At 66.3% G+C, this 57,671-nt stretch carries 50 protein-coding genes, 1 tRNA gene and 1 riboswitch (2 of these 52 running past the window's edge); of the genes, 14 read left to right on the top strand and 37 right to left on the bottom strand.

From position 1 onward, the window contains the following. Nucleotides 1–1,562: the 5' end (the start) of a hypothetical protein gene (locus ACFPK0_RS03165; RefSeq protein ID WP_377338300.1), read on the bottom strand. It extends 2,566 nt beyond the left edge of the window; the window shows 1,562 of its 4,128 coding nt (coding positions 1–1,562); it begins with the start codon at nt 1,560–1,562; its stop codon lies off the left edge, out of view. A 221-nt stretch (nt 1,563–1,783) separates the two neighbouring features. Here ACFPK0_RS03165 and ACFPK0_RS03160 point away from each other — a divergent pair, with 221 nt between their 5' ends. From ACFPK0_RS03160 to ACFPK0_RS03150, 3 genes are all read left to right on the top strand, one after another. After that, a complete protein-coding gene (locus tag ACFPK0_RS03160; protein ID WP_377338298.1) occupies nt 1,784–2,332 on the top strand; it encodes an RNA polymerase sigma factor in 549 nt (182 codons plus the stop codon). A gap of 32 nt (nt 2,333–2,364) precedes the next feature. After that, nucleotides 2,365–3,333 carry a FecR family protein gene (locus tag ACFPK0_RS03155; protein WP_377338296.1) on the top strand — a complete coding sequence of 323 codons (969 nt, stop codon included), beginning with the start codon at nt 2,365–2,367 and terminating at the stop codon, nt 3,331–3,333. A 123-nt stretch (nt 3,334–3,456) separates the two neighbouring features. Beyond that, the gene (locus tag ACFPK0_RS03150; protein WP_377338294.1) at nt 3,457–5,874 is read left to right on the top strand and encodes a TonB-dependent siderophore receptor; all 2,418 of its coding nucleotides are present in this window, start codon (nt 3,457–3,459) and stop codon (nt 5,872–5,874) included. Between the two features lie 8 nt (nt 5,875–5,882). Here the strand turns inward: ACFPK0_RS03150 and ACFPK0_RS03145 are convergent, their stop codons facing one another. Together ACFPK0_RS03145 and ACFPK0_RS03140 are read right to left on the bottom strand one after the other, a co-directional pair. Then, nucleotides 5,883–6,896 carry a DUF535 family protein gene (locus ACFPK0_RS03145; protein WP_377338292.1) on the bottom strand — a complete coding sequence of 338 codons (1,014 nt, stop codon included), beginning with the start codon at nt 6,894–6,896 and terminating at the stop codon, nt 5,883–5,885. Nucleotides 6,897–7,193: 297 nt separating this feature from the next. After that, nucleotides 7,194–11,033, bottom strand: coding sequence for a hypothetical protein (locus ACFPK0_RS03140; RefSeq protein ID WP_377338290.1), 3,840 nt, complete (start codon nt 11,031–11,033; stop codon nt 7,194–7,196). 337 nt (nt 11,034–11,370) lie between these two features. Here ACFPK0_RS03140 and ACFPK0_RS03135 point away from each other — a divergent pair, with 337 nt between their 5' ends. After that, nucleotides 11,371–11,862, top strand: coding sequence for a hypothetical protein (locus ACFPK0_RS03135; RefSeq protein WP_377338288.1), 492 nt, complete (start codon nt 11,371–11,373; stop codon nt 11,860–11,862). A 43-nt stretch (nt 11,863–11,905) separates the two neighbouring features. On the opposite strand, the gene ACFPK0_RS03130 is transcribed toward ACFPK0_RS03135, so the two are convergent. Further along, nucleotides 11,906–14,587, bottom strand: a complete 2,682-nt coding sequence (locus ACFPK0_RS03130; protein WP_377338286.1) for a M1 family metallopeptidase — start codon at nt 14,585–14,587, stop codon at nt 11,906–11,908. A 187-nt stretch (nt 14,588–14,774) separates the two neighbouring features. On the opposite strand from ACFPK0_RS03130, the gene oxyR reads away from it, so the two are divergent. Continuing rightward, complete coding sequence (gene oxyR / locus ACFPK0_RS03125; protein ID WP_056082091.1) at nt 14,775–15,713, top strand: DNA-binding transcriptional regulator OxyR; 939 nt, start codon at nt 14,775–14,777, stop codon at nt 15,711–15,713. Between the two features lie 3 nt (nt 15,714–15,716). Continuing rightward, nucleotides 15,717–16,310 carry a hypothetical protein gene (locus ACFPK0_RS03120; protein ID WP_377338284.1) on the top strand — a complete coding sequence of 198 codons (594 nt, stop codon included), beginning with the start codon at nt 15,717–15,719 and terminating at the stop codon, nt 16,308–16,310. A gap of 165 nt (nt 16,311–16,475) precedes the next feature. Here ACFPK0_RS03120 and ACFPK0_RS03115 read toward each other — a convergent pair whose 3' ends face one another. After that, nucleotides 16,476–16,994: an adenine phosphoribosyltransferase gene (locus ACFPK0_RS03115; RefSeq protein WP_056082097.1), complete on the bottom strand. Its 519-nt coding sequence runs from the start codon at nt 16,992–16,994 to the stop codon at nt 16,476–16,478. A gap of 17 nt (nt 16,995–17,011) precedes the next feature. Then, nucleotides 17,012–17,290, bottom strand: coding sequence for a putative signal transducing protein (locus ACFPK0_RS03110; RefSeq protein ID WP_056082099.1), 279 nt, complete (start codon nt 17,288–17,290; stop codon nt 17,012–17,014). Between the two features lie 104 nt (nt 17,291–17,394). On the opposite strand from ACFPK0_RS03110, the gene ACFPK0_RS03105 reads away from it, so the two are divergent. The 6 genes from ACFPK0_RS03105 to phnD all read left to right on the top strand — a co-directional run bounded on the left by ACFPK0_RS03105 (nt 17,395) and on the right by phnD (nt 24,637). Further along, a complete protein-coding gene (locus ACFPK0_RS03105) occupies nt 17,395–19,146 on the top strand; it encodes a glutamine--tRNA ligase/YqeY domain fusion protein (RefSeq protein WP_377338281.1) in 1,752 nt (583 codons plus the stop codon). 12 nt (nt 19,147–19,158) lie between these two features. Further along, a complete protein-coding gene (locus ACFPK0_RS03100; RefSeq protein WP_056606037.1) occupies nt 19,159–19,719 on the top strand; it encodes a nucleoside deaminase in 561 nt (186 codons plus the stop codon). Further along, nucleotides 19,716–20,420: a TVP38/TMEM64 family protein gene (locus ACFPK0_RS03095; protein WP_056606039.1), complete on the top strand. Its 705-nt coding sequence runs from the start codon at nt 19,716–19,718 to the stop codon at nt 20,418–20,420. Before ACFPK0_RS03100 ends, ACFPK0_RS03095 begins: the two co-directional genes overlap by 4 nt. 199 nt (nt 20,421–20,619) lie before the next feature. After that, the gene (locus ACFPK0_RS03090; protein WP_377338280.1) at nt 20,620–22,512 is read left to right on the top strand and encodes an ATP-binding response regulator; all 1,893 of its coding nucleotides are present in this window, start codon (nt 20,620–20,622) and stop codon (nt 22,510–22,512) included. Between the two features lie 89 nt (nt 22,513–22,601). Continuing rightward, a complete protein-coding gene (locus tag ACFPK0_RS03085; protein WP_056082113.1) occupies nt 22,602–23,264 on the top strand; it encodes a LuxR C-terminal-related transcriptional regulator in 663 nt (220 codons plus the stop codon). A 299-nt stretch (nt 23,265–23,563) separates the two neighbouring features. Continuing rightward, nucleotides 23,564–24,637, top strand: coding sequence for a phosphate/phosphite/phosphonate ABC transporter substrate-binding protein (phnD, locus tag ACFPK0_RS03080; RefSeq protein ID WP_377338279.1), 1,074 nt, complete (start codon nt 23,564–23,566; stop codon nt 24,635–24,637). 89 nt (nt 24,638–24,726) lie between these two features. Here the strand turns inward: phnD and ACFPK0_RS03075 are convergent. The 18 genes from ACFPK0_RS03075 to ACFPK0_RS02990 form a co-directional block, all read right to left on the bottom strand. After that, nucleotides 24,727–24,802: transfer RNA gene (locus ACFPK0_RS03075), tRNA-Lys, on the bottom strand. A gap of 74 nt (nt 24,803–24,876) precedes the next feature. Further along, the gene (gene queC, locus ACFPK0_RS03070) at nt 24,877–25,563 is read right to left on the bottom strand and encodes a 7-cyano-7-deazaguanine synthase QueC (protein ID WP_056082116.1); all 687 of its coding nucleotides are present in this window, start codon (nt 25,561–25,563) and stop codon (nt 24,877–24,879) included. Between the two features lie 133 nt (nt 25,564–25,696). Then, nucleotides 25,697–26,389, bottom strand: coding sequence for a 7-carboxy-7-deazaguanine synthase QueE (queE, locus tag ACFPK0_RS03065; protein ID WP_056084059.1), 693 nt, complete (start codon nt 26,387–26,389; stop codon nt 25,697–25,699). A gap of 10 nt (nt 26,390–26,399) precedes the next feature. Beyond that, nucleotides 26,400–27,188 carry a tol-pal system protein YbgF gene (gene ybgF, locus ACFPK0_RS03060; RefSeq protein WP_377338276.1) on the bottom strand — a complete coding sequence of 263 codons (789 nt, stop codon included), beginning with the start codon at nt 27,186–27,188 and terminating at the stop codon, nt 26,400–26,402. Nucleotides 27,189–27,229: 41 nt separating this feature from the next. Further along, nucleotides 27,230–27,739, bottom strand: a complete 510-nt coding sequence (gene pal / locus ACFPK0_RS03055; RefSeq protein ID WP_007080163.1) for a peptidoglycan-associated lipoprotein Pal — start codon at nt 27,737–27,739, stop codon at nt 27,230–27,232. 268 nt (nt 27,740–28,007) lie between these two features. Then, the gene (tolB, locus tag ACFPK0_RS03050) at nt 28,008–29,324 is read right to left on the bottom strand and encodes a Tol-Pal system beta propeller repeat protein TolB (protein WP_377338274.1); all 1,317 of its coding nucleotides are present in this window, start codon (nt 29,322–29,324) and stop codon (nt 28,008–28,010) included. 8 nt (nt 29,325–29,332) lie between these two features. Then, nucleotides 29,333–30,274, bottom strand: coding sequence for a cell envelope integrity protein TolA (tolA, locus tag ACFPK0_RS03045; protein WP_056082123.1), 942 nt, complete (start codon nt 30,272–30,274; stop codon nt 29,333–29,335). Then, nucleotides 30,261–30,725, bottom strand: coding sequence for a protein TolR (gene tolR / locus ACFPK0_RS03040; RefSeq protein WP_056606048.1), 465 nt, complete (start codon nt 30,723–30,725; stop codon nt 30,261–30,263). The genes tolA and tolR overlap by 14 nt, the downstream gene beginning before the upstream one ends. A gap of 14 nt (nt 30,726–30,739) precedes the next feature. Then, nucleotides 30,740–31,423: a protein TolQ gene (tolQ, locus tag ACFPK0_RS03035; protein ID WP_056606051.1), complete on the bottom strand. Its 684-nt coding sequence runs from the start codon at nt 31,421–31,423 to the stop codon at nt 30,740–30,742. A 74-nt stretch (nt 31,424–31,497) separates the two neighbouring features. Beyond that, nucleotides 31,498–31,902: a tol-pal system-associated acyl-CoA thioesterase gene (gene ybgC, locus ACFPK0_RS03030; RefSeq protein WP_377338271.1), complete on the bottom strand. Its 405-nt coding sequence runs from the start codon at nt 31,900–31,902 to the stop codon at nt 31,498–31,500. 176 nt (nt 31,903–32,078) lie between these two features. After that, entirely contained in the window at nt 32,079–33,119 is a 1,041-nt protein-coding gene (ruvB, locus tag ACFPK0_RS03025; protein WP_377338269.1) for a Holliday junction branch migration DNA helicase RuvB, read from the bottom strand. Between the two features lie 126 nt (nt 33,120–33,245). Then, nucleotides 33,246–35,147, bottom strand: coding sequence for a potassium transporter Kup (locus ACFPK0_RS03020; RefSeq protein WP_056606061.1), 1,902 nt, complete (start codon nt 35,145–35,147; stop codon nt 33,246–33,248). A gap of 2 nt (nt 35,148–35,149) precedes the next feature. Further along, nucleotides 35,150–35,746, bottom strand: a complete 597-nt coding sequence (gene ruvA, locus ACFPK0_RS03015) for a Holliday junction branch migration protein RuvA (RefSeq protein ID WP_377338267.1) — start codon at nt 35,744–35,746, stop codon at nt 35,150–35,152. Further along, entirely contained in the window at nt 35,743–36,306 is a 564-nt protein-coding gene (gene ruvC, locus ACFPK0_RS03010; protein ID WP_377338265.1) for a crossover junction endodeoxyribonuclease RuvC, read from the bottom strand. Before ruvC ends, ruvA begins: the two co-directional genes overlap by 4 nt. A gap of 108 nt (nt 36,307–36,414) precedes the next feature. Next, nucleotides 36,415–37,137 (bottom strand): YebC/PmpR family DNA-binding transcriptional regulator, encoded by a 723-nt coding sequence (locus ACFPK0_RS03005; RefSeq protein ID WP_377338263.1) that lies wholly within the window; start codon nt 37,135–37,137, stop codon nt 36,415–36,417. A 93-nt stretch (nt 37,138–37,230) separates the two neighbouring features. Beyond that, the gene (locus ACFPK0_RS03000; RefSeq protein WP_056084068.1) at nt 37,231–37,860 is read right to left on the bottom strand and encodes an esterase/lipase family protein; all 630 of its coding nucleotides are present in this window, start codon (nt 37,858–37,860) and stop codon (nt 37,231–37,233) included. A 93-nt stretch (nt 37,861–37,953) separates the two neighbouring features. Beyond that, the gene (aspS, locus tag ACFPK0_RS02995; protein WP_377338260.1) at nt 37,954–39,708 is read right to left on the bottom strand and encodes an aspartate--tRNA ligase; all 1,755 of its coding nucleotides are present in this window, start codon (nt 39,706–39,708) and stop codon (nt 37,954–37,956) included. Nucleotides 39,709–39,798: 90 nt separating this feature from the next. Then, a complete protein-coding gene (locus tag ACFPK0_RS02990) occupies nt 39,799–40,101 on the bottom strand; it encodes an FmdB family zinc ribbon protein (protein WP_056082145.1) in 303 nt (100 codons plus the stop codon). 262 nt (nt 40,102–40,363) lie between these two features. On the opposite strand from ACFPK0_RS02990, the gene ACFPK0_RS02985 reads away from it, so the two are divergent. Next, nucleotides 40,364–42,805, top strand: a complete 2,442-nt coding sequence (locus tag ACFPK0_RS02985) for a TonB-dependent receptor plug domain-containing protein (protein WP_377338258.1) — start codon at nt 40,364–40,366, stop codon at nt 42,803–42,805. Nucleotides 42,806–42,871: 66 nt separating this feature from the next. Here ACFPK0_RS02985 and ACFPK0_RS02980 read toward each other — a convergent pair whose 3' ends face one another. The 13 genes from ACFPK0_RS02980 to clpB form a co-directional block, all read right to left on the bottom strand. After that, a complete protein-coding gene (locus ACFPK0_RS02980) occupies nt 42,872–43,603 on the bottom strand; it encodes an adenosylcobinamide-GDP ribazoletransferase (protein WP_056084071.1) in 732 nt (243 codons plus the stop codon). After that, nucleotides 43,600–44,163: a histidine phosphatase family protein gene (locus ACFPK0_RS02975; RefSeq protein WP_056082153.1), complete on the bottom strand. Its 564-nt coding sequence runs from the start codon at nt 44,161–44,163 to the stop codon at nt 43,600–43,602. The genes ACFPK0_RS02980 and ACFPK0_RS02975 overlap by 4 nt, the downstream gene beginning before the upstream one ends. Beyond that, nucleotides 44,160–45,206 (bottom strand): nicotinate-nucleotide--dimethylbenzimidazole phosphoribosyltransferase, encoded by a 1,047-nt coding sequence (cobT, locus tag ACFPK0_RS02970; RefSeq protein ID WP_056082157.1) that lies wholly within the window; start codon nt 45,204–45,206, stop codon nt 44,160–44,162. Before cobT ends, ACFPK0_RS02975 begins: the two co-directional genes overlap by 4 nt. Continuing rightward, complete coding sequence (cobU, locus tag ACFPK0_RS02965) at nt 45,203–45,724, bottom strand: bifunctional adenosylcobinamide kinase/adenosylcobinamide-phosphate guanylyltransferase (RefSeq protein ID WP_056082160.1); 522 nt, start codon at nt 45,722–45,724, stop codon at nt 45,203–45,205. Before cobU ends, cobT begins: the two co-directional genes overlap by 4 nt. Continuing rightward, nucleotides 45,712–47,187, bottom strand: a complete 1,476-nt coding sequence (locus tag ACFPK0_RS02960) for a cobyric acid synthase (protein WP_056082162.1) — start codon at nt 47,185–47,187, stop codon at nt 45,712–45,714. Before ACFPK0_RS02960 ends, cobU begins: the two co-directional genes overlap by 13 nt. Beyond that, nucleotides 47,184–48,167, bottom strand: coding sequence for a threonine-phosphate decarboxylase CobD (cobD, locus tag ACFPK0_RS02955; protein ID WP_056082165.1), 984 nt, complete (start codon nt 48,165–48,167; stop codon nt 47,184–47,186). Before cobD ends, ACFPK0_RS02960 begins: the two co-directional genes overlap by 4 nt. Then, entirely contained in the window at nt 48,160–49,089 is a 930-nt protein-coding gene (gene cbiB / locus ACFPK0_RS02950; protein WP_056082168.1) for an adenosylcobinamide-phosphate synthase CbiB, read from the bottom strand. Before cbiB ends, cobD begins: the two co-directional genes overlap by 8 nt. Further along, a complete protein-coding gene (locus tag ACFPK0_RS02945; RefSeq protein ID WP_377340223.1) occupies nt 49,086–50,369 on the bottom strand; it encodes a cobyrinate a,c-diamide synthase in 1,284 nt (427 codons plus the stop codon). The genes cbiB and ACFPK0_RS02945 overlap by 4 nt, the downstream gene beginning before the upstream one ends. A gap of 2 nt (nt 50,370–50,371) precedes the next feature. After that, a complete protein-coding gene (gene cobO / locus ACFPK0_RS02940) occupies nt 50,372–50,989 on the bottom strand; it encodes a cob(I)yrinic acid a,c-diamide adenosyltransferase (RefSeq protein ID WP_056082174.1) in 618 nt (205 codons plus the stop codon). Further along, complete coding sequence (locus tag ACFPK0_RS02935; protein WP_377338253.1) at nt 50,986–51,603, bottom strand: hypothetical protein; 618 nt, start codon at nt 51,601–51,603, stop codon at nt 50,986–50,988. The genes cobO and ACFPK0_RS02935 overlap by 4 nt, the downstream gene beginning before the upstream one ends. Nucleotides 51,604–51,606: 3 nt before the next feature. Further along, complete coding sequence (locus tag ACFPK0_RS02930) at nt 51,607–52,185, bottom strand: hypothetical protein (RefSeq protein WP_377338251.1); 579 nt, start codon at nt 52,183–52,185, stop codon at nt 51,607–51,609. Between the two features lie 29 nt (nt 52,186–52,214). Further along, complete coding sequence (btuB, locus tag ACFPK0_RS02925; RefSeq protein ID WP_056082183.1) at nt 52,215–54,065, bottom strand: TonB-dependent vitamin B12 receptor; 1,851 nt, start codon at nt 54,063–54,065, stop codon at nt 52,215–52,217. Nucleotides 54,066–54,185: 120 nt separating this feature from the next. Further along, nucleotides 54,186–54,432: riboswitch (cobalamin riboswitch) on the bottom strand. 106 nt (nt 54,433–54,538) lie between these two features. Next, a complete protein-coding gene (clpB, locus tag ACFPK0_RS02920; RefSeq protein ID WP_056084074.1) occupies nt 54,539–57,127 on the bottom strand; it encodes an ATP-dependent chaperone ClpB in 2,589 nt (862 codons plus the stop codon). A gap of 156 nt (nt 57,128–57,283) precedes the next feature. On the opposite strand from clpB, the gene otsB reads away from it, so the two are divergent. Beyond that, nucleotides 57,284–57,671, top strand: partial view of a trehalose-phosphatase gene (gene otsB / locus ACFPK0_RS02915; RefSeq protein ID WP_056082186.1) — the 5' portion only. 455 nt of this gene lie beyond the right edge of the window; only the first 388 of its 843 coding nucleotides appear in the window; its start codon is at nt 57,284–57,286; its stop codon lies off the right edge, out of view.

The raw sequence follows: 57,671 nt of genomic DNA, 5'->3' as shown, positions 1-57,671 counted from the left end.
ACGATGGCGATGCCCCACAACGGCGCGCCATTCTCGTGCTGTGCCAGCACCAGGTAGCCCGCCGCCAGCAGCGCCCACGGCCAGCCCAGCAACCGACCGGCCAGCAAGGCGATCAGCGCCAGCACGAACAGGTCCAGCAAGCTCCACTGAGCCACCCACGAATCGGGCGAACGATCCACGCCGACCGTGCCCAACAGGCGATAGCCGGCCGGCAGGTGCAAGGTGGCGTCGATGCTTTCCAGCGGCACCTGCCAGCCGCCACTGGGAATCGCTCCTGCGTGCGCGGCGAGGCGCAAACCCGCGGAGAGATCGAGCGTGCGATCGCGCAATTCGACGCCGCCGGCGCCGTGTTCGCCTTGGGTAACCAGCAGCGGATCGCCCGCCTGGCTGGCGCGCTGCAATTGCCACGGTGCCGCCACGTCCAGCCGCTGGTGATGGCGCAGTTCGCCTGTCAGCGTGTCGGCGACGCTGAGGCCGCGGCCATCGAAATCGAGCCACATCTGCCGCTGCAGATGCAGCTGGTCGCCCTGCCCGCCTTCATCGCCCCGGCTGCCCTGTTCGATCGCCAGACCCGCGGCGTCATCCAGCACGAAAGCCGGCAGCTCGCTCCACTTGCGCGGCACACCGGCTTGCGCGGCATCGGTGGCCTGGCCCTCGACGCGCGTGCTGCGCAGGTCGGTGTCGTCGGCATAGCTCCAGATTTCCTGGCGCGGCCACGGCGCCGCAGGCAGCTTCAGCGTCACCTTGTGCAGCGGCGCCACGCTGCGCGCGTCCAGCGACACGGTCCATTGCCCCGGACGCAGCTGCACGCGCAGCTGGCCATCGCTTTCCAGCCGCGCCGGCAGGTCGCCCGACAAGGCGGTGGCGACGAAGCCGGCCGGCAGCACCGGCCCCAGCAGTTGTTCGCGCGCGCTGCCGCTGACGGTGAGCTGCAGCTGTGTCTGCAACGTGGCCGGCAGGCCATCGCCGAGGCGGCGATAGACGCGCAGCGACAGCGCGTCGGCCGCACGCTGCGCCGCGGCCGCCTCACCCAGTGTGAGCTGATCGCCGTTGCGTTCGGTACGCGCCACCGCCGCGCCATCGACGCGCAACGTCACCAGCCCGATCGCGGCCGGCACGCGCAGGCGCGCGGGGCGCGCCGTCCAAGGCAGCGTGCCGCTCAGCTGATAGTCGCCCGGCACCAGCCACAGCATCGGCGCGCCGTCGCGCTGCAGCACCGTGGCCGCCTGCTTGTTGACGCTGACCTGTTGCGGCCAGGTCCTGGCGCCGCCCGGCAAGGCCACCCAGCTCGGCGCATCCACGTGCACGTCCAGGCTGAAGCGGCCGCCGTCCTTGTCCGCATCCACGGTCAGGCGGCCCGGCCACGCGCATTGGTAACTGCCATCGTTCGGCATCTCGCTGGCGAGAAACGGGCAGCCGTGCTGCGGCACGTCGTGCAGCACCCAGCCCTGCCAGTCGCGCAGCGGCGGCGGTACCTCCTGCGCCAGCGACGGCATGGCCATCAGCAACCACAGCAAACCCAACAGCCCAAGGCCGGGCAATCCTGGCGATCGACGACGCATGCATTTCTCCCTGTGTGCCTGCTGGCCGGCACAGTGTAGGTGGAACACGGCTTGGACGAGGCCCCACGGCCTATACAATCCGCGGCGATCGACCCGGCGATCACCACCGCCCCCCGAAACCCGCCATTTCAAATTCCCCCGGCTCGCACGTCTTTGACAGGAAGACGCCGAAAACCCGAGCCGAGCGCCATGAAACCCTGCTGATGGACGGTCCGTACCGCATGGAACATCCCCGCCCCGAGGCCCCGCGCCCAGGCGGCCCTTCCGCCCATGCCGGGCAGGTGGCTGCGCTGTATCGCGAGCATCACGACGCCCTGGTGGCGTTGCTGCAATGCCGTCTCAGTTCGCGCACCGACGCGCAGGAGATCGCCCAGGAAGTCTATGTGAAGTTGCTGACGATGAATGACCTCACGCACGTGGAATCCCCGCGCGCGTTCCTGTTCCGCATGGCGATCAACCAGTCGATGGACTACCTGCGCAAGCGCGTGGTGCGCGCCAACGTGCCGCCCGACCCGATAGACGACAACGTGCACGCCACGCCGTGGCCCGAGCAGCATCTGTGGGCCAGCCAGCAGTGGAAGAAGGTGCAGGCCGCGCTGCGCGAGCTGCCCGCCAAGGCCAGCCGGGCGTTCGTGATGCACGTGGTGGAGGGGCGCTCGTTTGCCGCGATCGCGGCCGACATGAAGCTCAGCGAACGGATGGTCCGCTACCACGTCAGCCATGCCATGGCGCACTGTCGAGAACGCTGTTTTTCACCGGAGGCGCCGTAATGGCCAACACGACTGGATTCGGGGAAGACCCCATGCACGCAGCCGCGATCTGGTGGACCCAGTTGCGTGATCCCGAGCCGTCCGCGGACCTGCTCGAACGCTGGAGCGCGTGGATGGCCGCCGACCCCGGCAACGCGCAGGCCTTCGCCCAGCTCAACGCCTTGGGCGAGGCGGTCGCGCACGCGCCGAGTGAGCAGCGCCAGCAGTTGATCGACGAGTTCGCGCCACCCCGCGCCGCCCGCCATCGCCGCCCGCTGATGGCTGCCGCCGCAGCCGCCGTGATCGGTCTGGCACTGGGTGGCTGGTGGCTGCTGCGCGGCGGGCTCGACATGGCCGCGCCGCCGCAGCAGTACGCCAGCGCCGTGGGCGAAGATCGCGATATCCAGTTGGCTGATGGCACCGCCATCCAGCTCGGCGCGGCATCGACGTTGACGACCCGTTACGCCGCCGATCGGCGCGACATCGACTTGCGTACGGGCGAGGCGTTTTTCACCGTCACCCACGACAGCAGCCGCCCCTTCGTGGTCACCGCCGGCCCGCTGCACATCGAGGATCTGGGCACCGCGTTCAACGTGCGGCGTACCGGGCAACGTGTCAGCGTGGCGGTGACCGAGGGCCGCGTGCGGCTGTCGCCGTCTGATGGCGCCTCGCCCGGCACCTCGTCCGGCCGGCTGGATCTGGTGGCCGGGCAGCGTGCCGAGTACGACCCGGCCACCGGCGCGATCAGCGTTTCCGAAGTGGCGGTCGAGCATGCGGCGGCGTGGCGGCAGCATCGGCTGGAGTTCGTCAACGAGCCGCTGGCGGCCGTGCTGGCCAACGTCAACCGCTACAGCCACCAGCCGATACAACTGGCCGACCCGCAGCTGGGCGAGCTGATGTTCACCGGCACGGTCAACACCACTACCATCGACAGCTGGGTTGGCGCCCTGCCGCATGTTTTCCCCGTGCAGGTAAGCACCTTCGCCGACCACGTGGTGCTTTCGAGCACCGGGCACCCCTAACCGGATCACGCGTCGCATGCAGGGCAAGAAGGCAGTACGTCAACGGCGCCGCAGCGACCGGCACACGCCGGCCCTGCGCTGCCGGAAAACCGCTGCCCTGCAGGATGCGTCGACGTGCGGCGGATGACGTCGCACCACCCAACACGATGGCGGCGGCAGGCGCTGATCGCCTGCATGGCGTGGGGCGTGGCGGCGGCCTGGCCGGGGCCGGCCGATGCCGCGCCGGCGCCCGCGCTGGTGAGCGGCACAACCCACTTCGCGATCCCGGCGCAACCGCTGTCCAGCGCGCTGATGGCGTTGGGCCGGCAGGCCGATGTGCAGGTGCTCACTTCCAGCGCCGCGATCGCGGGGCAGCGCAGCACCGGCACCTCCGGCAGCCTGAAGGTGGAAGCGGCGCTCGCCCATCTGCTCAAGGGCACCGGCCTGGACTATGAGGTGATCGGCAAGCGCACGGTGGTGGTGCGGCAGCGCGATTTCACCCCGGCGATTTCCTACCAGAGTCCGCTCAGCGGCACCAAACCCAGCGTGCCGATCGTCTCGGTGCTGGATGCCGTGCAGGTATCCGGCCTGGTGCTGTATGACGTCGGCTTCCTGGGCAAGACCACCCGCGGCGCCACCCGCACGGATGCGCAGCTGACCGACCTGCCGCAGTCGGTGAGCATCGTCACCCGCGACCTGATGGATTCCCGCCAGGCCTTCGAAGTGGCCGACGTGGTGCGCCATGTGGCGGGCGTGGATTACGTGGATGGCTTCGGCGGCCCGCCGCTGTTTCGCATTCGCGGCTTCAGCACGGGCAACGGCCTGACCGACGGCATGCCCAACGGCGTGGCGCGCATCGAGGATCTGCCGCCGCTGATCGGCATCGAGCGGGTCGAGGTGCTGAAGGGGCCGGAGACGATACTCGGCGAAGCATCGGTGGCGAATAATTTCGGCGGCTCGGTCAACATCGTGATGAAACGGCCGCAGGCCGAGCCGGTGCGGCACCTGCTGTTTTCCACCGGGCGATACGACGGCACGCGGCTGGGCATCGACCTGGCCGGGCCGCTGGATCAACAGGGACGCCTGACCTACCGCATGGTGGCCGCCGGCAATCGCGCCGGTCGCACGGTGCAGGGCTACCACGGCCAGCGCAGCGGTTACCTGGCGCCGTCGCTGGCCTGGCAGGGCGACACCACGCAGTTGCTGCTGGGCCTCGAATACATCGACAACCGCGTACCGGTGGCGGATCACACGGTGCTGTTCGGGCCGTCGCTGGCGGAGTCCTCGTCATTCCATACGCTGCTGGGCAGCCCGGACGACCACGCGCGGTTCCGCACCCGGCGCGCGTTCTACATGGCCGAGCAGGCGCTGGGCGACACCTGGAGCCTGCGCAGCCGCGGGCAATACGTGAGCCAGCACAGCAACGGCCAGGCCTGGGCGTTCGCCGACACGCAGCGTTTCGGCCTCACCGAGGCGACGGCCAGCACCTACCGCTACGCCGACGCGTTCTACACCCTGCAGAACGAGCTGGCGGCCAGCTTCGACCAGGGCGCGCTGGTGCACGACGTGTTGCTGGGCATCGACTACGCGCGCACCCACACCGGCAACAGCGCCGCCTCCGGTGTCGTTACCGGCGCCGCGATCAACGCCGAGTTGCAGCCGGACAACCTGCTGCCATCGGTGAAGTCGCAGGACGTCACCCTCATGCGGACACGGCCGCTGGGCGGCTCCTGGTCCAGCAACACCGGGATCTTCGCGCAGGATCAGCTGTCGATCGGCGAGTCATGGAACGTGCTGGCCACCGTGCGCCACGCCACCTACGAACTGACTGGCGGCGACGCACCCGCCACGCGCCGATCGAAGTGGGTGTCACGGCTGGGCGTGGTCTACAAACCCGCGCCGGACGTGTCGCTGTATGCCTCCAGCAACACCGGCTTCCAGGTCGACGCCCTGCTGGGTGAGGATGGCCGCCCGCTGCCGCCCTCGGTGTCGCGCCAGATCGAGGTGGGCACCAAGCTCGACCTGTTCGACCAGCGCGCGCGGCTCACCGCGGCGTGGTACCGCATCCGCCTGGATCACAGCATCAACCGGATTTCGCCGGAGCCGCCGCACTTCGCCGAGCCCGGCCCCGGCCAGACCAACAGCGGCGTGGAGATCGAGTTCCAGGGCCAGGTGATGCCGGGGCTGGACGTGTCCACCAGCTACACCGGCGCGCGCGTCCGCAACCACGACGGCAGCCTTCCGTATGGCGCGCCCCGGCATCAATGGAATGCCTGGGCCAGCTACCGCTTCCAACCCGGCGCCCTGCAATCCTGGGGCGTGGCCGGCGGCGTATTCGCGCGCTCGCGCACCCGGGGCCGCGTGGAAAGCGGTGGCTATTTCGCCATCCCCGGCCAGCTCAGCGCCGAGGCCAACCTCACCTGGTACGGCGACGCGTGGTCGGCCACGCTGGGCATGAAAAACCTGTTCGCGCGCACCTTGTATGCGGTCAACGCCGAGTCCTCGTTCGTGCCGGTGCGCGAAGGACGCACGTTCCTGCTCAGCGCCACCTACGACTTCTAGAGCGCGTCTCACAGACCGGCCACCAGCATGCCGCCGTGTTCCGACGCCGGCCTCTGGGTGGCCGTGGATCGTGCCCGGGTGGCATCGCGTGAAGCCATTGCCATTGCAGCGGGGAGCCGCCCGTCCGTGGTGCGGAACGCGGCAGCAAAAGCCGCGCAGGCCTTCTCGCGGAATGCCTCCCGCTGCTGCCGCTTCTCGCGGCGGCTGCGCGGCCCATCGGCGCACGGCGCCTGCGCCAGCGACAGCGGCAGTTCATGGCAACCCGACTCCGCAGGTAAACCGCCTTGCCGTTGCCAGAACGCGTCATCGCCGTCCGCGTCCGCCCCGTGCCACGCGCCCGCGACACGCGCCGCCGCCGCCACCGCACGGATGCGCTTCAAGCCATGCAGCGCCGCCAGTTCGCGCACCAGCGACATCAGCAAATCAGTCGGATGCAGGCCGTGGCTGGCCTGGATGAATTCGCGCACCGCCTCGACCGGCGTGTGCGGACCGGCGCCGCCCACGGCGCCGATGATGACGCTGTCGCGGCGATCGAACGTCAGGATGCACGATGCCAGCACCTGCTTGTCCAGCGTCAGCAGCAACAGGCTCAGCTCGCCCGCCTCGCCCCGCGACGGCTTGCGCAGGCTCAGGTACGCCCCGGTCGCGCCGTCCAGCCGCAGCGTGGCCAGCCGCGCACTGCCGCCCGACACGATCCGCTCACACAGCCGCGCCGGAAAACGCCGCATCACGAACGCATAGTGCGAGCTGACGATGCGGCGTCGGGTATCCCCATCGAAATGCGTCGAGATATACGGCCGATGCCAGCGCTCATAGAGCCACGGGTCCGCCTGCGCCGCCCGCCGCAGGGTGTCCCGCGCATCCAGCGCACGCAGCCACCGCGTCTGCCGAACAAACAGCCGCACCCAGCCCGACATCCGCAGGACAAACTGCCACCGACTCTCGCCCGCCGCCAGCCGCAGCGACCAGCGGCGCCGCAACGCCTCCAGCCACAATGTGCCAGCCGTACTCATTTGTGCCATGCGCATCGATCCACCTCGCAACACCGGGTTGACCTGTTAGACGCGCGGGCGGGGCATTTTTTGAAATGGGGGCTTGAGGCGGTGAGGGTGGGTTGCAGCCGGACGTCGACCGCACGGGAGTGGGGATGGTTCGGCAGACCTCATCGAAAACCGGTTGGGGCGATTATCGCACCCACGTAGCGAGCGGAAGTCGTTAGGTGCGAGCGCTCGACAACATCCGCGTTCGACTCAGAGGGACGTCGTCTGTCTTCGGAAATCTGACGCTTCATGCCCAGATAGAAGGCAGTTAGAAGTCAATCACTCGAAACGCTGCTCGCGTTCGTTGTGTTCCGAAGCCTCGCGCTCGCGTTCTCTGCGAATCTCTTGCTCAAGTTGAGACAACTTAATTCTAACAAAATCCTGTACGTTAGGGTCCCGCTCATTGAGCAATTCCGCGAAGGCCTTTGAGCGACTATCGAGAATGGCGGCAAGTGACCCCGACCAACTGCTGGGATGTATGTCCTTAAATATAATTTCAACAATTGCCAGCTTGTCCGTTGCCGCTTCCAAAAGCGACTTGATATGTTCGCTGAGAACGATTCGCCTAGGATTATCATCGGATGCGTCGCCTGGATCACTCGGGCGGTATGCCTCCATCGCCTTGGCGACCTTAACGATACGATCTTGATCGTCACCACACCACGCCATAACTCGATTTAACGGAGCATCATTTAGGGTCGGCTCTTCCCTCCCAACACGGTGCTTGAATAGCGAAGCCGCGCAGAGATGTTCCTTCTCGCTGCCATCGAAAACGACACCTAGAAACAACTCTGGATATCTCTTCACCAGCAAGGTGATAATGTCGGTTAACTCAAAGGCGTAGAGACTGTATGCCTGGACACCTTTGCAGAGAAGATCAATGATCTCCCTTATTTCACTCTCAGGCGCTGAAGGGCTGAAAGCCTCCTCAAGAACGCGACCAATCTGATGCAAGTGGACTTGATTCGACTCCGCCCTGTGCACCGAGAGCAACCGACGAACAGCCTCCCTAGCAACTGTAAGCAGCTCATCACTCGGCGTGTACTCGTGGTCTTCCATTCCGAACAAGCGCATGGACAATATTTTAATTGTAGATAGGTAGCCACGATTCAATGCGTTTATTTTGGTAAGAATAGCTGCCAATTCGCCATCCGAAATCGCCTCGTGTATCCGGCCGTAGCCGAGCTGCTCGAAGCGCCACGCCTCGAGTTCGCCATCCATCGCAAGATCCAGCAGCCTCTCTGACACCCAGTGGATGACTGGGACTATTGCCAGGAGGCCGATCGCATAAGATTTTAGTTCAGGAACCCCCAGAGCATGCTCCAGAATCTGGCGCGCCTGAGGGGGGTCCGAGTCGTGGACTCCGCGGATGAAACCATCCAGCAGAAAGATATTGACTCGCTCAGATTGATGTCTTCGGAATGAGTCGACGAGGTGATCAAACATCGAAAGCTTGTCAGCAGCTCCCGCAGCCAACCCTCTCCCAAACCACGACAGGGATTGGACGGACGTCTCCCAAAGCTTGGCTCCCAAGCGATCAAGATACCCCAGCTCAGATGCCGCAAGCTCTCCAAGCTTGAACACTTTCTCGTATATCTCGTTCGTCCTCTCCTGAAATTCTTCGCCACGTAGTTCGATATGGTCCCATGCATCGACCAAGGCATAAGCCTCAATCTCGGAGAACATGTCTGATGGTGCAGTCAGTTTCTCGAGGGATTCAAGCCGCGCGAGCAATTCCGGAGCATGCCGAGGTCCATCGAAGTGAAGGGTTTTCTTGATGGAAATCCACATCTCCGGCCAATTACCATCATGCCGGTGATCTCGAATAATTTGCTCAAGCGCATCAAAGCATCCGGCAAAAGTCCACAACGAGCGAAAGTGGTCCGCCAACATCGACTTCGCCCAATCCCGGCTCTTCGGCTGGGGCGATTTCATGGAAGGCTGCAGCAACTGGATATAGCCAACGTACCAATCAATTTCTTCACCGCGAGTTTTTGGACACCACCCAGGCCCCCTCTTGCGTGCCCCGAAGTGAAGCGTACCGAATGAAGTCCAATGATGCGATTCAAACGCGGAACGCAGAAGTTCCCCTGCAATTTCCCTATGTCTGGGATCGCCGGAATCGAGCAACTTGCGAACAAAGGCCTGTCGCCGCTTAGGCGTGGCCTCGGTACCGGAAAGATGAAGCGAAAACAGCTGCCGCATCTGTCTGACAATGCTGTTGTTGTTTTCGCCCGCCTTCTCGGTTTCCGCAAACTTCAAGAGTATTTCCGTTGCGGAGTCGAAGGTTTCGTCATCGTAGGCAAGGTGGCATAAAAGCCAGACGAACCGCGTGAAGTTCCCATTTGCTCGCGAAGCAAATCCCGGCTCTATCGACGCCTGCTCGATAGCGCGAAGTACTACATCAGGGAAAACTGGTGCGACGTGATCAAGCACCACGAGGTACTTGTCGTTGCACGCGGCAATATTGCCCAAAGGTGCACCCGGCCGAACCCAGGTGAGAGCCAACTCCCGCGCCTGAGTGCAATCGTGCAAGTAGCCCAAACGATGGGCGCACGATTGGAACAGACGAAGGTTATCGTTGTTGAAAAGTTCCGCGTTGATATCTTCAGCCGGGATGTTCTGAAGTGCACGCTTGGCAAGCCGGTTGGCCAACGCATGAGGAAGAATCGCGCGCCAGTTTCCGCGTTGCTGCGCCAATTGACGTCGCAGAAGCTCTGCCTGGTCTCGATGTAGCGCCTGACGAGTTAAGCCGGCGATCGCTCCCAGGACGCTTAGTTCATCGTCACGTTCCGTGCGGGAGACATTAAAGGAATACACGAGCGCCAATGCCTCTGCGCCACGTAGTAGTTCTGGCGATTCGCCTTTTCGTTGAGCGAAAAGCCTACGAAAGAGATCCTCGTCCGAGAAGTTGGACAGCGTCTCGTCCGCCTGTACCCGACTGGCTAGTGCCAACGCGAGCCGCGCATTACCGCCAGCGAACTCGGCAATTCTGTTTGCACTGATGGGGCCCAAATCGGGAGCCCGTTTTTGAACCAACTTGGAGACAGCTTCTTCACTATTTGGCTCAAGATGGATGACTTGAGTTTCCTCAGGTTTGTCTTCCGAAATATCGTATTCGATGGTGAGAAGACGCAACTTCGCACCGCTCGCTGCAACCCGCTTCTGCAAACCTCGGTGCACATCCGGCGGGCAATTGTCCAAGATCAAATAAGAGGCCAAGCCGTTGGCGATCAGATACGTAACCAGCTCCGACGCTGTAGGGGAGAGATCGGTACCGAGATCGGCATAGATCACATCACTCGCAGGCAACGCCTCAAGGCCCACCTTGTCTTCAAAAAGCGCTTGCGCAAATCGGGTTTTCCCTACCCCCGAAAGCCCGGTGATCCGCACCGTACTTCCAGGCTCTCTAAGCCGGTCCCGAGCCAGTTTGATTCCGTCCGAAACAGGTCTGGGGTCCTTCGAAGAGGAATTCGCGTCTATGACGCAGGGATGGTCGTCGGCTAGAAATTCATCGTCTTGGTCGAGAGGAGTTGCCGCCCATCGACCGTAGGGCATCCAACCTGCTAGAGGCTTGCCCAAGCGCAAGCGCATCCAAAGCGCAACACTGGGATGCCTTCTCAACCAAGCTGAAAGACGGTCTCGACCATAAAAGTCCAAGTGCAGATCATCATTACCCTGAAGGGCAGCCACTGCCTTCTTCATCCCGCCCAAACGTTCGGACAGCATCTTGTCAGAGCAGTCATCCTTACCACTCACGATGATGTAGGCGCCCTTTTGTGACGCTAGGTTCTCGATGGCCGCCTTGGGTTTCCCTCCTTCTTGCATTTCATTTCGGCATGCCGACTTGCCCATCGAATGCTTCTTCACCTGAAACCCAGTATTCGCTCTGGGGACGAAGTTTGGATTTGGTATCTCAAAATTGCTCTTTACGTTGACGTCCAATCCACCATCCGCTGCTTCTTGGGCCCCGCCCCATGTGACGCACGAAGATTGAATGCCCTGCTGAATCAGCTCCGCCTCGCACAGACGGGCCACGAGGTTCCGCAGATCGCCGTCATTGAGGGATGAAATATCGGAGGCTTCTAGTTCAAAGAAGATCATCAGGCGAACACTCATTAGGTGTTTGGCATCAAACCAGAATATGGGCCAGAGTGCACTTTCAAGTACCCCTCCATGGCCGAAAGCGTCTGTCCAAGACATCGTTTCAGGTCAGTCACGAGCGGGTTTGAAGCAAGGCATCCACGCGCTTGCGGCGCCCAAGTTCCTTTCTCGTGACATGGCCAAGAGACAAGTGGCTCGATCGCCGTGATCGATCAACAGCTCTTCACCTTGAATCAGCAACAGCGTCGCGACTGAAGTCGCTCCTACAGTTGAAGGAGACCCGGTGGCGTGGCGGTTGATGGTTGATGGTTGAACGACGTATGGTCGCCGTCTCCCACCTATCGGTGCATCCATGGCAACGCCAAAGCCCTTCCCCCACGCGGGTTTCCTGCACGACCTGGAACAGGCGAGTGCGGCCATTCCGGTGATCACGGCCACGTCGCTCTCGCCATCACTGGCGCGCATCCTTCTCACCGCGGAAGGTGGCCCATCCGCGCCCGTCGTCGCTGACTTGATTGAACTGCTGAAAGCACGCAAGGCGGTGCTGCAGGCGTCGGTTGATGGCGAGCTGGTGGCCGATGCGTTGCGGCGTTATCAGAAATTCGCCAAGCCCGGTCAGCCATCGGCGCATATCGTGCAGTTGCGGCAGCAGCAGGGGGCGGCGCGGCAGGCGGGTAGTCAGGCGCGGCAGGCTTTCATCAAGGCGGCGGCAGCGTTCGTGCGGGCGGCGGGTATCGAGGTGCCGGCGCGGGTGGCGCTGGAGCGGTTTGTCATCGAATGGCTGGATGCCAATGTGCCGAAGGGGCCGCTGCCTCGCGATGAGGTGGCGGCCCCTTCGGGCTGAGGCGATACCGGCGCGCGTGGCGCCGGTATCGATGCAGGGTGGCTCAGCGCAGGATCGCGCTGGCGTCCTGCTTTTCCTTCAACGCGCTGCACAGCTCGATCTTCTCGCTGGTTTGCGCGAGGCCGCGGTCGACGCCGGCGGCGTCTTTCAGGCGCGGCTGGAAGAAAGCTTGCAGGCGGTCGACTTCGGCCTTGCTGCAACCGTCCTTGCCGGCCAGCGACGGCAGACGTCCGCCGGCGAAGCTGCCGGTCCGATCAAGGATCGGCTGGTAGTGCGCGGTGAACCACTGCCACAGGGCGTCGCGCTGGGCCGGCGTATCGCGGCCTTCCTTCAGCAGACGCGCCATTTCGCCCACCTTGACCGGCTTGGTCAGCGAGAAGTCGCGTACCTGCTCCAGCACGGCGGGGTCTTGTGCCATGGCCATGCCTTCGAGCATGCCGTTGCGCAGGGCCGGGTCGCTGGTTTTCGGCAGTTCGGCCATCAGCGCATCAACCGCGCTCTTGCCGTGTTGCTGCACCGCCACGCCCAACGCGTCACCCAGCAGATCGGGGTCGGCGGCGGCGAGGTTCAGGCGGCCATCGGCGCCCGGCTTGAGCGCCGCCTCGCCCTGCTTGAGCAGCGCGGCACGCACTTCGGGTAGCTTGAAATCGAGCGCGAGACTGCTGGCCAGGCTGCTGCGCAACAGCGAATCGCTCTCCGATTCGCCGGCCTTGCGCTGGTAGCCCAGCTGCTGCAAACGCGGCAAGTAGGCGGCCTTGATCCAGCCGGCAAGGCGGGCGCGCTGGGCGTCGGTGCTGGCCAGGTTCTGGTAGATCCACTGGATCTGGTCCAGCGGCGCGGTGGCGACTTCGCGGGTTTTGGAGGTTGTCAGCGGCTGCAGCGCGGTGAGCACGTCGCCGGCGTCCAGGTCGCCATGCTGGAAGCTGGCGTTGACGGCGTCGGCGTAGGCCAGCTGCTCGGCATCGCTGAGCTTGCCGACCTGGCCGACCAGGCTGCCCAGCGCCTGCTTGTCGAGGCTGAAGCGGTAGTAGCCGCTGGCGTTGGCGTTGGGCATCACCCAGGTCGACTTGCCGGCGCCGGCCAGCACCATCGAGCCGCTGGATTTGTCGAGCATCTCGCAGGCGACCTTGCTGCCGTCAGCCGTGCCATAGCGCACGCATACGGGCACGCCCCAAATGCGCTGCGCGTCGCCCGCGCTGCCCACCGGCAGGTAGCGGCTCTGGCTGAGGTGCAGCACGGTCTTGCCGTTCTGCTGCTCCAGTTTGGTGGCGATGTACGGCACGCCGGTCTGGTTGAGGAAGCTGTTGAACGCGTGCTTGAACGCGTCGCCCTTGCCCGCCGCGGTGGCGATGGCCGAGACCAGGTCGTCGGCCACGGCGTTGCCGAACTTGTGCTTCTGCACGTAGGCGCGCATGCCCTTCTGGAAGGTCTTCTCGCCCACGTAGTTCTCGAACATGCCGATGACGCTGGCGCCCTTCTCGTAGGTGATGCCGTCGAACGCGGTCTCGATGTCGCCGTTGCCGGTGATCGGCTGGCGGATCTTGCGCGCGCTGACCAGGCTGTCGTTGGCCATCGCCATCTGCGCGCCATCAACGCGATCGAGATCGGCGCGGTATTCGGGGTGCACCTGCATGGTGACTTTCTGCTGCATCCAGGTGGCGAAAGCCTCGTTGAGCCAGATGTCGTTCCACCAGTTCAGCGTGACGGTGTCGCCGCTCCACATATGCGCCAACTCATGCGCATTCACGTTGAACGAGGCGCGCACGTTTCTCGCGGGGGAATCCTTGTCCAGCAACAGCAGCCAGTCACGGAAGGTGACCAGGCCGGGGTTTTCCATGGCGCCGGCGGAGAAATCCGGCGCGGCCAGCAAATCGAGCTTGTCGAACGGGTAGCCGAAGCCGTAGTAGTTCTCCAGCGCGTGGATGATGCTGGGGGTTTCGCTCAGCACATGCTGCATGCGGTGCGCCTCGCCACTGGCGGCGATGCCGCGCAGTTGCAGCGGCTTGGCACGGTAGGCGTCGGGTGCGATATCCGGGCCGGCGGCGATGTCCCACGGGCCCACGGCGAAGGCCACGAGGTAGGTGGGCAGCGGCACGGTCTGCGCGAAGGTGACGGTCTTCCAGCCATCGCCGGCCGGCGTTTCCTTCACCTGCATGGTGTTGGCCACGGCGGTCTGCGACTCGGGCACGGTGAGGCTGATGTCGAACGGCGTCTTGAAGCCGGGCTGGTCGAAACCGGGGAAGGCGAAGCGCGCGCTGATCGGCTCCATCTGGGTAACGGTGTACGGCTTGCCCTTGGCGGCGACCTTGTACAGGCCCTGCAACTGCGCGTTGAGCGGCGCGGTGTACTCGAACGCCAGCGTGATTTCCTGCGGCTGCAGGGTGCGGCCGAAGTCCACGCGCACCACGCCGGCCTTGGGCTCCACGCTGACGTATTTGCCCGGCTGCGATTTGCCGCTGGCGTCGGTGACGGTCACCTTGGATACGTTCAACTCGCTGCCGTCCAGCCACACGTGGTCGGAGGCGCGAGTCAGCTTGACCTTGATCGTGGTGGTGCCGGAGAAATCCTTCTGCGTCGGGTCCACCTTGAACGCGAGGTTGTACGACTGCGGCACCGCCCAGTCGGGCAGCTGGCCCTGCGGCGCCTTGTCGACAGGAGCGGCCAGCGCGGCACCGCAACAGGCCGCCAACGCGGCCAACACCATGGGACGAACGAGACGGGACATCGGAACTTCCTGGGCAAAAAGCTCACGCTAGAGCGGGCCGCGGGTCCGGCCCAGTGCCATAGGGCACGTTGCTTCCTGCGCGAAACGGGCAACATCGCCGGCGCGTCGCACGCAAAACGCATTGTTCGAGCCGATGGATGGCGCCACAATCATAGGCATCAACTATGACGATGCCTGAAGGCCGCCAATGAACCTGCGTGATCTGCACTACCTGCTGGCCCTGGCCGAACACCGGCATTTCGGCCGCGCCGCGGAAGCCAGCTTCGTCAGCCAGCCCACCCTGTCCACCCAGATCAAGAAGCTGGAAGAGGAGTTGGGCGTGGCCCTGGTCGAACGCACGCCACGCAAGATCCTGCTGACCGAAACCGGCCGCGAGATCGCCCGCCGCGCCCGCGCCGTACTGGCCGAGGTGGAGGAGATCAAGGCGATCGCACAGCGCACCCGCGACCCGGAAGCGGGCACGCTGCGACTGGGGATTTTCCCCACGCTGGGGCCGTACCTGCTGCCGCACGTGATCCCGCTGCTGCGCGAGCGCTTCCCGCGGCTGGAGTTGCTGCTGACCGAGGAGAAGACCGAGCACGTGATCCACATGCTGCGCGAGGGCGCGCTGGACGCGGGCATCCTGGCGCTGCCGCTGCACGAGGACAGCCTGCACAGCGAGTTCCTGTTTGAGGAACCGTTCGTGCTGGCGGTGCCGGACCATCACCCGCTGGCCGGCCACAAGAACCGGCTGAAGCTGCACGACCTGGCCAACGAGAAACTGCTGCTGCTCGAAGACGGCCACTGCCTGCGCGACCAGGCGCTGGAGGTGTGCCAGCTGGCCGGCGCGGGCGAGAAAACCGGTTTCCGCGCCACCAGCCTGGAAACGCTGCGGCAGATGGTGGCGGCCAATGTCGGCATCACGTTGCTGCCCACGCTGGCCACCAAGCCGCCGATGGCGCGCACCGACAACGTGCACCTGATCGAATTCGCCGGCCATCCGCCCAGCCGGCGCATCGCGATGGTGTGGCGCAAGAGCTCGTCGATGGCGGGTTTCCTGCAGCGGTTGGCCGGCGTGTTCCAGAATCTGCCACCCGAGCTGTTCAAGCCCGACGTGGGCGCGCAACCGCGCGTGCAGGCGGACTGACCCATGCGCCTGCTGCCGGTGGTGGCGGTGGTGTTGATCGGCTGGGGCGGGCTGCACCATTGGCGGCACCGCGACGTGATCCAGCCGCCGGGCGTGCTGGCGCCCGATGCGCCGCACCAGGTGAACCTGACCGACGGCGCCAGCCTGCAACGCGACGGCATGACCCTGGCCACGCGGGCGTACATCGACCTCACCGCCCGCGTGCTGTCGCGTGAGGATTACACGTGGGACGCGGGCGCCAAGCTGGCGCCGACGGATCTGGCGCTGGGTTGGGGCCGCATGTCCGACAGCGCGGTGCTGGCGAGCTTCGACATCAGCCAATCCGGCCGTTTCTTCTACTGGCGCACGAAGACCTGGCCGATTCCCCGCAACGAGGTTGAGCTATCCACCGCCAACGTGCACATGATCCCTGCCGACGCCGGCGTGCGCGGCGCGTTGAAGCGCGTGCGCAAGGGCCAGCTGGTGCATATCGAAGGCTTTCTGGTGGACGCCAGCGGCCCCAACGGCTGGCGCTGGAAGACCTCGATGACGCGCGGCGATACCGGCGCCGGCGCCTGCGAACTGGTTTACGTGGAAAGCGTGCAGGTGGTCGACTGAGAGGTTGTGATTTTTCAACCTCTCAGGCCGGCCAGGGTTGGCCGGCCGCGGATCAGTCACGCAAGTGGCTGATTCGCGTGAGTACGTCCGGGCGTGTACCGGACGTGCGATAGAAGAAAACCACAGGAAGTGGTTTTCTTCACAGACTCTGAGCGACGCGACGCCTCAATAACGCAGCAGGCTGTGCAGCGGCTCGCGCGCCTGCCAGCGCAGACGCCCCTGCAATGCAGTCAGCTCCACTACCACGCAGGCGCCCACCGGCACCGCGTCGAAACGCTGCACCAGCGCCCATGCCGCCGCCAGCGTGCCGCCGGTGGCCAGCACGTCGTCCACCAGCAATACGCGCTCGCCCGGGCGCAACGCATCGCTGCGCACTTCCAGCTGATCGCGACCGTATTCGAGTTGATAGTCGATCGACAGCACCGGCGGCGGCAGCTTGCCGGGCTTGCGCAGCGGCACGAAACCGGCGCCCAGTTTCTGCGCCAGCGCCGCGCCGAAAATGAAACCGCGCGCCTCGATGCCGCACACCGCCTGCACGTCCAACTCCAGCCAGGGCTCGGCCAGCGCATCGATGCAACGGGCAAAGCCGCGCGCATCGGCAAGCAGCGGGGTGACATCGCGGAAGGTGACGCCGGGCTGCGGGAAATCCGCCACGTCGCGGATCAACGCGGCCAGTTCCGGCATGGATGCGGGCGCAGCCGTCATACCGCGCAGGCGCCCAGCGGATCGTCCAGCCCGCGGTCCTCATCGATGGCAAGACGGGCGTCGCTGAGGCAGGCCTCGACCTCGCGCACGATGGCGCTGGCTTCGGGCAGGCTCGATTCGGGCACCATCACCGCCATGAAATCCATCGCCGGCAGCTGGCCCACGCCACCGGTGAGGTATTCGCCAGCGATGAACGCGGGAATGCCCTGGGCCTCCAGCGCATCCTTCACCAGGTGGGCGTCGATGAGGTTCTCGGCTCGGTAGACGGTTTGCATGACCCCACGCTAACCCTCGCGCGCGCCGCGGGCAAGCACGCTGGGTGCGTCACGGGTGACAGGGTAAACTTGCATGTTTCCGCCCACGCACGCGAGCTTGCCCGATGTCGACCGAGAACCCCGCCAACCCGACGCCCGCCGTGCAGCACCAGGACTTCATCCGGCAGATCGTGCGCGACGACCTGGCCTCGGGCAAGCACGTCGCCATCCACACCCGTTTCCCGCCCGAGCCGAACGGCTACCTGCACATCGGCCACGCCAAGGCGATCTGCCTCAGCTTCGGTATCGCCAGGGAATTCAACGGCTGGTGCAACCTGCGCCTGGACGACACCAACCCGGGCAAGGAAGACCCGGAGTTTGTCGAGGGGATCAAGGACGACGTGCGCTGGTTGGGCTTCGAATGGCATGAGCTGCGCCACGCCTCGGATTACTTCGAGGTGTTCTACCGCGCCGCCTGCAAGCTGATCGAGGACGGCGTGGCCTACGTGGACGACCTCAATGCCGAGGAGATGCGCGAATACCGCGGCACCCTCACCGCCGCCGGCCGCAACTCGCCGCACCGCGAGCGCAGCGTCGAGGAAAACCTGGACCTGTTCCGCCGCATGCGCGCGGGCGAATTCGCCGATGGCAGCAAGACCCTGCGCGCGAAGATCGACATGGCCGCCGGCAACATCAACCTGCGCGACCCTGCGCTGTATCGCATCCGCAAGATCCCCCACCAGAACACCGGCGACGCCTGGCCGATCTACCCGATGTATGACATCGCGCACGCGCTGTCCGACGCGATGGAAGGCATCACCCACTCGCTGTGCACGCTGGAATTCGAGGATCACCGGCCGCTGTACGACTGGTGCGTGGACAAGGTCGATCTGCCGAACCATCCGGAACTGTGGGAGTCGGTGGTCGCCGCCGGCCTGCACGCGCAGCCGGCGAAGCCGCGACAGATCGAGTTCTCCCGGCTCAACCTCAGCTACTGCATCACCAGCAAGCGCAAGCTGGCGCAGTTGGTGGCCGACCATTACGTGGACGGCTGGGACGACCCGCGCATGAACACGCTGCGCGGCCTGCGCCGGCGCGGTTTCACCCCCGCCGGCCTGCGACTGCTGATCGACCGCGTCGGCGTGTCCAAGCAGAACAGCGTGATCGACTACGCCGTGCTGGAAGGCTGCATCCGCGAGGATCTGGACGCCACCGCCGCGCGCCGCATGGCCGTGCTGGAACCGCTGAAGCTGGTGCTGACCAACCTGCCCGAAGGCCATGAGGAAACGCTGAGCTTCCCGAACCATCCCAAGAACGAAAGCTTCGGCACGCGCCAGGTGCCGTTCTCGCGCGAGCTGTGGATCGAGCGCGAAGACTTTGCCGAAGTGCCGCCGAAGGGCTTCCACCGGCTGAAACCCGAGGGCGAAGTGCGCCTGCGCGGCGTGGGCATCGTGAAGTGCGAGCAGGTCATCAAGGACGCCGACGGCAACGTGGTCGAGCTGCACGGCACGCTGGATCCGGAAACCCGTTCTGGCCTGCCCGGTGCCGACCGCAAGGTGAAGGGCACCATCCACTGGGTCAGCGCGAAACACGCGGTGGCCGCCGAGGTGCGCGTCTACGACCGGCTGTTCAGCGTGGCCGCGCCAGACAGCGAGGACGACGGCAAGAGCTGGCTCGACCACGTCAACCCCGAGGCCAAGCGCGTGCTGCGCGGCTGGTTGGAGCCGGCGGCGGCGGACGTGGCGCCGGAGCAGCGCTTCCAGTTCGAGCGGCTGGGTTATTTCGTGGCCGACCGCGTCGACCATCGCGCCGATGCGCCGGTATTCAACCGCACCGTCACCCTGCGCGACACCTGGGCCAGGCAGGCCGGAAACTGACGGAGCGATCGCATGCTGCCGCTGCAGATCCATCTGACCCTGCCGCCCTGGATCGGTGACGTTGCCGACGTCAACCGGCGCTATGAAACCGACGAAGATCGCATGGCGCTGGCGGTGGCATTGGCGCGCGAGAACGTGGATCGCGGCGGTGGCGGGCCGTTCGGCGCGGCGGTGTTCAACAACCACAGCGGACGGCTGGTGGCCGTGGGCGTGAACCGCGTGGTGCCGCAGCACTGCTCGCTGGCGCACGCGGAAAACATGGCTCTGATGATCGCCCAGCAGCGGCTGGGGCGGCATCGCATCAACGAGGACGGCGGCCATTACGTGCTGGCCACCAGCGCGCAACCGTGCTGCCAGTGCTACGGCGCCATCGTGTGGGCCGGCATCAACACGCTGCTGATCGGCGCCCGCACCGAGGACGTCGAAAGCCTCACCGAATTCGATGAAGGCCCGCTGCCGGCCGACTGGGCCGGCGAACTGGAGCGCCGCGGCATCGCGGTGCGGCGCGACATCCTGCGCGACGCATCACGCGACATCCTGGCCGCCTACGGCCAAAGCGGCCCATCCTATTGAGCCGTTGGCGTGCCGCGCTGCCGCTGATCCTGCTGCTGCTGGCCGGCATCGTGCTGTTCGCGTCCGGCTCACTGAAGCAGCTCAGCCCGCACCAGTTGGTGGCCAACCAGGCTGAGCTGCATGCGCAGATCAGCGCGCATCCCTGGCTGAGCCGGCTCGCCTACATCGGCCTGCTGACGCTGACCATGGCCACCGGCATCCCCGGCACGATCGTGGTGATCCTGGCCGGCGGTTTTGCGTTTGGCGTGGTCGACGCCACGCTGTGTTCCTCCATCGGGCTGACGCTGGGTTCGCTGATCCTGTACCTGGCCAGCCGTTACGCCTTCGGCGGCGGCACCCGCCAGCCACCCGCCGTGGTGGCGCGGCTGCGCCACGGCTTTGAACAGCATCCGGCCAGCTACACCTTGTTCCTGCGTTTCGTGCCGGTGGTGCCGTTCGGCGCGGTCACCGTGGCGCTGGCCTGGCTGCGCTGCCCGCTGTGGCTGTTTCTGGGTGCCAGCTGGCTCGGTGGCACCGTCACGCTGATCTTCGAAACATCCATCGGCGCGGGTTTGGGCGATGCGCTGAGTCAGAGCGACTCCCTGGGTCTTGGCCTCTTCATGCATCGCGAAGTGCTGCTGCCGCTGGGCGCCATCGCGCTGCTGGCCTTGCTGCCGTTGCTGCTGGGGCGGCTCACGCGTCGGTACCGACGTTCGCATTGATCGTCGGCGCGCAACGCCGAACCGATCATTCGCGCTAGAACGGATGGCCGAGGCCATCGCCGGAAGCCGTACAGTCAGCGACCGTCTTTCGCGTTAGGCTGGCCGAGCAACGCCCGTTGCGGCGCGCCACGACGGCGTGGATCGGCGGGCATCGACGCGGCGCTGGCGGACCTGAAGCGACAATCGGGCGGTGACAGGCATGGGGAGCAGCAACTTCGCGATGCGCCTGTGGCGACGCACGTCGCTGATGCAGCGACTGGGCTTCGTCGCGCTGGTGCCCACCCTGGTCACCGCCGGGCTGCTGGTCACCACGCTGACGCGCCACCAGCTCGTCACGGTGCGCGTGATGGCTCAGGACACTGCCAACGCCATCGCGATCCAGGCAGCCGCCGTTTCCGCTGAACCGCTGCGCCAGTCGCACCGCCGGGAGCTGGCGCGCATTGCGCAGGCGACGGGTGACCTGCCGCATGTGTCGCTGGTACAGATCCGCTCGGTCGACGGCGAAATCCTGGCCGGCCACCACGATACGCGGGCCGGCGGCACCACCGGCGGCCTCACCGTCATTCGCGAAGTGATCGATCCGCACCGCCCGCTCGGCCCGTCGCTCGGCTCCGTATTGGTACGGGTCAGCCTGGCGGACGCGATCGCCGCCCAGCGATCGAGCCTGCACAACGCGCTGATCACGCTGGCGATCAGCCTGCTGGTGGCAGGCATCATCGGTTGGCAGGTCGCGCGCTGGTTGAGCGCGCCGCTGCGCCGGCTGGTGGCCGCCGTGCAGCAGCTTGGGCATGGCGACGCGCCGGTAGTCGTGGAGATCACCGATCGCACCGAGATCGGCCAGTTGCAACGCGGTTTCAACGCCGCGTCGGCCACGTTGTTCGACATGCATCGCGACATGGAGCGCGAGATCGACCAGGCCACCCGCGCGCTGGCGGACAAGAACGCCGCGCTGGAAGCGGCCAGTATCGCCAAGGCGCGCTTCCTGGCCGCCGCCTCGCACGATCTGCGCCAGCCGCTGTACGCGCTCACCCTGTTTTCATCCGCGCTGGCCGTGGACGAGGACGACGTCGTCCGGCTGGACCGCATCGCGCATATCCAGGAGTGCGTGCAGGCGCTCGACCACCTGTTCAGCGAGCTGCTCGATCTGTCGCGGCTGGAAACCGGCACGATGGAAGTGGAGATCAGCGAATTCCCGCTGGATCAGGTCTTCGATGAAGTCAGCCGCAATTTCCGCATGATCGCCGAGCAGCACGACCTGCGGCTGGTGATGCGCACCACGGATGTGTGGGTGCGCAGCGACCGCACCATGCTGGGCCGCATCCTCAACAACCTGGTCAGCAACGCGCTGCGCTACACCCCCGAGGGCGGCGTGCTGGTGGCCGCGCGCCGACGGCCCGGCAACCAGGTTCGGGTGGATGTGTGGGACACCGGCATCGGCATCGCGGCGGAGCACCAGGCGCGCGTGTTCGACGAGTTCTACCGCGTTGAGAATCATTGCGACGCGGCGCCCAGCGACGGCCCGCGGCGCGGCCTGGGGCTGGGCCTCTCCACCGTCCAGCGATTGGCGGAACTGATCGGCAGCGACGTGCAGTTGCACTCGCGCCCCCACCGCGGCAGCGTTTTCAGTTTCGTGTTGCCGGAAGTCGCACCGCAAGCGCACGCCGACACGTCGGCCGCCATGCCGCTGGATGTTTCGGGCATGCGCGTGCTGGTGGTGGATGACGAGCCGGCGATCCTGTCGGGCATCCGCTACCTGTTGCGCAGCTGGGGTTGCGACGTGGCCACCGCCGAAGACGGCGCCCAGGCACTGGATGCCGTGGAACCCTGGCGAACCGCACCGGACCTCGTGATTTCCGACCTGCACCTGCGCCATGGCGAGAGCGGCCTCGAGGTGCTCGCCTTGCTGGATGCGTACTACAAGCGCGAAGGAACGCGACCGTTCGCCCGCCTGCTGATCACCGGTGAAACACGCCGCGACCGACTGCAACCGATCTTGACGGCCAACATCCCCCTGCTCTACAAGCCGGTATCGCCCGCGCAATTGCGCGAAAGCCTGATGGCCGTCTGGGCGTCCATACAGGAAGTGACATGAAAGCCGCCTCCACGCCACTCCAAGCGACGACAACCACCCTCGGCCCTGATTGCCCGCGGCAATCGCCTCCACCTCCCGGAACACATGACATGCGCATATTGATCGCGGACGACCACCAGCTGATTGTCGAGGGAGCCAAGCTCAAGCTTGCCGAACTCGGCCCCGGCACCGAGTTCACGATCGCGCTGGATGTCGCCGAATTGCGCCTGGCACTGCACCAGGAATCGCCCCCCGCACTGGCACTGATCGACCTGACCATGCCCGGCGTGCATGGACGCGAGCATCTGGCCGAAGTAATCGCCGCGTGGCCCGGTGTGCCGGTGATCGTGTTGTCCGGCGCCGAGAGCCCGGCGCTGATCCGCGAGCTGCTGGCGATGGGCGTGCAGGGTTTCATCCCCAAGGCCTACTCCGCCGACGTCATGCTGTCGGCGGTGCGGCTGGTGCTTTCCGGCGGCGTCTACATCCCGCCGATGATGTTGCAGGCCGACGAACCGCTGGCGCCATCGCCGCCATCCACCACGGGGGACGGTGCCGCCGCACGACTGGAAGATCGCCTGCACCAACTGCTGACCGAACGTCAGCTCGACGTGTTGCGACTGCTGTCCACGGGCAAGCCGAACAAGGTCATCGCCAGTGATCTTGGCATCAGCGAAGGCACCGTGAAGATCCATCTGGCGGCGATCTTCCGCGCACTCAACGTGCGCAACCGGGTGGAGGCCGTGGTCGCTTCACGCCGCATCGGCGAGGTTTGACGGAGCCGCCCACGGCTTTCCCGCAAGCACCGACCCCTCTCCTCTCTCCCCAAGGGGAGAGGAGGTCAAAGTGTCCTCGGACTTCTCCGTTTACCGGAGGCCTGACAAGGCAACCCACCAAACCGCAAAACCGGAAGAAACCGTAATACCCTCTCCCCTGCGGGGAGAGGGTAGGGAGAGGGGACACGCCGCGGAATAATCCCATCGAAGCGCTCGTCATAACACCACGCCGCTTGTATTTCCTCCCCGCCAGCCCGCAGACTCGACCGCAGGGGGACAAGGATGGCAGGGGACGAAAGGTGCAGGACATACACCACACGACATCCATCCTGGCGACGCACCGCCGGGTACCGGCCCGCCGCTGGGGGTTGCTTGCGAAGGCGCTGCTCCTGCTCGCGCTGACCGGCGCCGTGCCGGCGACGGCGGCTCTGCGCGGACCACCCGTGCCCACCCCGGCACCACTCACGTTCGGCATCCTGCCCATTGGCGGCCCGGCCGAATCGCTGACCGCCTGGCGCCCGATGCTGGACGACATGGAACATGCCCTGCGGCAACCCGTCCGCAGCATTTCCGTGAGCACCTACGAAGGCCTGGCGCAGGCGTTGAACGAGGAGCGGGTGGATATTGCGTTCGTCTCCGGCCGCCTCGCGCTGCAGGCCGTCACGCAGGACCGCATGCAGGTGATCGCCCAGTTGACCCGCGGTGACGGTTCGCACGGCTACAACGCCGTTCTGCTGGTCCGCCGCGACTCCCCGCTGCACAGCGTGGCCGACTTGCTGCGCAAACCCGGCCACTGGCGCTACGCCCGTGGCGAGGCGCTGTCGGTATCGGGCTATCTGGTTCCCGAGACCCAGATCTTCGCCAGCCGCAACCTGGACTCGGACACGTTTTTCGCCACCGTCGCGATCGACAACCACCAGAACAACGCGCTGGCCGTTGCCAATGGCGAAGTCGATGTGGCGACCAACAATACCGCCGACATGCAGCGCTTCGCCCAGCACTTCCCCGACCAGTTTTCCCGGCTGCGCGTCCTGTGGACGTCCACCCTGATTCCACACGCGGTGATCGTGGTTCGCCGCGATCTCGACCCGGCCGTGCGCCGGGCCATCGTCACCTTTGTGACCAGCTATGCCCGCACAGGCCCCCATGTCGCCGCCGAACTGGAGAAGCTCAAGCGGATCCACGACATCAGCGGCTTCGCGCCAGCCAGCAACAGCGCGCTGGCACCCTTTGCCGACATCGACTACCAGCTGGATCGCCGCCGCGCACTCAACGCCCAATGGGTGAGCCCGGCAGCCTTGCAGGCGCGCCTGGAAAAGATAGCCAGCGATCACCGTCAATTGTTGCAGCAACTGCGCGCGAACAAGCCGTAAGCCCCAACACCGAGCGCCACGGCGCCGATGCAGGAAGTGACAAACAGGCCGCAAAAAAAACCCGCTCGGCTTGCGCCGGCGGGTGGTATTGGTGGGTCGTCCGGGATTCGAACCCGGGACCAATAGATTAAAAGTCTACTGCTCTACCAACTGAGCTAACGACCCGTCGTACGAAACCGTGGCAAAACTCAAGCCGACAATTTTACGGGCTGGGCGCGAGGGGCACAAGCAAGCTCGGTTCAGACGTAGTGCGTGGGGTCGGGCAAACCCGCTTCGCGGAAGCCCTGCGCCCGCAACCGGCAGGCATCGCAATGGCCACAGGCGCGGCCTTCGCCATCGGCCTGGTAGCAGCTGACGGTGGCGGAAAAATCGACGCCCAGACGCTTGCCTTCGCGTGCGATGTCGGCCTTGCTCATCTTCATCAACGGTGCGTGGATGCGCAGCCCGGCGCCTTCCACGCCGGCTTTGGTGGCGACGTTGGCGAGCGATTCGAACGCCTCGATGAACGCGGGCCGGCAATCCGGATAACCCGAGTAATCGACCGCATTCACCCCGCACCAGATGTCGCGCGCGCCCAGCACCTCGGCCCAACCCAGCGCGATGGACAGCATGATGGTGTTGCGCGCCGGCACGTAGGTCACCGGGATATCGTCACCACCGGCGGCATCCAGCGGCACGTCGATATCGGCAGTGAGCGCCGAACCGCCGATGCGACGAAGATCGACCGCCACCGTCTTGTGCTCGAACGCGCCAAGCATCTGCGCCACGCGTTCTGAAGCGGCCAGCTCGGAGTTGTGACGCTGGCCGTAAGCCACGCTTAGCGCGTGCACCTGATAGCCCTGCTCGCGGGCGATGGCGATGGTCACGGCCGAATCCATGCCGCCGGAGACGAGCACGACGGCCTTGCGGGAGAGTTTGTCGGTCATGGTTGTTGCATCCTTCGGTACGGCCGGTCACCGGCCGGAAAGCACCTGCGGCAGCACAGGCCGAAGCGCGTGAAACGGGAGTGGTCGAGGACGAAGGGAAGCACTTCCGGTTGCTGCCCGCCCCACCTCCCGGCTAGTGGCCGGCGGCGTCGTTCCAGAGCAGTTTGTGCAATTGCAACTGGAAGCGCACGGGCAACCTGTCCTCGATGATCCAGTCGGCCAGCTGGCGCGGCGATATCGCGCCGTGAACGGGCGAAAAAAGCACCATGCAACGGGCCGCCAGCGCATGCTCGGCCAGCACGGCGCACGCCCAGTCGTAGTCGGCGCGGCTGGCAATGACGATCTTGACCTGGTCGCGCTGATGCAGAAACGCCAGGTTCGACCACAGGTTGCGCGCACTCTCGCCCGAACCGGGAGCCTTCAGGTCCATGACCTTGCGCACGCGCGGATCGACCGCCGAGACATCGAGCGCACCGGAAGTCTCCAGCGATACCTCGTAACCCGCGTCGCACAGCTTCTGCAGCAGGATCAGGCAGCGCTTCTGGGCCAGCGGTTCACCACCCGTGACGCAGACGTGGCCGACATCGTGCCTCGCCACCTCGGCGAGGATCGCGTCGATATCGTGCCATTGCCCGCCGTGGAACGAATACTCGGTATCGCACCACACGCAGCGCAGCGGGCAGCCGGTAAGACGCACGAAGACGGTGCGCCAGCCAATGGCGTCGGCCTCGCCCTGCAGCGAGTGGAAGATTTCCGTGATGCGCAATCGCTCGGCGCCAGCCGGCTCTGGCGTGGCGGCTTCCACGCGCGCGTCTGTGCCTGTCACCACAAGAACCTCAGTTGACCGACTGGATGCGCTGCAGCCGCTCTTTGGCGAGGTTTGCCGCATTGGTGCCGGGATACTTCGCACCGACCTCGGTCAATGTGGCCCTGGCCGCATCGACCTGCTTGAGCTCGTACTGGCTGTAGCCAACCTTGAGCAGCGCATCGGGCGCCTTCTCGCTCTGCGGAAACTGCTTCAGCAACTGCTGGAAAGCTTCCAGCGCCACCGGGTAATTCATGGTGACGTAGTACGACTCACCCAGCCAATAGTAGGCGTTGGGGGTGAGTGACTCGTTCGGGTACTGCTGCACGAACGAGCGGAAATCACGCGAAGCGGCGGCGTAATCGCCACCCCGCAAAGCCTTGAATGCAACGTCGTAGGCCGCCTGGACCGAAGCCGGATCGGCATTGCCGCCCTGGGCCTGGGTCGGGTTGCCCGCCGCTGCGGAAGATGAAGTTGCCGGTGCGGCTGCGGCTGCGGCTGCGGAAGCCGTCGGTGCAGCGCCAGCGGCGCCACCTGCGTTGCCGCCCTCCAGTCGCCCGATACGTGAATCCAGGTCGACGTACTGGGCCTTGTTCTTGTCTTCCAGCTGTTGCAACTGATGCTGGAGTTCCTCGATGCGGCCCTGTTGCTGGCGCACCTGCTCCTGCAGTTGCTGCATCTGGTTGACCATGCCAACACCGCCCTGGTCCTTCTGCGCCTGCTGCTCAAGGCGTGAAACACGGTCGGCGAGGCTCAGGCGCGAATCCTGCGAAAAAGCGGGAAACGCAAACAGCATGGCGGATGCAATTGCACCCGCCATGCCGAACCTGGCTGTGAAACGATTAGCCAGTTGCTTCATGCTTACTGCGCCGTGTAGACGATCTCGGCGCGACGGTTCTTGCTCCAGCAATCTTCATTGTGCTCGCGGCAAACGGGCTTCTCTTTGCCGTAGCTGATGACTTCAAGCTGGCTGGCCGAGCCACCGTTGGCCTGCAGCGCACTGGAAACCGCATTGGCACGACGCTCGCCAAGGCCGAGGTTGTATTCGCGGGTGCCGCGCTCATCGGTGTTGCCTTCGAGGCGGATATGCGCGCTCGGACGATCCTGCAGGTACTTGGCGTGGCACGCCATGATCTGCTGGAACTCCGGCTTGATCTCGGTCTTGTCGAAATCGAAATACACGACGCGCTGACGCAGGCAGGCATCGGTATCGAGGTCGGCGGGGGTGTACTTGCCATCGGACTCAGGGGCCTGAGTCTGGGCAACGGGCTCCGGTGCGGGGGCCTGCGGTTTGACTTCCTGCTTCTTGCTGCAAGCGGCCGCGCCGACACAGAGCAGGGCGACCAAAGCGACGCGAACGGTCTTATTCATGGTGACGTTCCTTCAAACGGGTTAGGTTCCAAACATACGACGACGATTATGACTACGGTTACAGGACAGCGATCGCCGGTGATTCCGGCTGTTATTTTTACACTCGATAGATCGACACCGCGTGATGCTTCTTCGTCGATTCGCTGGCGATAGCATCATGAGCGCCACTGTCGAAAACCGAGACGGTGCCTCTCGGCGCGTCTGCGGGCCCTTCCATGGACATCATGCCGGCACGCTCGCGCGCGCCGGCTCAATAATCATTGTTGAATCATTGTTGCCGATAGGGCCCCCAGGCCGGGTCGCTCACGTCGCCATCGGCCAAGGCCAGGCGCTGGCGAACCATGCCATCGGCAGAAACGGCATACAACACGCTGCGCGGCCCCTCGGTGGCGCCGTACAGCAGCATGCTTGCGTTTGGTGCCCAACTCGGCGAGAAATCCAGCGAACCGGGAGAAAGGAAGCGCACTTGACCACCCAGGCTGCGATCCATGACAGCAATACGATACACGTTCCCGTTGCCTTGCACCATGGCGATCTGTTTGCCGTCATAACTGACTGCCGGGTCGGCGTTGTTCTGCCCCTGGAAGGTCACCCGCTCGGCGCTGCCGCCGCTCGCGGAGACTTGGTAAATCTGCGGGCGACCGGAGCGATCCGAGGTGAAATAGATGCTCTGGCCATCCGGCGCCCAGACCGGCTCGGTGTCGATCGCGAGGTTGTTGGTCAGGCGGGTTTCATGCCGGCTGGCCACGTCCAGCGAGAACAGCTCCAGGTTGCCCACGTAGGACAAGGCCACCGCCAGCTTGCTGCCGTCGGGCGACCACGCCGGTGCGCCGTTGATGCCGCGCGGATGCGCCGAGATCAGCTGGCGCGAACCGGTGGTGATGTCCTGCACATAGATCGAGGAATTGCCGCTTTCGAACGAAACGTAGGCGATCTTCTTGCCATCCGGCGACCACGACGGCGACAGCAGTGATTCCTTGGAACGCGCCACGACCTGCGGGTTGTAGCCATCGGAATCAGCCACGATCAGCGAATAGGTGGTGTTGTTGCCCAGGCCCACGGCGGTGATGTAGGCAATGCGGGTCCAGAACGCGCCACGCACGCCGGTGATCTTCTGGTAGATCTGGTCGGCGATCTGGTGGGCCACGCCGCGCAGGTCACCGGTGGGTGCCGTGAACGCCTGCGCCAGCAGGCTCTGCTGCTTGTTGACGTCCCACAGTTCGTATTCGATCCGCACCGTGCCGTTGCCCGCGTCGCTGATGCGGCCAACGGTGATGTAGTCCTGCTTCATCAACCGCCAGGTCGGGAACTTGATGTCAGCCCCGCGCGAGGGGAATTCCACGATGTCGCTCTTGGCCAGCGAGCGGAATTTGCCCGAGCGGTTGAAGTCGTTGCGGATCACGTCGGCCACGTCGGTGGGCAGCGGCGCGCCGCCGGCTTGGGCAAACGGCACCACCACGATCGGCGTGGCCGTCTTGACGCCACCGACGATATCGACGTTGAGCGACTGTGCCGCCGCCGGCCCGGCCAGCAATGCCGCGATGGCCAGCAGGACGAGGGCGAAAGCTGAGTTCAATTTGCGCATGGGCTTGATCATTGCGGCCTGAAGGTGAAAGTTAGGTTGCGACGGAACACGCTCTCAAAACCCGTGTACGGCAGGGTCTTGGTTCGCAGCACCGCATTTTCGACCGAACGACGGCCAGCCTCGTCATACGGGCAGCTCGGATCGACCGTGGCGCTCATCACGTCTCCCCCTGGCAACTGCACGATATGAACCTGGCATGGAACAGCGGGCATGTTATCCGGCCTTAACCAATTGGGTGTGACCGCATTCTGAATGGCCGCTGCGTACGCATCGCTGAGATCGCTGTGGTCGGCGTTGTTTCCCGTTTGCCGCTGGGCCGCTGCCGGCAGATCGGACTGGCCATCGTCCCTGGCGTTTTTCAGGTCCTCCAATTGCTGGCGCGCCTGCTTCGCCTTGTTGTCCAACTGCTTGGTGCGGTTGGCGGCGGCGTCCATCTTGGCGAACATCTCGTCGATCTGTTTCTGCTTCTCTTCCTTCTGCTTGGCCATCTTGGCATCCAGCTCGGCCTGACGCTGGCGCTGCTTTTCTTCCTGCAGCTTCTTGGCGTCCTCCGCTTTCAGCAGCGCATCGGCGACGATCCGCTCCTGGTCCTTCACGTCCGGATGCTCGGGCGGCGGCGGCAGGGTTTTCACCTGCGGCGCTTCCACCTGCGGTTTCGGCGGCGGCGTGGCGGGCGGTGGCGGCACCGTATTGGGGACCGGCTTGGTCTTGACCGACTTGGGCGGTGGACTGCCGGTGGGGCCGATCAGGGTGGCTTCGATGACCGGGCCCTGCAGTTGCAGCGGCTTGGAGCAGGTGATCGGGTTCATCCAGGCCGGCAGGCCCAGGGCGTTGAAGAAATTCTCGTAGCTCGCGCACGGCAACACCGCGAGGAACAGAAACCCCACGATGCCGATGTGCAGGATGGCGGAAAGTACGACCGCCTTCGGCGTCGCCTTACTTTCGTCCATCGGAGCTGCTCTTGCCCTGGCCTTCCGTACCGGCGGGCTGCCCCATCAGGCCCACTTTGGCCACGCCGGCCTGCTGCAGGTCGGTAAGCACCTTGAACACGCCGCCATAGTTGCCGCGCGTGTCGCCGGCCACCAGCACGCTGACCTGGGGGTTTTCGCGCACGAACGCGCCCACCTTCAGCTTGAGGCCGTCCTCATCGATCGGCTCCTGCTTGGCGCCGCTCATGGTGAGAAACAGCGAGCCGTCCTGGCCGACCGAAACCACGATCGGATCCTTCTTGTCCTGCATCGACTTGGCGTCGGACTGCGGCAACTGCACGTCGACGTTGGAATTGAGCATCGGCGTGGTGACCATGAAGATGATCAGCAGCACCAGCATCACGTCGATGTAGGGCACCACGTTGATTTCGGATTTGAGCTTGAAGCGCTTCGGGCGCCGCGGATTTCGCATGGCTGCTGCTCCGCTCAGGCCGCGTCGTCGGTCTGGATCTGCCGCTGCAGCACGGAGGAGAACTCCTCCTGGAACACGTCGTAGCGCGAGGCGATGCGCTCGACCTTGTTGGCGTAGCGGTTGTACGCCCACTGCGCCGGGATGGCCGCGAACAGGCCCATGGCGGTGGCGATCAGCGCTTCGGAAATGTGCGGGGCGACCACGGCGATGGTCACGTCCTTCATTTCGCCCAGCCCCTGGAATGCGCCCATGATGCCCCACACCGTGCCGAACAGGCCCACGTACGGGCTGATCGAACCGACGTTGGCCAGGAACTCCAGGTTGCGCTCCAGCAGGCCGATTTCGCGGGTGCCGGTGACTTGCATCGCGCGCTCGGCGCCTTCGACCACGCTGCGCGTGTCGTGCGTCTTGCGCTGGCGCTGGCGGGCGAACTCGCGGAAGCCGGATTCGAAGATGTTCTCGATACCGCCTTCGCCGCCGCGATTGCTCACCTCGCGAAACAGCTGCGCCAGATCACCGCCGGACCAGAAGCGCTCCTCGAAGCGCTCGGCGTTCTCCATGGCCGTCTTGGTCTGCGAATACTTGCGGATGATGATCACCCACGACAGGAAGGAGAACACCAGCAGGACCAGCAGCACCAGTTGCACCGGCAGGCTCGATTGCGAGACCAGCGTGAAAATATTCAGTCCACCGTTCATTGCTTGAAGGTTCTCCGCCAGTCGGCTGGGTTGTGGAAGCCAAGGTTATCGTCGTCAGATGCCGGCGAGCGCCATCAGAACAACCGCGCCACGTCCGGGGGAATCGGCGCCGGTCGCATCTGATGAATGTCCACGCAGGCCACACGCACGCTGGCGCGGATCAGGCAGGTGCCGTCAGCGCGCGTGATCGTCTGGTCGAACAGGATACTGGCTGAACGGCGCTCCATGACGGCGACCGTTGCCTGCAGTTCATCATCCAGCAGGGCCGGCTTGAGGAAATCGATCTGCATGCCGCGCACCATGAAGGCCAGGCCGGTGGCCTGTTTCAGCGCGAACTGGTCCACGCCCAGCGCGCGCAGCCATTCGCTGCGGGCGCGCTCCATGAAGCGCAGGTAGCTGGCGTGATACACCACGCCGCCCGCATCGGTGTCTTCCCAGTAGACGCGGACGGGCCAGGCGAAGGGGGCGGTCGAGGACATGGGTGGCTCGCGTTTCGACAAAGTCCGACAGCATGCAGCCTGCCTGCGCGATGTTCAAATCCCGGCGAATTCACCGGCGAGGCCCGGTGCAGCGCGCGGTGGGAGTGACTTCAGTCGCGATGCTCCGAGTTGGAAAAGGCCAGAGCATCGCGGCTGAAGCCGCTCCCACAATCAGCCTAGGGACCGGCGTCGAACAGGTCCGCCGCCTGGGCCTGGCGCGGCGGCGGCACCAGGCCCAAGTGCCGCCAGCCCTTGGCGCTGGCCATGCGGCCGCGGGCGGTGCGGATCAGGTAGCCCTGCTGGATCAAGTACGGCTCGACCACGTCCTCCAGCGTGCCACGGTCCTCGCTCAGCGCGGCGGCCAGCGACTCCACGCCGACCGGGCCACCATCGAAATTCTCGATGATCACGCCCAGCAGGCGGCGGTCCAGCTCGTCGAAGCCTTCCGGGTCGATCTTCAGCATGTCCAGCGCAGCCTGCGCTGCCGCCAGGGTGATCTCGCCGTCGGCGCGCACTTCGGCGTAATCGCGCACGCGGCGCAGCAGGCGGTTGGCGATGCGCGGCGTGCCGCGCGAGCGGCGGGCGATTTCCCGCGCCCCTTCCGCCGCGCAGGCGATGCCCAGGATCTTCGCGGCGCGGCGCACGATCGCGGTGAGCTCGTCGGCCGTATAGAACTCCAGCCGCTGCACGATGCCGAAGCGGTCGCGCAGCGGCGCGGTGAGCATGCCGGCGCGAGTGGTGGCGCCGATCAGGGTGAATGGCGGCAGATCCAGCTTGATCGAGCGCGCGGCCGGGCCCTCGCCGATCATGATGTCGATCTGGAAATCCTCCATCGCCGGATACAGCACCTCCTCGACCACGGGCGACAGGCGGTGGATCTCGTCGACGAACAGCACGTCGTTCGGTTCCAGATTGGTCAGCAGCGCGGCCAGGTCGCCGGCGCGCTCCAGCACCGGGCCGGAGGTGGAGCGCAGGTTGACGCCCAGCTCGTTGGCGATGACATGGCTGAGCGTGGTCTTGCCCAGGCCTGGCGGGCCGAAGATCAGCACGTGGTCCAGCGCACCGCCGCGCCTGGCAGCCGCCTCGATATAGATCGACAACTGCTCGCGCACCGCCTGCTGGCCCAGATACTCGTTGAGCCGCTTCGGCCGGATCGTGGCTTCCAGCGCCTCGTCGTCGAGCTGGGCAGAGGCGGTGATGATGCGGTGGTCGGTCATTGGCGTTGCGGGAATGGGGAATGGGGAATGGAGAATGGGAAGAGCAACCGGCTCGACCCTCGCCCACGATACCTCAGCAGCAACGCTATACCGATTCCCTATTCCCTATTCCCCATTCCCGACGCCTCAGATCTCCACCTGCGCCCCCAGCTCGATCAGCCGGTTGCCGGGGATCTGGAAGAACGCGGTGGCCGGCAGCGCGTTGCGCGACAGGATCACGAACAGCTTGTCGCGCCACAGCGCCATGCCGGGGCGTCGCGCATCGGCCACCACGTTTTCGCGCGACAGGAAGAAAGTGGTGTCCATCATGTCGAAGCCGAGGCCTTCGCGACCGCACAGGCTCAGCGCCAGCGGCACGTTGGGGTCCTCGGCAAAGCCGAAGCGCAGTTCCAGGCCGTGGAAATCGCTGCCCATCGCGGTGATCTGCACGCGCTCGGACGCTTCGGCCACCGGCGTTTCCAGAATCTCCACCGTCAGCAGCACGTTGCGCTCGTGCAGCACCTTGTTGTGCTTGAGGTTGTGCAGCAGCGCGTGCGGCACCGCGTTCTGGTTGGCGGTGAGGAACACCGCGGTGCCCGGCACGCGCAGCGGCGGGTGCTCGGCGATGTTCTCGATGAAGGGCGCCAGGGCCAGGCCGGATTGCTTGATCTCGCGTACCACCAGTTCGCGGCCGCGGCGCCAGGTGGTCATCATGGTGAAGATCACCACGCCCAGCACCAGCGGGAACCAGCCGCCGTGCGCCACCTTCAGCAGGTTGGCGCCGAAGAACGACAGGTCGATGATCAGGAACAGCACGCCCACCAGCACCAGCGTGGGCCAGTTCCAGTGCCAGCGCTTGCGCGCTACCACCAGCGCCAGCAGCGTGGTCATGGTCATGGTGCCGGTCACGGCGATGCCGTAGGCGGCGCCGAGATTGTCCGAACTCTGGAAAAACAGCACCGCCACGATCACCAGCACCATCAGCATGCGGTTGACCCACGGCACGAAGATCTGCCCGGACATTTCGCGCGAGGTATGCACCACCGCCATGCGCGGCGAGTAACCCAGCGACATCGCCTCGCGGGTCATCGAGAACGCGCCGGAAATCACCGCCTGCGAGGCGATCACGGCGGCGGCCGTGGCCAGCACGATCATCGGGTACAGCAGCGCCTCGGGCACCATCCGGTAGAACGGGCTCTCGATCGCCAGCGGGTCGCTCAGCAGCAAGGCGCCCTGCCCGAAATAATTCAGCACCAACGCGGGCAACACGAAACCGAACCACGCCACGCGTATGGGTTTCTTGCCGAAGTGGCCCATGTCCGCGTACAGCGCCTCGGCACCGGTCAGCGCCAGCACCACGCCACCCAGCGCGATGAACGAGGTGTCGCCGTGGCGGATGAAAAAGCGCACCCCGTGCCAGGGATTGAGCGCATACAGCACTTCGGGATTGGCCAGGATCTGCCGCGCACCCAGCAGCGCCAGCACCAGGAACCACACCGTCATCACCGGCGCGAACGCCTTGCCGACCTTGTGCGTGCCGTAGCGCTGCACCGCGAACATGCACAGCAGGATCACCAGCGCGATCCACACCACGTACTGCCCCAGCCCGGGCGCGGCAATCTGCAGGCCTTCCACCGCACCCAGCACCGAAATGGCGGGAGTGATCACGCCGTCGCCGTAGAACAGCGAGGCGCCGAAGATGCCGAACGCAGCCAGCGTCCAGCGCGCCCGCGCCGAACCGCTCATCGAGCGCTGCGCCAGCGCCATCAGCGCCATGATGCCGCCCTCGCCCTTGTTGTCCGCGCGCATCACGAAGGTCACGTACTTCAGCGACACCACGATGATCAGCGACCAGAACACCAGCGACAGCACCCCCAGCACGGCCGCTGGCGTGGGCGTCATGCCGTGGGTGCCCAGCGTTTCCTTCATGGTGTACAGCGGGCTGGTGCCGATGTCGCCGAACACCACGCCGATGGCGCCCAGCGCCAGCGCCGTCACCCGGCGTTTGGTCTCGGGCGATACTTCGCCGCCTGCGTTTTCCGTATGCACGGTCAGGCCCCCAGCGCGGCGCGCAGCGCCTTGCGGATGATGGCCTCGGCACTGTCGCCCTCGGCGGCAACCTTCTGTACCAATCGCGTGACTTCCACCGGCTTGTAGCCCAGTTGCTGCAGCGCCACGGTGGCTTCGCCGGCCGCATCCAGCGGCGCACCGGCGCCGGGCAACGTGGTGCCGGGCAGGCTGGACAGGCCATCGACGCGGTCGCGCAATTCCACCACGATGCGTTCGGCGGTCTTCTTGCCGATGCCGGGGATCTTGGTCAGCGCCACCACATCGCCTGCCTGTACCAGTCGCGCGAAATGGTCGGTGGAGACGCCCGACAGCACCGCCAGCGCGATCTTCGCGCCGATGCCGCTGACCTTGAGCAGGTTGCGGAACAGCGTGCGCTCGCTTTCGCGCAGGAAACCGTACAGCGCCGCGCTGTCTTCCTTCACCGCGTAATGGGTCAGCAGGATCACTTCCTTGCCGATGCCGGGCAGGTCGTAGATGGTGGACATCGGCGCGTCCACCTCGTAGCCGAGGCCGCCCACCTCGATCAGCAGCGAGGGTGGTTGCTTCGACAGCAGTGTGCCGCGCAGACGGCCGATCACCGGCGCCGCCTCCAGGCCGTGCGCGGAATGCCCACGCGAGCCAGGCTGGCGCGGGTATGCGCATGCGTCACGGCGATCGCCAATGCATCGGCGGCGTCGGCCTGAAGCGGGCCTTTCAGCCCCAGCAAAATGCCGATCATGTGCTGTACCTGCGCCTTGTCGCCGCGACCACTGCCGACCACGGATTGTTTCACTTCGGTTGCTGCATATTCGTGCACCGTGATCCCCTGGCTGACCACCGCGCAGATCGCGGCACCGCGCGCCTGCCCCAGCTTCAACGCCGAATCCGGGTTGCGCGCCATGAACACGCGCTCGATACCGCACTCGGCCGGTTGATGGGCGGCGATGATGTCACACAGTTCGTCAAAGATGCGTTTCAGCCGCAACGGAAACGTGGCCTCGCCAGCCACCGCCAGCGCGCCGTGGAACACATGGGTCAACTTGCCCGTGCCATCCACGTCGATGATGCCCACGCCCGTGCGCTGGCTGCCGGGGTCGATACCCAGGATGCGTACCGCATGGGGTTCGGGATTCGGGATTCGGGATTCGGTCAAAGCCACGGCTCGCACCTTCTCACTTCGCGAGCGCTGGAGCGAGCCGTGGGGTTCGCCTGATCGCGCTTTTGCGAATCACGAATCCCGAATCCCAAATCCCGACGCCTTGCTGCTTCACGCCGGCAGCAAGGCGTTATGCGACACGTCGCTCACATCATCCAGCGCATCGAGTTTTTCGAGCAGGTCGATCAGGGTTTCCTGAGCTTCCTCCGGCACCGCCACGCGATTGTTGGGGCGCATCACCACGCCGGCGTGCGAGGCATCCAGGCCCGCGGCGATCAATGCCTGCTGCACGGCTTCGAAGCTGTCCGGCGAGCAAAGCACGGCACTTTCGCCGTTCTCGTTGATGACGTCGTCGGCACCGGCTTCCAGCGCCGCCTCCAGCACCTTTTCCTCGGCTGCCTCGTCGCCGCCGGTCTCGAACACCAGCTCACCGCAGCGGTTGAACTGGAACGCCACCGAGCCGGTGGTACCCAGGTTGCCGCCGTGCTTGGTCAACGCGTGGCGCACGTCGGCCACGGTGCGTACGGGGTTGTCGGTGAAGCAGTCGATGATCAGCGCGATGCCGGCCGGGCCGTAGCCCTCGTAGCGCAACTCCTGCATGTCGGCGCCGCCGTCGGTGCCGGCGCCGCGCTTGATCGCGCGGTCGATGGTGTCGCGGGTCATGTTGGCCGACAGCGCCTTGTCCACCGCGGCGCGCAGTCGCGGGTTGCCTCCAGGGTCGGCCACGCCGGCACGCGTGGCGACGGTGATTTCGCGGATCAGCTTGGTGAATACCTTGGCGCGCTTGGCGTCTTCGGCGTTCTTGCGACCTTCGATGGACGGGCCTCTACCCATGGCGTTGCCTGCACTCGACTCATTGGACAAGCGGCCAATTTTACCTGATTTCCGCCCCGGTGCCGGTACCTGCGTACGCGTGCCGCAGCCTGCTCACTCGACGGGGAAGTGGCCATCGCGCAGGAAAAGCCCCGCTCGCCGCGCCACGTCGGCCGAAAACAGCAGTCCGGTGTGGTTGGCTTCCACCACGCAATGTGCGGTCAGGCCGGCCAGGCGGGTTTCCTCGACCGCCACGGTACCGTCGTGCTCGCCGTCCAGATGGCCGAGCACGGCCCCCAGCCCCAGCGGCGTGCAGCCGGCGATCACGCCCACTTCGCGGGTGCCGGTCCAGCGCTCGAAGCCCTGCTCCAGCAGCTCGCGGTTATGGCCGAGCAACACCTCGCCGCCGCGTCCCCACGCGGAAAAATTGCGGGCCGCGGCGCTGCCTTTCAGCGGCGAGCCCAGGCAGACGACACGCCCGGACGGCAACTCGGCACCCAGGCAGGCGCGCAGCGCCAGCAGGCCGCCGAGGCTGTGGCCCACCAGATGCACTGGCTCGCCATCGGCACCCAGCGCAAGCATGCGGGCCTGCAACTTGTCGAGGATGCGCTGCTGGGTGGCGGCCACACTCAAGTAGTCGAAGCGATCGACCTGGAACCCCGCCTCGCCCAGCCGGCGATGCAGCATGGCCAGCGCGAAGCCGCGCATCCACAGGCCATGCAGCAGGATCACGTGATCGGACATCGACATCCGGGGAATGAGGAATAGGGAATGAGGAATAGGGAGTGGGGAATCGCAAAAGCGGGACATGGCGAACCATGCCCCGCGTTCTACACCTTATTCCCTGACGGCCACGTGCAGCTCCTTGAGCTGCGCGGCGTCCACCATCGAGGGCGCGTCGGTCATCAGATCCTGCGCGCTGGTCGTCTTGGGGAAGGCGATCACGTCGCGGATCGACTCGGTGCCGGCCATCAACGCGGCGATGCGATCGATGCCGAACGCCAGGCCACCGTGCGGCGGTGCGCCGAACTTCAAGGCTTTCAGCAGGAAGCCGAACTTGGCCTCGGCCTCGTCCGCGCCGATGCCCAGCAGCTCGAACACCGTGCTCTGCATCTCCGGTCGATGGATACGGATCGAGCCACCGCCGATCTCGTTGCCGTTCAGCACCATGTCGTAGCCGCGGCTCACCGCGTTGTGCGGGTCGGCGCGCAACTGCGCGGCGTCATCCACCTTGGGCGCGGTGAACGGGTGATGCAGGGCTACGAAACGCTGGGCCTCGTCGTCGTATTCGAACATCGGGAAATCGGTGACCCACAGCGGCTTCCAGCCTTCCTCGACCAGGCCGCGATCCTTGCCGACCTTCAGCCGCAGCGCGCCCATGAAATCGGTGACGGTTTTCCAGGCGCCGGCGCCGAAGAACACGATGTCGCCGGTCTGCGCACCGGTGGTTTTCAGCACACCCTCCAGCGCCGCGTCGTCGAGGAACTTCGCCACCGGCGAATTGATGCCATCGCGACCTTTCGCCAGATCCTCGACCTTCAGCCAGGCCAGACCCTTGGCACCGTAGCGCGCGGCGTACTCGGTCAAGCCGTCGATGTCCTTGCGCGACAGCGTGCTGCCGCCGGGCACACGCAGCGCGGCCACGCGGCCGCCCGCATCGTTGGCCGGGCCGGCGAACACCTTGAACTCGACATGCTTGACCGCCTCGGCCACGTCCACCAGCTCCAGCGCAATGCGCAGGTCGGGCTTGTCCGAACCGAAGCGACGCATCGCCTCGGCCCAGGTCATGCGCGGGAAGCTGACATCGAGTTCCACACCCTGCACCTCGCGGAATACGTGGCGAATCAACTCCTCCACGAAGTCCTGCACGTCCTGTTCCTCGACGAAGGCGAACTCCAGGTCGAGCTGGGTGAATTCGGGCTGGCGGTCGGCGCGCAGGTCCTCATCGCGGAAGCAGCGGGCGATCTGGTAGTAGCGGTCGAAGCCAGCCACCATCAGGATCTGCTTGAACAGCTGCGGCGACTGCGGCAGCGCGTAGAACTGGCCCGGGTGCACGCGGCTGGGCACGAGATAATCGCGCGCACCTTCCGGCGTGGCCTTGGTCAGGATCGGCGTCTCCACATCCTGGAAACCGCGCTCGTCCAGATAGCGGCGCAGCGTCTGCACCAGACGGATGCGCTTGCGCATCATCGCCTGCATCTCGGGGCGGCGCAGGTCGAGGTAGCGGTAGGTCATCCGCATGTCCTCGTTAGGGTTCTCGTGCAGCGCGAACGGTAGGTCCTTCGCGGCGTTGAGGATCTCGACCTTGTCGGCCAGCAGCTCGATCGTGCCGGTTTTCAGCTTGTCGTTGACCGACAGCCGCGGGCGGATGGTGCCGGTGACGCGCAGGCAGTACTCGTTGCCGATCTCGCCAGCCACCGCAAACGCGTCGGCGTTGTCGCGCTCGACCACCACCTGTGCCAGCCCTTCATGGTCGCGCAGGTCGACGAAGGCCACATGGGCCTGCAAACGGATCTTGTTGACCCAGCCGCACAGGGTGACGGTCTGGCCGATCAGCGACTCGTCGATGAGGCCGCAAAGATGCGTACGCATGCGCTTGGAACTCCGGGCCGCGTTGGCGGCAAAAACGGGGGAAAAGACTGCAAATCTTACCACTGCCGTCATCACTGCGGCGGCGGCGACTCAGCTCTTGCTGCCGGCCGACGGCGCCGGAGCGGGCGATGGCGCGGGCGCCGGCGCCGGGCTGGCGGCCGGTTTCGCGGCGACGCTGTGGTCACCGGCGAGGTTGCGCTTCTTGTCGCCATCCTTCTTGAAGTCGGTCTCGTACCAGCCGCTGCCCGCCAGCCGGAACGACGGCGCGCTCACCATCCGGTGCAATTGCGGCTCGCCGCAGGCGGGGCAGACCGTGGGATCGGCATCGGACAATTTCTGCAGATGGTCGAAGTGATGGCCGCAATGCTTGCATTCGAATTCGTAGATGGGCATGAAAAACTCCGTAGTCGATCGATCGCGATGGCGATGGAAACTCGCCATTATCGACCCGCAACACCGGATTTCAACGTACCACCGTACCCATGGGCGCAGCCGCCCCGCCGGCGTAGTCTCGGCGCCCGGGCATGCGAAAGCGCGGCCATCGCCGGGGTCGCAGCTCCATTTGGACGTCTATACGTCTATTGACGCGCGCGACAAGTAAGCCTAACCTGCAGCCCGTTGCACTGCAGCAATTCCTTCCCCACGGAAATCCCCCATGAGCAAGCACTCCGATTCGAGCCGAACCGCCTGGCTGCCCGCACTGGCGTTGCTGGCGCTGTCCACCGGCGCCGCCGCGCAGGACGCCACCGCGCCATCCCCCACCAAGGCCCAGCGCCTGGACGCGGTGATCGTCACCGGCACCCGCGCCGACAACCGCACCGAAAGCAGTTCGCTGACCCCGATCGACGTGGTCTCCGCCAAGGTATTGCAGCAGACCGGCACCACCGAGTTGTCCACCGCGCTGGCCCGGATCATCCCGTCGCTGAATTTCCCCCGCCCGGCCGGCGGCGACACCGCCGACCAGCAGCGCCCGCTGCAGCTGCGCGGCCTTTCGCCCGACCAGGTGCTGGTGCTGGTGGACGGCAAGCGCTGGCATCCAGGCGCGCTGCTGCTGACCAACGGCGTGGTCGGTCGTGGCTCGCAAGCGGTCGACCTCAACACCATCCCGATGGCCGCGATCGACCACATCGAGGTGCTGCGTGACGGTGCCTCCGCCCAGTACGGCTCGGATGCCATCGCGGGCGTGGTCAACATCATCCTCAAGAAGGGCGCCCAGGGCGGCTCGGTCGAGGCGCTGGGCGGCCAGTACTATGCCGGCGACGGCCGGCAGTGGCAGGGTTCGGCCAATGTCGGCCTGCCGTTGAACGACGACAAGGGCTGGATCCGCTTCACCCTGCAGGACGGCAGCCAGAACTACTCCGACCGCTCCGCCCCCGAGCGCGTGGCGCCGTTCGAAATCGGCCAGCGCTACGGCGACCCGGCGGCGAAGAGCAAAAACCTGTTCCTCAACGCGCAATACGACATCACGCCCGCCGTGCAGCTGTACGCCTTTGGCCACTACAGCACCCGCGACACCACCTCGCCGGCGTTCTTCCGCGACACCCTCAGCGGCAACGCCGTCCTCTCGCTTTATCCGAACGGCTATACCCCGCTGGAGCAGGGCAATTCGATCGACCGCTCGCTGGTCGTCGGCCTGCGCGGCACCACCAGCGGCGGCTGGCGCTGGGACATCAGCGGCAACGCCGGCGGCAACCGGGTGTCCTACCGCACCATCCACAGCGTCAACCGCGCGCTGCTGAATGACTTCGGATCGACCCAGTCCAGTTTCCACGATGGCATCCTGCATGCCGACCAGCAGTCGTTCGACATCGACATCGCCAAGGATCTATCGGTGGGCTGGCTGCCCAACCCGGTCACCCTGGCCTTCGGTACCGAGTACCTGCGCCAGAGCTACCAGATCGACGCTGGCGAACCGGCCTCCTACTACGTCGGCACCTCCGGCAAGTCCGGCGGCGCGCAGGGTTTCGGCGGCTATCAACCTTCCGATGCCGGCTCGTATGCCCGCCACGACGTGGCCGAGTACCTGAGCCTGGAAACCAACCTCACCGATCGCCTGGGCACATCGCTGGCGGTACGCCATGAGGATTACAGCGACTTCGGCACCACCACCACCGGCTCGCTGTCGGCCCGCTTCGACTTCACCGACAGCTTCGCGCTGCGCGGCAGCGCCTCGACCGGTTTCCGCGCGCCGGCGCTGGCGCAGCAGTACTACGCGTACACGTCGTCCACCTACCAGGGCCCCGGCAACAACCTCGGCCTGACCCCGGGTATCTACAACACCGCACTGGTGTCATCGATCAGCCCGCTGGGCCGTCTGCTGGGTGGTGAGGCGCTGAAGCCCGAGAAGTCACGCAACTTCACCGTGGGCGCGGTGTGGAACCCGACCGACGCGCTCAGCCTCAGCCTCGACGCCTACCAGATCGACATCGACAACCGGATCACACTGTCGAGCTACCTCGGCACCAGCTCCGCCGTCGTGCAGGATTACCTGACGGCCAACGGCATCACCGACAGCAACTACAGCAGCGTCGGCTACTTCACCAACGCCGTGGACACGCGCACCCGGGGCATCGACTTTGTCGGTGGCTACCACTTCGACTTCGGCAACGCCGGCAGCCTGCAGACCTCGCTGAGCTACAACTACAACTACAACAAGGTCACCGACATCAAGCCCAACCCCGCGGCGCTCGACGCCCTGGGCGTCAGCCTCAAGCGTGTCGACCGGCGTGATGTCCTTGGCCTGCTGGCAGACACCGCGCCGCGCAGCAAGCTGATCCTCAATGGCCTGTACAGCGTAGGCAACTGGAACATCAACGCGACCATCACCCGCTACGGCAGCTTCACCTCGTTCAGCAGCTCCAGCGCCACCTTTGACCAGGTCTACAGCGCGAACTGGGTCAGCGACCTGGCGGTCAGCTACAACCTCGACCACTGGACCTTCACCCTGGGCGCAGACAACCTGTTCAACAAGTACCCGAACAAGGTCAACGCCATCAACGGCTACGGCGCCAACAAGGGCACCATGCCGTATTCGGTCTACTCGCCGTACGGCTTCAACGGCGGCTATGGTTACGGCAAGGTCGTCTACCACTGGTAAGCGGCTGGCATCGGGATGACGAAAAGCCCCGGCACTGTCCGGGGCTTTTCGTGTCGGCAACCCCGCTCAACCCGCCACGATCCACGCCGCCAGCACGGCCACCTCGACCAGCTCGGTGAGCGCGCCGCAGGGATCGCCGGTCATGCCGCCCAGGCGTTGCAGGCAGGCACGGCGCCACGCGAGGAAAACCAGCGTGGCCACCATCGCACCGAGCAGCCCACGCCAACCCGGCAACAGCAGGCAACCCGCGCCGACCAGCAACAATCCGACCATGCAGGCGCGACGCGGCGCCCCCAGCAACCCACTACCCAGGCCGCCCACGCGCACATAAGGGGTGGTCAGGAAGGCGGCGGTCAGCGCACTGCGCGCCAGCATCGGGGCCAGCAGCAGGGCGACCCAGTCCCACAACGGCAGGCTGGCCAGCGCGGCGAATTTCAACAGCAGCACCAGCACCACGGCGACCACGCCGACCGGGCCGCTGCGCGGGTCCTTCATGATTTCCAGTGTGCGTGCGCGATCACCCAAACCGCCCACCCAGGCGTCCGCGCTGTCGGCCAGGCCATCCAGATGCATCGCCCCGGTCAGGCCGACCCAGGCCAGCAACAGCAGCGCGGAGGCCAGCAGCGGCGGCACGTCGCGCAAGGCCCAGGCCAGCGCCGCCAGGATCGCGCCCAGCAGCAGGCCCACCAGCGAATACCAGGCCAGTGATTGCGACTGCGCCCGCGCGTCGTCGAACACCTTGACCGGTACCGGGATGCGGGTGAGGAAGCCCAGCGCCGCGAGCAGCCCGCGCATCACGCGCAGCCGGCCACGGAAGGCCACGGCAACGGGTGCAGCGAGGCGTGCGGCACGTCGATACCGGCCATGTCACCGTAGTCGCGCCCCTCAACCAGGCAACGCAGCAGGCGGATCGCGCCGCCGTGGGTGACCACCAGCACGCGTCTTCCCTTCCCCTCATCGGCAATGCGGTCAAGCGCGGCGGTGAGCCGGCCACGAAAGGCGGCGAAGGTTTCCGCACCGGGCGGTGGATGCGCCACCGGGTCGGCCCAGAAGCGCCCCAGCGCATCGCCATCGCGCTCGGCCAGGGTCTCGATCGGCACGCCCTGCCAGTCGCCGAAATGGTATTCGGCCAGCCGCGCATCGAGCCGCAACGGTAGCCCGCGCTGGTCGGCCAGTTCGGCGGCGAAGCGGGCACAGCGCTGCAGCGTGGAGGACACCACCGCATCCCATGCGTGGCCGACCACCGCCGCGCGCAACTGCGCCCAGCCCTGTTCGCTCAGCGCGTCATCCAACTGTCCGCGGTAACTGCGCTGGCCGGTATCGCCGTGACGCAGCAGCTCGATATTCGCCGTGGTCATGCCTCGGACACTCCTGCCTGTTCGAACGTGGCCATGCCGTTGTGCAAGGCGCAGGCCAGCCGCAACAACGGAAATGCGATCGCGGCACCACTGCCCTCGCCCAGCCGAAGCCCCAGATCCAGCAGCGGCTCGGCATCGAGCGCGGCCAGCACGCGGGCGTGGCCATGCTCATGCGAGCAATGCGAGAACAGCAGCCAGTCGCGGCAACCCGGATTGATGCGTACCGCCGCCAGCGCCGCCACCGTGGCGATGAAGCCATCGACCAGCACCGGCAATCCGCCCTGGGCCGCGGCGACATACACGCCGGTCAGCGCGGCGATCTCGAAACCGCCGAGGCAACGCAGTTGCTCCAGTACCGTCGTCGCGCCCGCATGCGTGGCCAGTGCCTGCGCAATCACCCGTGCCTTGTGCGCGACGCCACCGGCATCCAGCCCCGTGCCGGCGCCGCTCAGCACGCCGGGCGGCAAGCCAAGCAAGGCACAACCCAGCGCGCTGGCCGCGGTGGTATTGGCGATGCCCATCTCGCCGCCGATGAATATCCGCGCGCCGCCTGCCTGCGCCGCCGCCACGCTGTGCGCGCCGGCATCGAGTGCCGCCTGCAACTGCGCCGTCGTCATCGCCGGCTGCAGGCAGAAATTGGCCGTGGACGCAGCGATGATCGCGCGGCGCACGCCAGTGATTTCGCCCGGATCGTTCACGGTGCCCAGGTTGACTACCTCCAGCGTGGCGCCCAGCTCGTGCGCCAGCACACTGATTGCCGCACCGCCGTTGGCGAAATTGCGCAGCATCTCGCCGGTGACCGCCTGCGGAAAGGCCGACACGCCCTCCTCCGCCACGCCGTGGTCGCCGGCGAAAATGCTGATCCACGCGGGGTCCACGGCCGGCCGTGACGAGCGTTGCAGCGCGGCCAGCCGGACCGCCGCCACCTCCAGTGCGCCCAGCGAACCGGGCGGCTTGGTCAGGCTGGCCTGGCGCGCGCGGGCGCCGGCTTCGATGGACGCGTCGGGTGTGCGACAGGGTTCGAGCAACCAGTTCGACGTCACGGCAAAGTTCCTTTCAGAGTCAGCGGCAAACCGGCCGCCACGAAAATCACGCGGTCACACATCGCCGCCAGCGCCTGATGCAGGCGACCGGCTTCGTCGACGAAGCGGCGGCTGAGTTCGCCCAACGGCACCACGCCCATGCCGATCTCGTTGCTGACCAGCAGGATCTCGCCGGGCAACTGCGGCAGCGTGTCGAGCAAGGCCGCACGTTCGCGCTCAAAGCGCGATGCATCGGCATCGCCGAGCAGGTTGCTCAGCCACAGCGTGAGGCAATCGACCAGCACACAGCGATCCGCACGTGCGTGTTGCCGCAACACCTCGGCCAGTGCCAGCGGCTCTTCCACGCAGAGCCAGTCGGCCGGGCGGCGTGTGCGGTGATGGGCGATGCGTTCGGCCATCTCGCCATCACGCGCCTGCGCCGTGGCGATATAGACCACCGGGCGCGTGCTGGCGAGCGCGAGGCGTTCGGCCAGCGCGCTCTTGCCCGAGCGGGCGCCGCCGAGAATCAGGTTGCGCATGCGTGCTCCTGTCCCAGCAGCCGCGCCAGCGCGGTGGTGTCCAGATGGTTTTCCACGGCATCGGCGAGCCGCTCGATGCTGGCCTCGCGCAACGCGTCCATGTCCAGCGGTTCGGCATCGCGCAGGCCGGCCCAGCGCAACAGCGCGGCAAGTGCCGGCGGCGCGTCGAACAGGCCGTGCAGATAACTGCCCAGCACTTGGTTGTCGGCCGAAATCGCGCCGTCGTGGCGGCCGTCGTCGAGCGCGCTCGATGGCCGTTCCAGTGCCGCTCCGTGACTGATGCCGCAGTGAATTTCGTAGCCCCGCACCTCGGCTCCGTCCAGCGCCAGATGGCCGCGTACCTGGCGCAATTGCTTGGCCGGCGACAAGCTGGTTTCCAGCGCCAGATGGCCCAGGCCCGCGCTGGAGCCGGCGGCGCCCTCGATGCCGTGCGGGTCGTGGATCGCGTTTCCCAGCATCTGCAGGCCACCGCAGATGCCGATGACCTTGCCGCCGTAACGCAGGTGGCGCGCGATCGCCTCGGCCCAGCCATGCGCGCGCAGCCACGCCAGGTCGGCACGCGTGGACTTGGAGCCGGGCAGCACGATCAGATCGCACGGCGGTGGCGTTTCGCCGGGGCCGACAAACTGCAGTTGCACCTGCGGGTGCGCGCGCAGGGCGTCGAAATCGGTGTGGTTGCTGATCCGCGGCAGCGCCGGCACCGCCACGCGCAACGTCGCGCGCGGCTTGGCGGCGACTTCGCGCGGCAACGCGTCCTCCGCTTCCAGTTGCAGCCCGTGCAGGTACGGCAACACGCCGAGCACCGGCTTGCCGGTCTCGCGTTCGAGCCAGTCCAGCCCTGGCTGAAGCAATGCAAGGTCGCCGCGAAAACGGTTGATCACGAAACCGGCCACGCGCTCGCGCTCACTGGGCGAGAGCAGTGCCAGCGTACCGACCAGATGGGCGAACACGCCGCCACGGTCGATGTCGGCGATCAGCAGCACCGGGCAATCCACCGCCTCGGCATGGCCCATGTTGGCGATGTCGTTGGCGCGCAGGTTGATCTCGGCGGGGCTGCCCGCGCCCTCGACGATCAACGCGTCGTACTGCGCCACCAGCCGCGCATGCGAGGCCAGCACCGCCTCGCGCGCGATGCGCTTGTAGCCGTGGTAGCCCACGGCATCCATGTTGGCCACCGCGTGGCCGTGCACGATCACCTGGGCACCGGTGTCGCTGTTGGGCTTGAGCAACACCGGGTTGAAATCGGTGTGTGCGCGCACGCCGGCCGCCTGCGCCTGCACCGCCTGGGCGCGGCCGATCTCGCCGCCATCGACGGTGACCGCCGAGTTCAGCGCCATGTTCTGCGGCTTGAATGGCGCCACCGCCACGCCGCGCCGGCGCAGCCAGCGGCACAGCGCCGCGACCAGCGTGCTCTTGCCCGCGTCGGAGGTGCAGCCCTGCACCATCAGCACGCGGGCGCTCACGCAAGCACCTCGCCCAGCGCATCGTTCAGCCGTCCAAACGCTGCTTCGTCGGCGGGCAGGCCGAAACGCAGGCTGGCCGGCGTGTCGAACAAGCGGGTGAGGATGCCGCGCGCCGCCAGCGCGTGGTGCAGCATGGCGGCGCGGTCGTCGCGGCACCATTGGAAGAACGCCGTGCCCGCCGTGGGCGGCAGGCCGTGGCGCGACAGCAAGGCCTGCAGCTGCGCACTGGCGGCGTGCAGTCGTCCACGCGCTTCGTGATGCCAGCGGCGATCGGCCAGCGCCAGTTTCAGCACGTGCCGTGCCGGCCCGCTCACCGTCCACGGGCCGAGCCGCGTGTGCAGTGCATCGAGCAAGGCCGGCGCCGCGCAGACGAAGCCGACGCGCGCCCCGGCCAGGCCGAAGAACTTGCCCACCGAGCGCAGCACGATCAGTCCCTCTGTCGCCGCATGGCCGCACAGGCTGTGCGTGGGCGTGGCATCCATGAAGGCCTCGTCGACCACCAGCCAGCCACCGCGTGCAGCCAAGGCCGCATGCAGGCGCAACAGCGAGGCCGTGTCGAAACGCTCGCCACCTGGGTTGTTGGGATGGATCAGCACGATCACGTCGTGCCGCGGCGGTGCGGCCAGCAACGCGCTGGCGGGAAGCCGCTCCACCTCATGCCCTGCCCGCTGCCACGCCTGCGCATGCTCGGCGTAACCGGGCGCGATGATGCCCACCCGCGATGGCGGCCGCAGCGTGGGCAAGGCCTGGATCGCCGCCTGCGAACCGGCCACCGGAAGCAGCGCCGGTGCACCGTAGTAAGTGCATGCCACCTCGACCAGGCCGTCGTCATCCTCGGGCAGGCGTTGCCATGCGGTGGCGGGAATCGGCGGCATCGGCCAGCCGAACGGATTGATACCGGTGGACAGATCCAGCCACCGTTCCGGCGCGATACCGTGCTCGCGTGCCGCACGCAGCAGGCGGCCGCCGTGCTCAAGCATGTCGCAGTCCCTCCCGCAGTGCCGCCGCCGATACCAGCACGAGCAACCACAACCCCACGCTCCGACGCACCAGGCGCACGGCGCGAACGATCGTCCCGGCGTCGGGCGGCAGGCCTTCACCCAGTTCGGGGCGCGGCTCCCACACGCCGTGATACGGCGCCGCGCCACCCAGCCGCACGCCCAGCGCACCTGCGCCGGCAGCCATCACCGGGCCGGCGTTGGGGCTGTCCCAGGCGGGCGCCTGCGTGCGCCAGCAACGCCATGCCGGCGCGGTGCAACCCAGCAGCGCGTAGCTCAACGCGGTGAGCCGCGCCGGCAGGTAGTTCAGCACGTCGTCGATGCGCGCCGCGGCCCAGCCGAACCGGTGATAACGCGGCGTGCGATAGCCCCACATCGCGTCGAGGGTGTTGGCCAGCCGATACAGCAGCGCGCCCGGCGCGCCGAGCAGGACAAACCAGAACAGCGCGCCGAACACCGCATCGTTGCCGTTTTCCAGCACCGATTCGGTAGCCGCCGCCGCCACCTGTTGCGGGTCGAGCGCCGCAGTGTCGCGACTGACCATACGCCCCACCGCCACGCGCGCCGCGTCCAGATCACCCGCGCACAAAGCCGCCGCCACCGGCTGCGCATGCTCGCCCAGACTGCGCAGGCCGATCGTCAGATACAGCAGCACGGCACTGAAACCGGCCGACAACCACGGCGACCGCGCGGCCAGTCCATCTGCCAGCCACGCACACAAGACCACCGGCGGCAGCACGGTGATGACCCAGGCCAGCACGCCGGCGGCGCGTCGATCCGCATGGCAACGTGCCTCGACCCGGCGCGCCACGCGTCCAAACCCCACCAGCGGATGCGCCCGACGCGGCTCGCCCAGCCAGGCGTCCAGCAGCACCGCGCCGAGCACGGCCAAGATCATGCTCATGGCTGGAACAAGCCGATGGCCGCAGCCGGGTTCGACGGGAAATAGAAGTGCACGAAGCTGGCCGTCATGCGCTGCCGGCGATACACCGCCTCGCGGCTCGGGCCCTTGTTCGGGTTGATTGCCAGCGCCAAAGGCTCGACCGGAATCTCGGCGCGTGCGTAATGGAACGCATGCCCGCGCAATGTGCCTTCGGGCAACTCGACACCCTGCAGGCCCAACCCGCACAACCGCGTCTGCATGGCCGCGTCGCCACGCAGCAGGCCGGCCATCGGTGAGGCATGGCCTTCGCGGTCCGCCAGCGTGTCGAGCGCGAACAGCAGGCCGCCGCACTCGGCCAGCAACGGCTTGCCGGCATCCACATGTGCGCGCAGGGCCTGGTGCAGATCGTGACGCTGCGACAACGCCGGCAGGTGCAGCTCCGGATAGCCCCCGGGCAACCACACCGCATCGCATGGCGGCAGTGCCTCACCCGCCAGCGGCGAGAAGAATGCCAGCGTGGCGCCAGCTGCGCGCAGCAGGTCGAGGTTGGCCGGATACAGGAAGCAGAACGCGGCATCACGGGCGATGGCAATGCACTGTCCGCGCAAGCTTGCCGGCACCGGTGCCAGCGCGGCGGCATCGAAATCGACGGCTGGCGGCAACGTGGTTGCAGCGTGCTGCGCCCACGCATCGGCCAACGCATCCAGCCGCGTGTCGACGTCACCCACTTCATCGGCCACCACCAGGCCCAGGTGCCGCTCCGGCAAGGCCAGCGCCGCATCGCGTGGCAGTGCGCCCATCCAGGCGATATCCGCCGGCAGGCTCCCGTGCAACAACTGCGCGTGGTAGGCGCTGCCGATGCGGTTGGCGGCTACGCCATGCAGCCGCACGTCCTGGCGATAACGCGCCAGGCCAGTGGCCAGCGCACCAAACGTCTGCGCCATCGCCGCGCCGTCGATCACCGCCAGTACCGGCACACCCAGCCGCGCCGCCAGATCGGCGCTGGACGGGTTGCCGTCGAACAGGCCCATCACGCCCTCGATCAGGATCAGATCCGCCTCGCCCGCCGCCGCATGCAGCCGCGCACGCACGTCGGCCTCGCCGCACATCCACAAGTCCAGTTGCTGGACCGGCGCGCCACTGGCCTTCTGCAGCAACAAGGGATCGAGAAAATCCGGTCCGGTCTTGAATGCCCGCACGCGGCGACCCTGCCGTACATGCCAGCGCGCCAGCGCCGCGGTGACGGACGTCTTGCCCTGGCCCGAAGCCGGCGCCGACACCAGCAGCGCCGGGCACGGCACGCTCACAGCTCGATACCCTTCTGCGCCTTGATGCCGGCCTTGAATGCATGCTTGACCACGCGCATCTCGGTCACCGTGTCGGCTACTTCGACCAGGCCATCGGGCGCACCGCGGCCGGTGATCACCACATGCTGGTTCGGCGGCCGCGCAGCCAGCGCATCGGTCACCTGCTGCAGCTGGATGTAGTCCTTGACCAGGGCGATGTTCAACTCGTCCAGCAGCACGAAGTCGTAGGCCGGATCGGCCAGCATCGCGGCAGCCACCCGCCACGCCGCCTGTGCCTTTTCGATGTCGCGCGACTTGTCCTGGGTCTCCCAGGTAAAGCCCTCGCCCATCACGTGGTAGTCGAGCCCATCGCCTTCGAAACGGCGGAAGAACGCCTCCTCGCCGGTGGAAAAGCTGCCCTTGATGAACTGCACCACGCCGCAACGGAAGCCGTGCCCGAGCGAGCGCGCCAGCATGCCGAAGCCGGACGAGCTCTTGCCCTTGCCGTTGCCGGTGTTGACCACCACCACGCCGCGCTCGATGGTGGCGCGGGCGATCTTGCGATCGACCAGGTCCTTCTTGCGCTGCATGCGTTCGCGGTGGCGCTCTTCCGCATCGATCTCCCCGGCGCTCATGCGCCCTTGACCTGCGGCACGGGACGCCGCACCGCGACCCGAGGCACCAGCGCGTGCAGCGCCACGCCCACGCCGACATAGCCGGCCAGCGTGCCCAGCTTCTGCGGGTAGTAATGCACGATGCGCTCGCCGAAGCCGGCCAGCGTTGGCGCGGGATAATGGCCAGAGAAGACGTAGAAGCCGCCACCGGAAAACACGTACGCCACCAGGGTCGTCACCACCAGCACCAGCGCCAGCCGCGCCAGTCCGGCCAGGTCGGGCGCGTGCCGGCGGGCGTGCAAGCGACCGGCCAGCCACAAGCTGCCGTAGGCCGGCAGCAACGCCCAGTACGCAGGCGACACGCACCATTGGCCGATGGTGCCGGTAGCCAGGCTGCCGAAATCCAGCAGCGAGGCCAGCGCGAACAGCGCGCCGAAGATCCACGCCGGCCGCAGCATCAATCCGGCCAGGAAGAACACCGCCCACGACGCGCTGGGCAGCGCGTTCACGCTGACAACGTGCTGGCCGCGGGTGCAGATCATCAGCATGGCCAGCGCGATACCCGCGATCCAGGACGCTGCCGCGCCTTGCAGCGGAAAGGCAGCGGTCGAACGAGAAACGCCGTTGTCGATCATGTCTCAAACCCCCGTCGTCGTTGCGGCGGGCCGACGCGACAGCCGCGCCTGCACACCATGGATCGCCAGCGCCACCGCCACGTAAGTCAGCGTGGTACGCACGAACAGCGGCCCCCACTGCCACAGCCGCGCCACGTACTCGCTGAAATGCGGTTCCGGGTAGCGACCCCCCAGCCAGTAGAACGAGCCGTTGGAGATGACAAATGACGCCGCGGCCGCCAGTGCGGCCACGCCGAACGCCAGCAGCAGCGATGCGGACGATGCCTGCAGCCGGCCGGCATACCAGCGCCCGGCGTACCACAGCGCCGCATAGGCCGCCGGCAAAAACGCATACGCCGCGGTGATACAGAAGTCGCTGTTGCCGGCGTAACCGACCGAGGCCCAGTCGACCGCCACGGCCAGCCCCAGCATCAACGCGAACTGCCCGTGCTTGCGCAGGTACAGGCCGCCGAGGAAGAACACCGCCATCGACGCATCGGGCAGATGCAGCAGCGAACCCAGGTGATGGAAGCGGGTGGCGACCATCACCACGGCCAGGGTGACGAACAGGTTGATCGAGGTGTTGCGGGACAACGCTTTCATGGCAGTCCTCTCGTGCTGATGGGGCCCGCTCAGCGGGCCGGGCGGTAGTTCAGGGTGAGCAGATAGTTGCGACCGGGCTGGTTGTAGTAGCGCGCGGTTTCGTAGTGGCGGTCGAACAGGTTGTTGAGCGACAGGCACAGGTTCCACGCCGGATCGATGGCGTAGCCGATCCGCAGATCGCCCAGTGCATAGCCGCCCAGGCGGTTCCTGTTGGCGAGGTCGTCGTAGCGCTCGCCGGCGCCGTACAGGCTGCCGCCGATGCTGAAATCGCCGAGCTGGCGGTCGAGGTCGATCCGTCCGCTGCGCCGTGCACGACGCGGCAGCACGTTGCCGTTTTTGCTGCCCGGCGCGACGTCGCGCGGATCGAGCCAAGTGGCGCTGGTGCGCCAGATCCAGTCGGCAAGCGTGCCGCCCGTCGCCAGCTCGACGCCACGGACGCGCGCACGGTCGATATTCGCCGGCGCCATGCTGGCCGCGTTGTAGGCGATCAGGTGATCGATGCGCGTATCGAATCCGTTGAGCGACCACTGGCCCCAGCCGTGGCTGCCGCGCAGGCCCAGCTCCGCGCTGCGCGAGGTCTCCGGGCCGAGATCCGGGTTGCCGTAGCCGGGAAAGTACAGCTCGTTGAAGGTCGGCGTCTTGTACGCCGTGCCATAGCTGGCGGTGAGGCGCAGGGTATCGTTCATCTCCCAACCCCACAGCGCGCTGCCGGTGGTCTTGCCGCCGAACTGGGCGTTGGCGTCGCGGCGCACGCTGGCCTGCAGCGACTGCGTGCCGAAGCTCTGCTGCCACTGGCCAAACACACCGTGGTTGATCCGGTGGTCGGCCGCGTACGCCGTGTCGCTGCCGACGCGGTCGCGCTGCCAGTCATAGCCCGCGCTGAACAACCCGCCCCACATACCAACGTCCGCTTGCAGCGAGCCGAGGTCGCGGCGGGTATCGAAATTGCCGGCGCGGACACCCTTGAGATAGTTGTCGCTGAGGTCCGCGCTGCGGCCGAGATTGGCGGTGATCGACACTTTCTCGGTTGGCGCATAGCGCAACCGCGCGCCAGCCACCTGCTGCACCGTCCTGGCCACGTCGTTGACGGTGCCGTCGTATTCATTGCGACCCGCGGCACGGAACAACCGCATCTCGCCATCCCACGCCTCGTTGAAGCGGTAACCGCCTTGCAGGGTGAGCGAGTTGTTGCGGTAGCCGTCGCGATCGGGGGCGATCACCGGGCAATCGCCGTTCGCCAGCGGCTTGCAGCGGCTGACGTTGATGCCGTCGGTGTGCTCATGCGCCGCGTTGATCGAATACCAGCCCTGCCCGCTGCGACCGGCCATGCCAGCGCTCACCCGCTGCTCGCCGTCGCTGCCTACGCCGAGGCTGGCATGCGGCGAGAACGCGCCCTCGGGGCGGCGGGTGAATATCTGGATCACGCCACCCAGCGCCTCGGAGCCGTACAGGCTGGAGAACGGCCCGCGCACGATCTCGATGCGCTCGATCTGGTCGACCGGGATGTCCTGGATCGCCGCACCGCCGGCCGTGGCCGAACCGATGCGCACGCCATCGACCAGCACCAGTACGTGGTCCGATTCGGTGCCGCGCAGGAACATCGAGGTGGATTTCCCGGGCCCGCCGTTGTTGGCCAACGACATGCCCGGCGTGCCACGCAGCAGATCAATCAATGAGTGGGGTTGCAGCCGGTCGATCTCGGCGCGATCGATCACCGTGACCGCAGCGAGGATGTGCTGCTGGGCCTGCTCGGTGCGGCTGGCGGTGACCACCATCTGATCGAGATCGGTGGCGGCAGCAGCGGCGAATGCCGGTGCAAGGAAAGACAACAGGGCAGCCGCCAGAACCGACTGACGGAAAAACACGACGCGCAACGACACGTGGGTAGCTCCTTTAGCCGCATCAACCCGTACGGCACCATTGAGGTGGCGACAGGCGGCAAAGGAAGCGTGGCGGCAGCATGCACGCGAGGCATGGCCCCCATGACATCGCCCACCGCATGTCTGGTCATACCCGTGGCCGGTCTCCGGGCTCGCGGGCGAAGACTTGCGTCTTCCGGATCAACGCCTTCCCATGCGTGGCGCACAGTGGCTTTGTGTCGATCCGACGGCCGATGAAGGCCATGACCCGCCCACCGTTGCGGGGGCAGCTCCGGAATTGCCATGCGTGCTTGCACACGCACCGCGCACCGGATTCCCGTTTCAACCACCGGCCAGACCGGCAGTCACCTCAGGCAGCGCGCATGGTAGTGCAGATACGACAAGGCCGCCATGACGGACGTCATGGCGGCCTTGTCGGTTTTCACGTCGGCATGTGCAGGCCCGCTGGCGGGCTGGTGCAAGCCGCTCGCGGTTTATCCGCGGAACACTAACTGGCCGCCTTCGGCGCCGACGTGGATGGTGTCGCCGCTCTGGAACTGGCCCTGCAGGATCTGCCGCGCCAGCGGGTTTTCCAGCTGCTGCTGGATCGCCCGCTTCAGCGGCCGCGCGCCGTAGACCGGATCGAAGCCCACGTTGCCCAGCAAGGTCAGCGCCTCATCGCTGACGTCCATGCGCAACTGGCGCTCGGCCAGGCGCTTCTCCAGATACTGCAGCTGGATGCGCGCAATGGCGCGAATCTGCGTCTTGTCCAGCGGACGGAACACCACGATCTCGTCCAGCCGGTTGATGAACTCGGGCCGGAAGTGCGCCTGCACCACGCCCATCACGGAGGCCTTCATCTGGGTGTACTGCTCTTCCGCGTCGCCGCCGTTTTCGGACGCGTCCTGGATCATCTGCGAACCCAGGTTCGAGGTCATCACGATCACCGTGTTGCGGAAATCCACGGTGCGGCCCTGGCCGTCGGTGAGGCGGCCATCGTCCAGCACCTGCAGCAGGATGTTGAACACGTCCGGGTGGGCCTTCTCCACTTCGTCCAGCAGGATCACGCTGTACGGCCGGCGGCGCACGGCTTCGGTGAGGTAACCGCCTTCCTCGTAGCCCACATAGCCCGGGGGCGCACCGACCAGCCGCGAGACGGAGTGCTTCTCCATGAACTCGCTCATGTCGATGCGCACCATCGCGTCGGTGGTGTCGAACATGAACTCGGCCAGCGCCTTGCACAGCTCGGTCTTGCCCACGCCGGTGGGGCCCAGGAACAGGAACGAGCCGTTCGGCCGGTTCGGGTCGGACAGGCCCGCGCGTGAGCGGCGGATGGCGTCGGCCACGGCATGCACCGCCTCGTCCTGGCCGACCACGCGCTTGTGCAGCTCGTCTTCCATCTTCAGCAGCTTGTCGCGCTCGCCTTCCAGCATCTTGCTGACCGGGATGCCGGTCCAGCGCGCCACCACCTCGGCGATTTCCTCGGCGGTGACTTTCGTCTGCACCAGCTTGAAATCCTGCGTTTCGGCGGTCTGTGCCGCGGCGAGCTGCTTCTCCAGCGCGGGCAGCTTGCCGTACTGGATTTCACTCATCCGCGCGTAATCCTGCGCGCGCCGGGCGGCCTCCAGATCCTGGTTGGCTTGCTCGATCTGCTCCTTCACCTTGGTGGTGCCTTGCAGCGCGGCCTTCTCGGATTTCCAGATTTCGTTGAGGTCGGAGAACTCGCGTTCCAGTTTCTCGATATCGGTTTCCAGATCGGCCAGGCGCTGCTTCGACTCGCTGTCCTTTTCCTTCTTCAGCATCTCGCGCTGGATCTTGAGCTGGATCAGCCGACGTTCCAGTCGGTCCAGCTCCTCGGGCTTGGAGTCGATCTCCATACGGATGCGCGAGGCGGCCTCGTCCATCAGGTCGATCGCCTTGTCCGGCAGCTGGCGGTCGGCGATGTAGCGATGCGACAGCGTGGCGGCGGCCACGATGGCCGGGTCGGTGATCTCCACGCCGTGATGCACGGCGTAGCGCTCCTTCAGCCCGCGCAGGATGGCGATGGTGTCCTCGACGGAAGGCTCGCCCACGAACACCTTCTGGAAGCGCCGCTCCAGCGCGGCGTCCTTCTCGATGTACTTGCGGTATTCGTCCAGCGTGGTGGCGCCGATGCAATGCAGCTCACCGCGGGCCAGCGCCGGCTTCAGCATGTTGCCCGCATCCATCGAGCCTTCGCCCTTGCCGGCGCCGACCATGGTGTGCAGCTCGTCGATGAACAGGATCACCCGACCTTCCTGCTTGGACAGGTCGCTGAGCACGGCCTTCAGCCGCTCCTCGAACTCGCCGCGGAATTTCGCCCCCGCGATCAGCGCGCCCATGTCCAGCGCCAGCACGCGGCGGCCACGCAGGCCCTCCGGCACTTCGTCCTTGATGATGCGCTGGGCCAGGCCTTCGACGATGGCGGTCTTGCCCACGCCAGGCTCGCCGATCAGCACCGGGTTGTTCTTGGTGCGCCGCTGCAGCACCTGGATGGTGCGGCGGATTTCCTCGTCGCGGCCGATCACCGGGTCGAGCTTGTTTCGCTCGGCGCGTTCGGTGAGGTCGATGCAGTATTTCTCCAGCGCCTGGCGCTGCTCCTCGGCGTTCTCGCTCTGCACCTTTTCGCCGCCGCGCAGCTTCTCGATGGCCGCTTCGAGATTCGCCTTGTTCGCGCCCGCCGCCTTCAGCGCCGTGCCCAGCTCGCCCTTGTCCTCCAGCGCCGCCAGCACGAACAGCTCGCTGGCGATGAACTGGTCGCCGCGCTGCTGGGCCAGCTTGTCGGTGAGGTTGAGCAGGCGGTTGAGGTCATTGCCGAGGTTGATGTTGCCTTCCTCGCCGCTGACCCGCGGCAATCGCTCCAGCATGTCATTGACGCGCTGTTGCAGCGCCGGCACGTTGATCTGCGCCTGGGTCAGCAACGGCGCGGTGGAGCCGCCCTGCTGGTTGAGCAGCGCGGCCATGACATGGGCCGGTTCCAGCATGTTGTTGTCGCGGCCCACGGCCAGCGATTGCGCGTCGGCCAGCGCCTGCTGGAAACGCGACGTGAGTTTGTCCATTCGCATCGTGATGTCCACCATCGAGGTTGGCGCGAGGCGCGCCGCTGACATGCGACATGCGGACGGACGTCGATGATTCAAGCGCATCGGCAGCCATGCGAGTCGCTCGACCGCGCCTCCTCGCAAGCTTCCTTTCACACCGCGTTTGCTAGAGTCATCCGGATGTCGACCGCGAATCCCGCCACCGCGAACGCGCCACCGGCCGCACTTCCACCGCCGCCCCTGCCCACCGCCGATGCGCGCTGGGCGCTGTTCCTCGACGTCGATGGCACCTTGCTGGATTTCGTCGACGACCCGTTGGCGGTATCCGCCGGCGCCCCGCTGCGGGAGCTGCTGCACGCGCTGCATCGGGCGCTCGATGGCGCCATGGCGCTGGTCAGCGGTCGTGGCGTGGCTGACCTTGACCGCATCTTCGGCGCCTCGCACTGGGCCGCTGCCGGCCTGCACGGCCTGCAGTTGCGGCGTGCCGATGGCAGCGTTCGCGAGATCGCCACCGACCCTGCGCAGCAGGCGCAGCTGTGCCGCGCCGCGCAGGCGCTGGCCGCCCGTT

It is taken from the genome of Rhodanobacter ginsenosidimutans (genome assembly GCF_042655685.1).
Taxonomy (GTDB): Bacteria; Pseudomonadota; Gammaproteobacteria; order Xanthomonadales; family Rhodanobacteraceae; genus Rhodanobacter; species Rhodanobacter ginsenosidimutans.
Note: the sequence above shows the minus strand (reverse complement) of the source record. Positions and strands in the feature narration are given on the sequence as shown.

Excerpts from the sequence above, each read along its gene's own strand:
- ACFPK0_RS03160 (WP_377338298.1), top strand. The coding sequence starts at position 1,784 with ATGGAACATCCCCGCCCCGAGGCCCCGCGCCCAGGCGGCCCTTCCGCC.
- ACFPK0_RS03155 (WP_377338296.1), top strand. The coding sequence starts at position 2,365 with ATGCACGCAGCCGCGATCTGGTGGACCCAGTTGCGTGATCCCGAGCCG.
- ACFPK0_RS03150 (WP_377338294.1), top strand. The coding sequence starts at position 3,457 with ATGACGTCGCACCACCCAACACGATGGCGGCGGCAGGCGCTGATCGCC.
- ACFPK0_RS03145 (WP_377338292.1), bottom strand. The coding sequence starts at position 6,896 with ATGGCACAAATGAGTACGGCTGGCACATTGTGGCTGGAGGCGTTGCGG.
- ACFPK0_RS03140 (WP_377338290.1), bottom strand. The coding sequence starts at position 11,033 with ATGAGTGTTCGCCTGATGATCTTCTTTGAACTAGAAGCCTCCGATATT.
- ACFPK0_RS03135 (WP_377338288.1), top strand. The coding sequence starts at position 11,371 with ATGGCAACGCCAAAGCCCTTCCCCCACGCGGGTTTCCTGCACGACCTG.
- ACFPK0_RS03130 (WP_377338286.1), bottom strand. The coding sequence starts at position 14,587 with ATGTCCCGTCTCGTTCGTCCCATGGTGTTGGCCGCGTTGGCGGCCTGT.
- oxyR (WP_056082091.1), top strand. The coding sequence starts at position 14,775 with ATGAACCTGCGTGATCTGCACTACCTGCTGGCCCTGGCCGAACACCGG.
- ACFPK0_RS03120 (WP_377338284.1), top strand. The coding sequence starts at position 15,717 with ATGCGCCTGCTGCCGGTGGTGGCGGTGGTGTTGATCGGCTGGGGCGGG.
- ACFPK0_RS03115 (WP_056082097.1), bottom strand. The coding sequence starts at position 16,994 with ATGCCGGAACTGGCCGCGTTGATCCGCGACGTGGCGGATTTCCCGCAG.
- ACFPK0_RS03110 (WP_056082099.1), bottom strand. The coding sequence starts at position 17,290 with ATGCAAACCGTCTACCGAGCCGAGAACCTCATCGACGCCCACCTGGTG.
- ACFPK0_RS03105 (WP_377338281.1), top strand. The coding sequence starts at position 17,395 with ATGTCGACCGAGAACCCCGCCAACCCGACGCCCGCCGTGCAGCACCAG.
- ACFPK0_RS03100 (WP_056606037.1), top strand. The coding sequence starts at position 19,159 with ATGCTGCCGCTGCAGATCCATCTGACCCTGCCGCCCTGGATCGGTGAC.
- ACFPK0_RS03090 (WP_377338280.1), top strand. The coding sequence starts at position 20,620 with ATGGGGAGCAGCAACTTCGCGATGCGCCTGTGGCGACGCACGTCGCTG.
- ACFPK0_RS03085 (WP_056082113.1), top strand. The coding sequence starts at position 22,602 with ATGCGCATATTGATCGCGGACGACCACCAGCTGATTGTCGAGGGAGCC.
- queC (WP_056082116.1), bottom strand. The coding sequence starts at position 25,563 with ATGACCGACAAACTCTCCCGCAAGGCCGTCGTGCTCGTCTCCGGCGGC.
- ybgF (WP_377338276.1), bottom strand. The coding sequence starts at position 27,188 with ATGGCGGGTGCAATTGCATCCGCCATGCTGTTTGCGTTTCCCGCTTTT.
- pal (WP_007080163.1), bottom strand. The coding sequence starts at position 27,739 with ATGAATAAGACCGTTCGCGTCGCTTTGGTCGCCCTGCTCTGTGTCGGC.
- tolB (WP_377338274.1), bottom strand. The coding sequence starts at position 29,324 with ATGCGCAAATTGAACTCAGCTTTCGCCCTCGTCCTGCTGGCCATCGCG.
- tolA (WP_056082123.1), bottom strand. The coding sequence starts at position 30,274 with ATGGACGAAAGTAAGGCGACGCCGAAGGCGGTCGTACTTTCCGCCATC.
- tolR (WP_056606048.1), bottom strand. The coding sequence starts at position 30,725 with ATGCGAAATCCGCGGCGCCCGAAGCGCTTCAAGCTCAAATCCGAAATC.
- tolQ (WP_056606051.1), bottom strand. The coding sequence starts at position 31,423 with ATGAACGGTGGACTGAATATTTTCACGCTGGTCTCGCAATCGAGCCTG.
- ybgC (WP_377338271.1), bottom strand. The coding sequence starts at position 31,902 with ATGTCCTCGACCGCCCCCTTCGCCTGGCCCGTCCGCGTCTACTGGGAA.
- ruvB (WP_377338269.1), bottom strand. The coding sequence starts at position 33,119 with ATGACCGACCACCGCATCATCACCGCCTCTGCCCAGCTCGACGACGAG.
- ACFPK0_RS03005 (WP_377338263.1), bottom strand. The coding sequence starts at position 37,137 with ATGGGTAGAGGCCCGTCCATCGAAGGTCGCAAGAACGCCGAAGACGCC.
- ACFPK0_RS03000 (WP_056084068.1), bottom strand. The coding sequence starts at position 37,860 with ATGTCCGATCACGTGATCCTGCTGCATGGCCTGTGGATGCGCGGCTTC.
- aspS (WP_377338260.1), bottom strand. The coding sequence starts at position 39,708 with ATGCGTACGCATCTTTGCGGCCTCATCGACGAGTCGCTGATCGGCCAG.
- ACFPK0_RS02990 (WP_056082145.1), bottom strand. The coding sequence starts at position 40,101 with ATGCCCATCTACGAATTCGAATGCAAGCATTGCGGCCATCACTTCGAC.
- ACFPK0_RS02985 (WP_377338258.1), top strand. The coding sequence starts at position 40,364 with ATGAGCAAGCACTCCGATTCGAGCCGAACCGCCTGGCTGCCCGCACTG.
- ACFPK0_RS02975 (WP_056082153.1), bottom strand. The coding sequence starts at position 44,163 with ATGACCACGGCGAATATCGAGCTGCTGCGTCACGGCGATACCGGCCAG.
- cobU (WP_056082160.1), bottom strand. The coding sequence starts at position 45,724 with ATGCGCAACCTGATTCTCGGCGGCGCCCGCTCGGGCAAGAGCGCGCTG.
- cobD (WP_056082165.1), bottom strand. The coding sequence starts at position 48,167 with ATGCTTGAGCACGGCGGCCGCCTGCTGCGTGCGGCACGCGAGCACGGT.
- cbiB (WP_056082168.1), bottom strand. The coding sequence starts at position 49,089 with ATGAGCATGATCTTGGCCGTGCTCGGCGCGGTGCTGCTGGACGCCTGG.
- cobO (WP_056082174.1), bottom strand. The coding sequence starts at position 50,989 with ATGAGCGCCGGGGAGATCGATGCGGAAGAGCGCCACCGCGAACGCATG.
- ACFPK0_RS02935 (WP_377338253.1), bottom strand. The coding sequence starts at position 51,603 with ATGATCGACAACGGCGTTTCTCGTTCGACCGCTGCCTTTCCGCTGCAA.
- ACFPK0_RS02930 (WP_377338251.1), bottom strand. The coding sequence starts at position 52,185 with ATGAAAGCGTTGTCCCGCAACACCTCGATCAACCTGTTCGTCACCCTG.
- clpB (WP_056084074.1), bottom strand. The coding sequence starts at position 57,127 with ATGCGAATGGACAAACTCACGTCGCGTTTCCAGCAGGCGCTGGCCGAC.